This window comes from Listeria floridensis FSL S10-1187 (assembly GCF_000525875.1).
GTDB classification, from domain to species: Bacteria; Bacillota; Bacilli; order Lactobacillales; family Listeriaceae; genus Listeria; species Listeria floridensis.
In genome coordinates, this window is the sequence record NZ_AODF01000026.1 from 1 (window position 1) to 57671 (window position 57671).

Here is a 57671-nt window from a genome sequence, read left to right on the forward strand (position 1 = left end):
ACCTTTTTTATCCAAAATCCAGTGACTTTAAAATATCCACGTTTTTCCGCAAAATGCGATCAATCGAATCTGGATATTTCATTTGGCGGCGGTGCTGCTCATACTCACCTTCGTCAAGCAAGTGAAATCGCCCGTCCGGAAAAACTTTGATGTCAAGATCATAATCAATGTACTTCAGTGCCTCTTTGTCAACAGCAAAAGGCGTTCCTAAGTTGCAGTAGTGATATAAGCCGTCTTCTCTAATCATCGAAATGACATTAAACCAGTAGTCGCTGTGAAAATAGCAAATCGAAGGCTCACGTGTTACCCATTTTCGTCCGTCAGATTCCACGACAAGCGTATGATCGTTTCCGCCGATAATCACATTTTCCGTCGATTTCAGTACAACTGTCTTTTTCCAGGTACGATGAAGTTTACCGTTATGTTTGTAACTCTTGATTTGAATAATTTCCTTTTCTTTAGGCAAGTACATATACGCTTTCCTACTTTCTTCATCCACTAGAAACGGTTCCACATCATTATACCACAAGCAAACAACTCAAAAAAAGTATAAATGTTCTCAAATTCAAGATTTCAAGCCCTTTTTATGGGAAAACAAAAGAAAAGTCTTGGATAAATGAATTTTCATCCAAGACTTTCTTTCAAACAAGCAGTGTCCGTCCGCCATCGACAACGATTGTTTGCCCGCGAATCATATCCGCATGATCGCTTGCGAGGAATAAAACAGCATTCACTAAATCATCTAACTGTACCATCCGGCCAGCCGGTGTTTTTTTAACAGCATCTTCGATCAGCTCAGCCTTATTCGGAAAATGATCGAGTGCATCTGTTTCTATCAAACCACCTGAAACCGTATTGACGGCAATCCCAAGCGGTGCAAGTTCAACCGCCAAATATTTGGTCAGCGATTCAACGGCTGCTTTTGAAACACCGACTGTTGTATAATTTTCGAGATAGCGAATCGCACCGATCGAACTTAATCCGATAATTTTTCCGCCGCCTTGCTCTTGCATTAATTTGGCTGCTTCTTGACTTGCAAACAAGAATGCCTTGGCGTTAATATTCATCGTCCAATCCCAGTGCGTTTCTTGAAGCTCCATTAATGGCTTTAAAACACCGCTCGCCGCATTGCTGATAAATAAATCGAGTCGTCCAAAGCTTGCTTTAATTTCCTCAAACAGCGCCCGTGTTTTTTCTACATCGCCGATATTTGCTTTAAAAATTTCACAGCGCTGTCCGCGTTTTTCAATTTCAGCTTTTACTTCTTCTGCTTTCTTACGATTTCGCGCAAAGTTTACCGCAATATCGTAGCCGTTATCCGCCAGTTTCAGCGCAATCTCACGTCCAAGACCACGACTACTTCCTGTTACAAGTGCCACTTTATTCATTTGTTACTTCCTCCTTTTTGATTTACGTAAGCCTGCCACATCTTTTGATAGGGAACAGAAAATGCAAGTTCTGCAAGCTCCTGTCTTGTGACAAATTGAGTCTGCCCGATTGGAGCCCCTTCTTCAACATCTGCTTGCTTCACATCCACTTCCCAAACGAGATGCGAAAAAATATGCTTCACGTGCGCCAAGTTCTCCCTAGCAAATTTGAGCCCCACACCATATTCGCGCATAAATTTCAGCTTTATCAGCTCGATATTTTCATCTGGTTTCGCTTCAACCGTTGGAAATTGCCACAGGCCTGCAAGCAGGCCTGTACTCGCGCGCTGCTCAACCAAATATTTCCCGTCTTGTTCCACAATGACCGACACAAGTTCGAGAGTTTTTGACTTGGTTTTCTTAATTTTAACCGGAAAATCAAGTTCCCTCCCATCTCGATGTGATGCACAAAATTCTTGCAGCGGACATAATAAGCACATTGGTTTTTTCGGTGTGCAAACCAGTGCACCGATTTCCATCAAACCTTGGTTAAATTCCGAAGCCGCATCCGGATCAATAAGTTCATATAAAATGGTTTCAAACGTTTTCCGCGTTTTCGGCTTCATAATATCTTCATCAATTTCAAAAATACGCGAAATGACGCGCATGACGTTTCCGTCAATGGCCGGTTCGGCTTGTTTGTATGCAATACTTAAAATGGCTCCTGCTGTATAAGGACCCACTCCTTTTAAGCTCAGCAATTCTGCTTTTGAACTGGGGGTAACTCCGTCAAAATCTTCTATCACTTGTCGCATTGCAATTTGCAGGTTTCTAACACGTGAGTAGTAGCCGAGTCCTTCCCAAATTTTTAAGATATCTGCTTCTTTTGCATAAGCAAAATCCTGCATCGTTTTAAATTTTGTCATAAAACGTTCAAAGTAAGGCAAAACGGTATCAACACGTGTTTGCTGAAGCATCACCTCGGATACCCAAATTCGGTAAGGATCGCTGTTTTCACGCCAAGGCAAAATACGTTTGTTCGACAAATACCAACTGACAAGTGCTTCTCTGAACCTATTGATTTTAACCTGATTCCAGTTTTTAAATTCGTTTGTTTTCATTCGGTCACCATAATTCTCATAAATTTTTAATGTGTAGTTATTCGCAATGTGTAGTATAATGTAGATGAGGGAATAGATGAATAGCTTAGCTTTTACCATTATACAGAAACAGGCGTTTTTTTGAACAGACTTCTGTGTAAAAAGATGAGCTGAGCAGCGTTTATCACTCTAGTCCCATTTTGTTGCAGGAAGATGCCACTTAGAATCTTTCTAAGCGACCTCTTTCATCTGTACGAGGAGGAAAGCATTTGGACACTGGCACACATGTTGTTATGGGGATTGCACTCGGCGGGCTCGCTACGATTGATCCTGTTGTTGCAAGCAGTTCGCACGCCATGATCGGAATTATGGCAGCAACGATTATCGGTTCTCAAATTCCTGACGTAGACACGGTTTTAAAACTTAAAAATAATGCGGACTATATTCGCAATCACAGAGGGGTTACTCATTCTCTGCCGATGCTGTTTATCTGGCCGCTCTTGATTTCAACGGTACTTTTCTTTCTTTTTCCGGCGGCAACGTTTTTACACTTGCTGCTTTGGAGCTTCATCGCAGTCGGGCTTCATATTTTTGTCGACATTTTTAATGCCTACGGTACGCAAGCGGTTCGCCCGTTTAAGGATACCTGGGTCGCGTTCGGCTTTATCAACACATTCGATTGGTTCATTTTCAGTTCGCATGTCGTTGCGATCGCGATTTGGTTATTAGGGGCTCCTGCTGGACCGACATTCTTTACGCTTTATGGTATTTTGGCATTGTATTATGTCGCAAGAGCTGTTACACAGCGCATGATCACACATGCTGTTAGAAATTTGATTCCTGACGCAGAAGAAATTATTGTGGCATCCACGATTCATTTCTTCCAGTGGCGAGTAGCTGTCACGACAAAAGATCACTATTATGTCGGACGTGCATTCAAACGAAATATTTCGATCTATGAAAAATTTGATCGTCTGCCCGTTCCGGATAATGAACTGATTCGCGCAGCGAAACTTGATAAAAACCTTGCCGCTTTCGTTTCATTCTCAAAGGTTTACAATTGGAGAATCGAAGAAAAGTTAGATGCAACTTATGTGACGTTCACGGATTTGAGATACCGCAGTAACGGACACTATCCATTCGTTGCCGTCGTAAGACTTGATGATAACTTAAATATTCTATCATCTTATACCGGTTGGATTTTTTCTGATGAAAAACTGCAGAAAAAACTGGTTCCGGTCGCAATATAGTTTCACCCCATAACGAAAAAGACAGCGCCGCGTGCGCTGTCTTTTTTTTGTTTTCCATTATAATCCGCTGCTGCCGAAACCGCCATCACGAGATTCATTCAGCACTTCTTCTGTATCGGCTGTTAAAAACTTCGTAAAGATCCCTTGAGCGATTCGCTCCCCTTTTTGAATCACAACTTCTTCGCTTCCGATATTTCGAAGTGCGATTCCGATATTACCGTCATTTTCTGGATTACTGTAATACGAGGCGTCAATTACGCCTGTGCTGTTCGAAAGATTTAGTCCGCGCTTAATGCCCATTGATGAACGAACATATACCATTAAAACCTCATCATCTAGCATATAGCTCTTCACATCAGTAAAAAAAGTATGCGAGCCGCCGGGATAGATTTTTGCATCCTCATTGGAGTAAAAATCATAGCCAGCTGAGCCCGCATCCGAGCGCTGCGGTAATAGAATGGTTTCATCTGCAAACTTGCGATTGGCCTTTGTTACGATTTCAAATCCTCTTTGTTTCATCAAACTTCCCCTTCTTTCTGTTTGCGTTCTACTAAGTGAAGCGTAGCCCCATGTTGTTCGATTTGACGTTTCACATAATCGGCTGCATATTCGGCACCGCGATACGGGTAGCCTGCTTTTGCATATGAACTTTCAAAGTCTGACCAAAGCATCTCAATCCACCAAAGTGCCTGATCGTGAGTAAGATTTGGATTCTTTGCTTCGAGCGCTTTCGTAAGCTCTTCTACATATTGATTCACTCTTCTTCCACCTCTTCAAAATCAATTTCATTTTCCATCAGATAAGCCTGAATTGTATCATAGCTAAAGCCTTTTTGCATCAGTGATTGAATGGTTTTTTGTTTCGCTTTGCGTGCATCAAACCGCTTATTTTTGCGCATTAGCTTCTCAAGTTGATCGGCTAGTATTGTCTGTTCATCCGATTCATCCAAATTATGCGTCGCTTCTTCAGATGCCCATTTAGCAAGTTCTTGCGAATAGCCTTTTTGCATTAAATCCCCTTGAATCTTTCTAACCAAAAGCTTTTTGGCCGTTTTTCGACTGCGCCTTGCAATCTTCGAGGCTTCCTTCAAGGCATTCTGTTCTTGGTCATCTGATTGATAGTTAGCCAAACTTTCAACAATTAGTTCGCGAACAATGCCTTTTTCAATCAGTTCACGTTCGATTTTTTTAGGGCCTTTTGTCGTTGTCTTCGCCTGTGTCCGCACATAAAGCTTGGCAAATTCTGCATCATCTAAGTAATCCATTTCGACAAGCTTTTGAATGATCGCATCACGCTGTTCTGGTGCAATTTCATGTTTAGCAAGAAAAGTCCGTACTTCTTTTTCCGAACGCACCCGGTGCGACAAAAATTGTATGGCTCGATTCAGTCCAACTCTCTCGCTGTCGGCTTGTTCAATTTCACTAATCTCGTTTTCGCTAAGCGTCTTCCCTTTCAAGAGACTAAACCGCGCCAAAACCTCTTCATCCACACTAAAACGGTATTTTTCATCAATAAAAATATTGTAACGCTCTTTATTTTTTTCCTGCAAACGGATCGCTGTGATTATCATATCAAAACCTCCCTGTTTATCTTACCACACTCATTTCGACGTTTCTATTCTAAGCGAGCAGGGAATAAATAAAAAGAAATGGGGTGAGTTTGTGAATATTTTAATCACGGGCGGGAGCGGATTCATTGGTCGTCATCTGACAAAATCTTTTACCGAAACGGACGATCATGTCTACATTTTATCGCGTTCTCGTCACGCTTCAACCGGAAATGTTCACTTTATAGAATGGTTACATGGGGAAAGTCCTCTTCCAGAACTTGGCGACGTGCCTTTTGATGCTGTTATCAATCTTGCGGGAGCTAACCTCGCAACAGGTCGCTGGACAGAAAAACGTAAAAAAGAAATCGTTGACAGCCGAATTGAAGCCTCCGCGGCGCTGCTTGCACTCGTGTCAAAGATGGCTAAAAAACCGCCTGTTTGGATTAACGCCAGCGCTATTGGCGCTTATCCTTCCTCATACAGCGCGCTTTATTCTGACTTGACAGAAACTGAAAACCCGCAAAGCTCGTCCTTTCTTGGGCGAACGGTTGCCGAGTGGGAAAAAACAGTACAGCCGGCTGAAAATTTCGGTATTCGCATGGTTTATGCACGTTTTGGCTTGATTTTAGGACGAGACGGTGGAGCATTTCCACTTTTTAAAACCATTTTTAACAAACGCCTTGGGGGCACGTTCGGTCAAGGTAAGCAGTGGTATTCTTGGATTCATATTAACGATTTAGTACGCGCTATCCGCTTTGTGATTGAAGATACAGAGCTAGATCATGTTATTCACTTTACGGCACCACATCCCCTTCAAGAAAAGCAATTTGCCAAAAAACTCGGTAAAAAGCTTCATCGGCCGTATCGCTTATGGATTCCAGAGCTTGCTATCAAAACAGCACTCGGCGAAAAATCCGTATCCATCCTTGACAGCCAGCGTGTCTATCCCGAAAAACTGCTGGCAGAACATTTTGAGTTCCGCTTTGATACACTTGATGCGGCTCTCGATGATTTAATCAATTAAGAAAAGCTTGGAAGCTTCGTCAAGATTTCAATTCTTGATGAGGCTTCCAAGCTTTTTAAATTCATTTTTAGCAAGAGTCAGCGCGGCATAGATGACTTGATCCATGTTGAGATACTTGTACTGGCCGAGACGCCCGCCAAAATACACATGCGGCATAGTTCGAGAAAGTGCCGCATATTTCTTATAAAGTTCATTATTAAGTCTATCATTGATGGGATAGTAGGGTTCTTTTGTCTGATTCCAGTTTTCGGGATACTCTCTCGTTATAACGGTTTGATGCCCTTTTCCGCCTTCAAAATGCTTATGTTCAATGATGCGCGTGAACGGCGTTTCAGCATCCGTGTAGTTGATAACAGCATTTCCTTGAAAATCAGCTTGATCAAGCACTTCTGTTTCAAAACGCAGCGAACGATACTCAAGCGCCCCAAATTGATAATCAAAAAATTGATCGATCATTCCGGTATAAATCACTTGGTCAGCTTGGGTTAAAAAATCATCTTTTGCTTGAAAAAAAATCAGTATCTGTTTGTACATCAATGTACGGCGAAGCGAGCATCTTAGCAATGATCGGTGTGTAACCGCCAATTGGAATACCCTGATAAGGATCGTCAAAATAATTGTTGTCAAATGTCCATCTGAGCGGCAGCCGGCGAATGATAAATGCTGGCAAATCACTCGCTTTTTTTCCCCACTGCTTCTCAGAATATCCTTTGATTAGTTTTTGATAGATGTCCGGTCCGACAAGCGACAATGCCTGTTCTTCTAAATTATGGGGCTTGCATCCTTGATAAGGGGCTGTCTGCTCTTCGACTTTACGCTTAGCTACTTGAGGGGAAGTTGTTCCCCAAAGTGCATAAAATGTGTGCATGTTGAACGGTAATGGGAAAAGTTCGCCCTGATAATTTGCGATTGGCGTGTTGATAAAAGGATGGAAATCAGCAAACTGACGGATATAATCATAGATTTCTTTGTTTTTTGTATGGAAAATATGGGCTCCGTATTGATGGATAATTATTCCTGCACGGGATGTTGTATAGATGTTTCCACCAATATGAGGACGTTTTTCGATCACAAGCACACGCTTCTTTTGTTTTGCCGCTTCGTGCGCGAAGACAGAACCAAATAAGCCCGCACCAACAACAAGATAATCATAATGTGGTTTCAACATCGCGAACCTCCTTTTTCAATTTAATTGAAACCATAAACTTTTTTACAAACTTTATAGACGCCAATGGTCGTTCTGCGTCCAAATTGTCCAGGCAAATGCACGGCCTGCCCCAATAGACTAAGGCGCAGTTTTTGATAAAGACGATTGTCATTTTCGCGAATATAACGCCATAATTGCCGCTTTTTAACTAAATTTTCTGCTGTCGGCTGTTTTAAAAGCAAGACGGAGGAAACGGAGGTGATGATTTCAAGAAATTGCCGCATGTACTTCGCCGCACTGCATCTCTCTTTCGCAATTATTGTGTAGTAATTGATCATTTCATAGTTTACGGAAAGCTGCTGGTCAATTCGCTTTATCATGATTTCTTCGTTAACAGACTGATCGCTTCGGCCAATAAAATAGCGGTATAAATCAATGTTGAGATAGTAAATTTTTTCTGTAAAAGGCAGCGGCCAAAAGGCAAATAGATTATCCACATAGAAAGTATGTTCAGGAAGTGGCGGCAAATGTTCTTTAAGAAGTGAAGTTTTATAAATTAATGAATGCATGAGCAAATATTTACCAATTGGAAATTTGACATCTCGCCAATTAAAGGACTGGTCTTGCGGTAAAAAAGTCGTATATTGAACTGTTTTTTTGCGCCTAACACCTTGTTTTTCATAGACATAGTTATTCACTAGCAGATCCGGCTCCTCACCTTCCGAAAGTTGCTGCAGAGTTTCGATCAGCTTTAAAAGTGAAGTCTGATCCACCCAGTCATCGCTGTCAACAACTTTTAAATACCTGCCGGTTGCCGCTCTAAGTCCGGTGTTAATCGCCCCTCCATGACCGCGATTCGGCTGATGGATGACGTGGATGGTCTTTGGAAAGCGTTTTTTGTATGCTTCGGCAAGTTCGGCTGTTCTGTCCGTGGAACCGTCATTAACGATCAAAATTTCAAGTGCTTCCTCGCCAATTAAAAGGGAATCAATACAGCGAGAAAGATAGTCTTCTGAGTTAAAACACGGCACAATAATAGTTAAGTTTTTCATGGTTATCCCTTCTTCATAATAATAAATTTCATCATTGGATAATTAATGATGACTTGAACGACAATATTTACGATATTGGCAACAGTTGGAGCGAATCCGCCAAGTGCTGGTTGGAGAATCTGAATCACATAGGGCGGTAGCCACACGGAGATAATTCCTGCAACGGTAACGGTTGCGATATACCAAGGAAGGACTTTTAAAAATATTGTTCGTTGCTCCGAATACAAATTTACGTTGCACAAAAAAAGTTGACAATCTGAGCGAGTATGTAGGCAAACAGGAAACTAAAAAAACCACCAAGTCCCCCATTTTCAGGTGCATAATGAAAAATAAACCAGCTGAATGGAATATCAGATAAGCTTTTAAATAACCAGCCTGTTCCAAGCCAAAGCATGATGAAATTTGTGATGGTTGCTACATTGCTGAGCAGGTTAAACAAGATGAATTCTGTCAAATCTGGATGTTCGGCCTTGAACCTGCGAAATCCATTTACTTCTGGTTTGTCTGTTATTTTATTCATTCGATTTAACCTCACTGTAAATTTTTTTCGTGATCGTGCGATTATTGCGACCAGCTTTAATCAACCCAATGCATCCTCTCCAGAAATGACCGTTTACAATTTCAAGGAGAGCGGCAACCATATGCTGGTCTATTTTTCCGCCCGTCATTTTTTGAATCGCTCGAAAGGGCATATTGAAAAGGAATAAGATATTGAGGTCAGGCTTGCCCCGCGCAATACTGCGCTTTTTTTTTCGCATTTAAAAAACGATAGCTAAGCCGAGCAAGAATGCTTTTGGATTGTTTCATGGCGCTTAAGGGATCATTTTCGATTAGGAGATCTCCTGCGCTATTCTCTGCTTCAATATCTGTTATTTTTTTATCAAGCAGGGTTTCGAATTCGCCAAGCGGCAACTGTTTTACTTTACCGCTGAAATAATGCGGATAACGCTTGGTTTGATCTGGTTGGGCTGCGAGTGTGCCGCTTTGATGGATACTGCCGCTTAAACGGATATCCGCGGAACTAGCACCAATTTCAATGTGGTAGTCTCCTGCTTCGATTTCAAACCGGTGCGTCTGTTTGTCAAAATAACGGAAGGTATATTCATCGAACGCAAGGAAAATAGTTTTTGACTCGCCTTTATCCAAAAAATGTTTTTGAAAGTTTTTTAATTCTCGCTGTGGACGAAAAACAGCGTTCGACTCACTTGATATGTATAGTTGTACTACTTCGGCTGCGGCACAGTCTCCAGTGTTTTCAAGGGTAAATTCGACTCCGTTCTGCCTAACTTTCAATTCGGAATAGCGAAAGCTGCTGTAACTTTTCCCAAATCCAAACGGGTACTTTACTCCGACTTCGGCAGTTTGATAGTAACGATACCCGACGAAAAGCGATTCATGATAAAAAACTTCTTTTGTTTCAACTGGAAAATCATGACCGAGTACGGTGTCCTCCAGCTTGTGTGGATAAGTTTCATTCAGTTTTCCTGACGGAGCTACCTTCCCTGTAACGAGGTCAAGCATAGCTTTAGCGCCTGCTTGTCCACTCAGATAGCCATGCAAAAGCGCTTTTACGTCTTGATCAAAAGACAAATCCACTGCTGAACCGCCTGAAAGGATGCCGACGATATTCGAATTTACTTTTTTTTAGTTCTTGTAAGAGCTCAAGCTGATTGGGCGGGAGTGTAAAGTGAATCCGGTCCATTCCTTCACTTTCACTCGACTCATCCAAACCAAAGTAATATAAAACAACTTCTGCTTGTCTTGCGAGTGAAACTGCTTCTTGCACAAATTGATCTTTTGAAATCGTATTTTTTGTGTCATAGCCTTGAGCAAATCCGATGTAATTCAAATCGTATTGATCGATAATTTCTGTCGTTCTGTCTAATCTAGTCGGATTGACAAACGATGATCCTGCACCTTGATAGCGCGGTTCCTCGGCAAAAGCACCAATAATCGCTATTTTCACACCTGATCGAAGCGGCAGAATGTGATCTTGGTTTTTTAAGAGCACTGCACTTTCTAATGCGGCTCGACAGGCAAGGTCATGATGCTCGCTTGTTTTGTGTTCTGAAAGAGTTTGTTCTGATGATTGCTTGGGCTTGGCAAGCAAAACGGATAGCAGTTCCTGAAGGCGTTCATCGATGATTGATTCGTGTAAATTGCCGTTTTCGACCGCTTGGATCAGTTCCGCGGCACCAGCAGCGCCGGTTGACGGCATTTCAAGATGGCTTCCGTTTATGACACCCGCAACATGGTCGTTGCTGCCACCCCAATCAGATACAACAAAACCGTCAAAATTCCATTCGGCTCGTAAAATATCCCTTAATAAAAAACGGCTTTCATTAGCATAGATACCGTTTAGTTGATTGTAAGCACTCATGATTGATTTCGGTTTTGCTTCTTTCACCACGATTTCAAAGGCAGTTAGATATAATTCGCGCAATGTCCGTTCATCTATAATAGAATCTGATGCCATGCGACGTGTTTCTTGGCTGTTTGCTGCAAAATGTTTTGGGCAAGCAATCGTTCCTGAATGCTGTATACCTCTCACATAAGCAGCTGCCATTTTGCCGGACAGATAAGGGTCTTCACTGAAATATTCAAAGTTCCTACCGCCTAGCGGATGACGCTTAATATTTAAACCTGGGCCGAGTAAAACATCGACTTGCTGCGCCTTGGCTTCTTCACCGAGTGCAGAGCCAATTTGTTCGGCCAGCTGTTCATCCCAACTGTTTGCTACTGTTGCCGCTGTTGGAAAACATGTTGCTGCACGACTTTTGTTCAAACCAAGGTGATCGGACTTCCCCTCTTGTTTTCTAATGCCATGCGGCCCGTCAGCAAAAAAATAAGCGGGGAGATTTAACCTCGGCATATCTCTTGTTTCCCAATTATTTTTTCCTGAAAGAAGTAACGCTTTTTCGGTAAGCGACAGCTTACTTATCAGCTCTGTCACATCCATCTTTGAGCCCTCCCTTTTTTTTCTTCTGAGATTTAACTTGCTTAAAAACTAAGGTTAGTCTATCATGTATGCAAGCGCTTTAATATTCAGTCTGCATATGTTGTATAGATTCATTCATTTTTTGCAAAATCAGATAAAGGAGAAGGAAAAATGAAGATTGCCATCGTGGAGGATAACTTAAGACACCAAGAAACTTTACTTCGATATCTCAAGGCGTATGCTTCAGAACAGCAACTGGAACTTTCAATCGATTGCTACAACGATGGGATAGAAATTGTCAATCAGTATAAAAGCAACTATGATGTCATTTATTTAGATGTCGAAATGGATGTGATGAACGGCATGGAAGCGGCAGAGCGTATCCGCAAAATGGATGATGCTGTATTGCTCGTTTTTATTACCAATTATGTCCAGTGGGCGATTGCAGGATATTCGGTTGGGGCAACAGATTTCCTTTTGAAACCGCTTACTTATTTTAATTTTTTAGAACACTTCAAAAAAGTCATGAAAAAGTTTTCAGTTCAATCTGATAAAGCACTTGCTGTTAAGATCGGAAGTGGCATCCGCAAAATCCTGCTGAACGATCTTTTATACATTGAAAGCGAAGGACACTATTTGCATTTCCATTTGATAACAGAGACATTTTCCATCCTTGAGTCTATGAAAAATATGGAGGCACGATTGAAGGAAGATGGCTTCTTTCGCTCTCATAATTATTATTTGGTAAACTTGAAATATGTGGAGAGTATTGATAAAAACTGGCTGAAAATCAAAGGAGAACAGCTTCAAATCAGCCGCCCTCGTAAAAAAGCTTTTTTAGAAGCCCTTACAAACTATATTGGTGAGGATACATTTGTATGACTGATTACTTCCCTAATATTCCGCGTATATATACAGCCCTTTCTGAATGGTTAGCTTGCCTCATTCTTTTATTGCCGCTCTTGAAAGATCGCAACCGGGTTCTCATAAGCTGCGAACTGTTTTTAGCCCTGCTTATCCAAGCTTTCTTACAGCACTTAGTCGGAACATGGCCGCTTCCTTTTTGGATTCCTGGAATGCTTCTCAATATTTTATGGATGTTTTTGACCATTTTTTTTAATTGGAAGGCATTCGGTAAGAAAGACTATTTATTTATCTGCTAAAGCATTTATTGTTGCAGAGTTTACTGCCGCATTTTCATGGCAGCTTTATTATCTTCTTTTTTGGAAACCGGATGAGAGCTTTTCGTTTCTTTCGCTTCTAGTTGTAATCATCTGCTTTTTGTTCATTTATAGCGGTCTTTTTCTTTTAGAACGCAAAATTGGACATGGCAGACCCGTTGCAGTGAGGTCGAGAGACGCTTTTATCGGCGTGCTCACAGCGAGTATTGTTTTTACAACCAGCAATATCGGTTTCGGCTTACTTACAACGGATCATCAATTCGGAGATAGCTTTTCGCTTTTTTTCATCCGTACACTTGTCAATTTGACGGGTATTTGTATACTGTACATCCATGAAAATCAGCGTTACGAATACTTTTTAAAAGAGGAACTTGTAGCGATTAATCATTTATTTGAGACGCAGTACACGCAATATGTCCGCTATAAAGAAAGCAGTTCAGCTATTCAGCAGAAAACGCATGATTTAAAACATCAAATTAATGCTTTGCGGTTTGAAAGCGATCGCGTTGCTCGAGAAAAATATTTAGATGACATGGCTGAAACGATTGCAAATTTTGAAGCAAATATTTCGACAGGAAATGGAATTTTAGATACGATTTTAACGCAAAAAAATGCATATTGTTTGAGTCATCAGATTACTTTCAGTTGTATTGTTAACGGAAAGTTGCTAGATTTTATTGAGACGATGGATCTTTGCAGTTTATTTGGAAATGCGCTTGATAATGCGATTGAATCGGTCATGCAGCAAGAGGATACTGAAAAACGGCTGATTAAGCTGAATGTGGTTCAAAGTGCGCAATTTCTTGTTATTCGGATTGACAACTATTCAACTGTGCCTCTTGCTCTTCATGAAGGATTGCCAAAGACAACAAAGCAAAATCAAGATGCGCATGGTTATGGACTTAAGAGCATTTCCTATATCGCTGAAAAATATCATGGCGTAATGACAATCAATCAGAAAGAAAATTGGTTTACTCTTAAAATTTTAATACCGCTAGCCTAAAAGCATAAGACAGACATTCTTTGATGGAATGTTTGTTTTTTTGATGTTCATTCTTTTTGAATATTCTAGATTTTACTTACACATTCATTAAAATTGTCTATTTTATGTCTTTTCACTTTTTCTGTTGAAATTTATTATAGTGAAATAAAAAAAAGTGTATTTTAGTATGCTATACTTACTCACATATTTTAGGAAATCGACATAGCCATCCACACGTGCAGTCTTGTGTAGCGAATTGGTCTTGAAAGGTTTTCTGCTCCTATATTTATTAAAGCGAGGGACTAACCAGCTATGAAAAAACGGCTTTACTTTTTAGATTCGCTTCGGGGCGTTGCCGCTCTTATCGTTGTTTTTACACATTTTTTAGGTTCGCTGCCAGAACAGCTTTCGTATCGAGTTTTCATCCATAATCTTTATTTAGGTAGATGTTCTGTTCTGCTGTTTTTTATCTTGAGCGGCATTGTCTTAAGCTTGGTGCTTGACCGAGTTCAAAAATTATCTGCAGCAGACTATGTGGATTATCTTATCAAACGTTATTTCAGAATTTATCTTCCGTTTTTCGTTGTAACTATCCTTGCTTTTTTACTGTTTAATGTAACTCCGTATCAGCGGATTCATTCTTTGTCTGATTGGTTCAACAGTGTTGGGACGCAGGCCACGAACCTTACGATTTTGTTTCAAAACATTTTTATGAATGGCGAGTCAATTGACCAACTTGACCCTGTTATTTGGTCATTAATTGTAGAACTGAGGATTTCCATTATTTTTCCGTTTCTTTATTTCTTTTTCCGAAAAAACGGAGTTCGTTCTTGTCTTATCTGCTTAGCAACTGTCTATTTTTTTTGGCTCACTTATCCTCTTTGTTTTCGGGCAAAAATACTTAATTGGGCAAAGCGTTTTCCATATAGCGCCATTTATTTTAGGAATCTTAATTTATGAAACTTTTATTAAACGTCCACCTGCTCAAGCAACCATTGCACGTCTCCCCTTTATCTATACAACTTCATTGCTTAGTTATGGTATTTTACTGTTCTACAATTTTTATTCGGCTAGCTCGCTTCCGCCGATCTTCTCGGATTTTTTAATTGAAATGGGATTACTAGGATTCTTAATTTTTTGTATTCGCTGCACGGCTTTGCAAAATCAATTGGAACGCCCTTTACTCAGGTGCTTAGGCGAAATTTCTTTCAGCATTTATCTGCTTCATGCTGTCATCTTTATTCCATTCATTCGCTATGTATATTCGAGTGAAAGCAGTATGATCTGGCTTTTTCTGACAAGTTTCGGATTGATTCTGCTTTTAGGACAGCTTTTTTACACTTTTATTGAAAATCCGTCCAGAAAAGCTGGAAAACTCTTTGGAATCCGCCTAGCCAATCGATTTGCTCGGAAAAATTAAAAAGTCCAGCCGCTAATCTCGGCTGGACTTTTCTTTCATAATAAAGCAGTTTGTTTTCTTTTTTTTCTTGCGCTTTGATTTCTTGCTGTTAGTAAGTCGGTACATCATATATCCGATGAAAGTCAGAAGAAGCAAATCTCCAATGGCATACAGAATCACCCAAGTTGGGATACTCCGTTCTACTACATCATAGGCATGACTGTTAACAACGGTATACAGAATCACCCAAGTTGGGATACTCCGTTCTACTACATCATAGGCATGACTGTTAACAACGGTATACAAAATATTATGACTCGCCGTGCGCATGTTTTGTTGACCCCAATTCGTCTCGGTTGTCTCTTTTTTCAGTTTGATCGGCATGACATAGAGAACTAAATCATTACCAGCAGCAAGTCCTTCATCGACATTCATATATTGTGGTTTATAGAAGTCGGTAATTACGGTTCCTTTGAAGCCCCATTCGTCTCGTAACACGGTCTTTAGCAGATTTTTAGAAACACCGACCCATGTTGTGCCAAGTCTATTATAAGACGACATAATTCCGCTAATATGTCCTTCTTTAACGGCTATTTCAAAAGGTTTTAAATAGACCTCGCGCATCGATTGTTCTGTTGCCCATGTTGTGGCTCCGGTTGGATACTCATAGCGCTTCGTTTCCTGATCGTACATCGCAAAATGTTTCATAAAAGTGTAGCTTCCTTTTTTCTGCGCTCCAACAGCAACACTTTTACCGATCTCACCGGACAAAATAGGGTCCTCGGAATAGTATTCAAAGTTTCGGCCTGCAAACGGTGAACGGTGCAGGTTGACGCCTGGCAAATACAGTCCAGTAATATTCGATGCTTTTGCTTCTACGCCAAGGGATTCCCCCACTTCTTCTGCAAGTTGTTTGTTCCAGGTTGAAGCCATGACTACTTCACTCGCATATTGGTTCCCTTGTGCTCCGCTCACAAGTTGATTAATACCAGCCGGACCGTCGCTATCAATTGTGGCGGGTTTTTTCACTGAATTGACTGCAACAGTTTGAAAGCCGCCATAGGAAATCAAATTGTTCATATCTTTTACTGATAACTGTTCTAACAGTTTTTCCCACTTCGGATCATCATAATCGAGTCCTTTTAAGTCATAAAGCGATAATCCATGATCTTTAAATTTGATTGGTTTCGCGTTTTTATCCACATGCACCGAGAAGTCTTTTAATTCCTGCAGCATTTTTTTCGAGGCCTCTTTCGGCTTTGCAACTTGTTTTGGAAGCGTTCCTTCCCAGTCAGCACGCGATACATATTTCACGTCGCCGCGCGAATCATCAAATTGGTTGGTTGCAGCGATTTGATCAGTTTTTCGTTTATTTGTTTGACCATATATGATTGTTTTTGGTACTTGATACTCTTTTTGATCAAGCAAGTCGTGAGCGTTATTCATCAACTTGATCTGATAGTCCCCTTTTTCAAGTAAATATGCTTTTTCATGCTGATCGTCATAGCTTGCCATATCTTCCACGTTTATTTTTAATGTAAGTATCTCTGTTTCACCCGGCTTGAGCAGTTTTGTCTTTCCGAAGTCAGCCAGTACGACGTGGGGTTTTTCAATTCCGCCAGGTGAATAAGGCGGTGTAAAGTATACTTGGGCAACCTCTTTCCCCGCCATCGTTCCTTCATTTTTCACAGCTGCTTTAAGCGTAATCGTTTTGTTATCTGCTTTGTAGTCGACAATTTTTTGGGAAAAGCGACTGTATGAAAGTCCATAACCGAACGGATACTGAACCGACTTTTGGTAAGCTGCTTCGTTTACTTTCCCCGTTTTGTTGTCAACGTAACGTGTTTCATAATAACGATAGCCGACATATATCCCTTCTGCATAATCGATATATTTGTAATGCCATGTGTTATCACCATCTTTAAATGTTGAATTTTTATAGGGAAATTCACCAATATTATAATACGACGGTGCACTGGTTGCATCATATGCATAGGTATCCACCAAACGTCCAGACGGGTTTGTTTCGCCATTTAAGACGCTTCCGACCGCATCAAATCCTGTTGAACCGGGATTTCCGATCCAAAGTGCAGCTTGAATCTTGTCATCTTTCAAAAAACCGAGCTCCATCGGATAAGAAGAATTCACGAGAATGACCACTTTTTTGAAGTTCGTTTTGACCATTTCAAGCATTGCTTCTTCATTTTTTGTGAGTTCAAGATAGTGTTTCCCTTTTGTACCGCCCGCATAGCCTTCCATATCGGTTGCGATATCGGCACCTTCTCCGCTATTGCGCGAAAAAACAACAAGTGCTGTGTCGCTGTAATCCCTTGCACTCTTCAAAAGTTCTGAGCTGTATTCTGATGTTTTCGGCTCATGACTGTTAAAATCTCCGCCGACTAGTTTATGAATGTTTACTTTCTCACGCGGAACATAGCGTTTATCGTAAAATTTAGTTAGCTTAGGGTTAGGTTTAAAACCTGCGTTTTTTAACCCCTGTTGCAACGTGATATTATCAAATTCTTTTCCGCCGCCAGAACCAGATCCTCCGTAGACAACTGCACGAGAACTATAGCCGAATACATTGACATTCCCTTTTTGAAGTGGCAAGATATTTTTCTTATTCTCGAGCATGACGATTCCTTCTGCTTCCATTTGTCTCGTCAATAGCTTCGCATCACCACGTGCTTGTTCTACTTTTGTTTCATCAATTTGTGATTTTGACATATATGTATTGGCTATGAGAGCAAAACTGTTAACGGCAATGCTTATTGTCACAACGACAACAAGCAGCAACGCCATAATGGACCACCAGATTTTTCTGGTTTTTTTTAATTTGATCATGCGATAAATCGAAAGAATAAGTAAGGCTGCTGCAATGGTAACGGTTGCAGCAGTAATCCAAAAAATAACTTGCTGGATATTGATTCCATAAGATGGTTCTTCGCTTGCAGCAAAACTGATCGATGGAAAAAGCATCATCGCTCCCAAAAAAGCAGTCCATCCAAGTGTAACTCCAATTTTCTTTTTCACTGTAATCCTCCCTTTCTTGATCGGAAATTTCAAAAAGGAAACGGTTTCAATTCAATGAATTTAAACACATGTCGATTCCCATTTCAGTCTATCAATCGTCGTTTGATCACAGTAGTTTTTTTGCATAACTTGTTTGAATCTCTGCATAATTTGCATGAAAAAGAGTGCAAGGTAAAACCTCACACTCTTTTTCATATTTATTAGGATTGTTCTTTTTCTTCTTCTGCTTTTTCAGGTTGAAGATCAGATTCTGAAAGCGGTACTTCAAGCAAGATTTGTCCTTTTTTAAGCGGTCGTTTTTTGCCGACAAGAAGCATGAGTTGTAGCATTGTGAAAGCAATTGAGCTCCGTTTTCGGTAAGCAACAAATTTTTGAACCCAATTAGTCACATATTTTGCTTTATAGTTTCTCAATCCTTTAAAGCCATAGAAACCTTGGCTGTAGCGGTAAACAAGACCGGCAAGGCGTTCGCCGAGAAACGCGTACTGTGATTCACCGACATTTGCAAGCGGCGCCATCCCCATATTAAAGGTTTTATAGCCGTCTTCTTTTGCTTGTTCAAACAGCTTGATGAACAAGAAGTCCATGATGCCGGACGGAGCTTCTTTACCATAGCGCATTAAATCAATCGAAGTCAGTTCGTCATTATAAGCTGGCATGATGGAGGCAAAAGCAATGATCTCACCTTCTGGATTTTTTGCAACAGCGATGCCTGCTTGATCAAGATAATACTCATCGAAAAATCCAAGTGAGAATCCTTTTTCTGTTCTGCCGTCAAGCCATTCATCCGAAAGGCTGCGCAGCGTTTTCCATGTTTCTGAACTGTAAGGTGGGGTCAAAATTTCAAAGCTGAATCCTTCGCGCTCGAACTTGTTCATCAGCGCCCGCTCTCCTTTTTTCTTCTTCCCTGAAAGAGAGAAATCCGTCACGTCCACATAGCCTTCTTCGCCAAGTTTGATAAAGTCGAAGCCCATTTCATGAAGGTAAGGAAGCATATCTCCTTGGACTTCATAGAAAACGGGTTTGTAGCCGAAACGGTCAGCTTTTTCCATTAGCTCAAGTATGGCTGCGTTGATCTTCGTTTGATCGCCAACTGGTTCACCCATGATTACCATTTTGTCAGCAATGATTCGGAAAGCAAACAGTACATCGCCGTCTTGTGCCCAAAAGAGTAACTTGTCGCGCAGGAAAATAGTATGGCTGACTTCATTACCGCCCCATTTGGCAAGATGCTCACGAACTTTGACTTCTTCAAACGGTGCGCCGAATGATCGCGGTGTTTGCGACAGGTAAATGTAGATGGCAATGAGGCAGATGACGGCAATCAGCATGCCGATAAAGCCGGTCAGCCAAATGTGTTCGGATGCGATTTCGAGATATTCAGGAATCGCTTTTTTGTGCGCTATTTTCGGCGAGTTGTAAATGCCGATAATGACATAGCCTACTAGGCAGACGACAAAGATAATCGCGTCGAAAATGATTTTGCTCCACGTGTACACAAATTTTTCACGGTAAAATTCTTTACGAGCAAGGAATACACAGAGCAGAACGATTCCAAGGAAAATCGCTTGTTTGATTGAAAATACGCGCGCCAGTGTATTGAAAATTGCACAGCCAAGCACGATTACGGTCGCAATATAGGCTTTTTTGGTCTTGCTTTCGATACTTCTGCCAAGGCCAAGCAAGAGGAAACCGAACGCAACGTTTGTCACTTGAGAAATAAACAAGAAGCTAAACGGCATCAGCTTGTAGAGAAATGGAACGTGATAAATCGCAAACGGCAGAACGGATGAAAGAATTAGCATCAAGCCGCTGAAATAGACGAATAATACAAGAAAACGATGCGCCACTTTTTGCAGAAACAGAAACGGCAGGTTTTCCAGATAGTCATTGAAACGTTTGCCTGCTTTTTGAATGAAAAATAGGATTCCGGCAAGAAATGGGATAATATAATAGAAAATGCGGTAAAACAATAGCCAAACGATTGCCAGTTCTTCTGACACGCCAAGTTGGCCAAGACCGTAAAGCATGACAAGATCGAAAGTCCCTACTCCGCCCGGAACCATTGACACAATCCCAATGACAGACGCAATCACAAATAGCGGAAACACTTTCATCAAATCAACTGGTTCGTTCATCAAAAAACCGATGATGATGAAGCAACCGAATGCAAAGCCCCATTCAAGCAGTGAACCGGCAATTAGCGAGAGTTCACGCTTTAGCGGCAAATCTTCAAACAGCGACTTGCTTTTCCATTTGGTAACAGCAAATAAAATGGGAAAATAAAGTCCGCCGCCAAGAAGCCACGGCCAGTAGTTGCGGAAATGGTCGGCGAATCCCGGAATCGGCAATGTTGCAAGTCCAATCAAGCAATAGATCGAAAGACCGGAAACAAGAAACAACGCAATTTTAGAAATAGCAAGCAAGATTTCCTTGTGCGACGCATTTTTGCCGTAAAAACTTGCGCGCAGTGAAGCACCAAGCACACCGCCAAAACCGCCGATATTGGTAAAGGTATTTGTAATCCATCCTGACGAAACAACATGCATCGTTGAAAATTTGCCCGGCAAAAGTTTCACGATGACAAAATCATAGACGAGCATCGGCGTGACTGCAACGAGTCCAACAATAAGCATCAAGAGAATGTTTTCTGGACTTTGCGCAGTCATATTTTCTTTTAATACTTTGTAGTCAATTGTTGTCGCAATGTTCACCACTTCATAAACAACAAAAATCATGATAAGCGAAACAAAGACGATTTTTACGACTTTACTATTTCTTTGAAAAAAATCATAGGCTTGAAGCAATTTTCCCTTCATTTTCATCCCCCTATTCGCGAATCGCGAGTTATCTTCGTTTTTTACGACCAATCCGTTTACGGAAGTTCGGTATCAAATAAATAATCAAAACTCCAAGCGAGCCGCTTAATGTGTTTAAGATAATATCATCAATATCTGTTGAACGCCCAGACGGAAGTGTCATTCCGCTGAATCCTGTCACGAGCGTTGTTTGAATGAGTTGGACCACTTCGATACCGCATGAAGTCAAAAAGACAATGAAAAGAGCGATACTGCCGCGTTTTACCACTTTGAAATAAAGCAGAAAAAAAAGACAGCGGTGCAAGCATTAAGGCATTCCCGATGATCTGAACAATCGTCGGCATGCTCGGCAAAGTTTGTCTAAAGGTGTTTTCGATCGTTGTGAACGGTTCGAGGTTAATCAGTTCTGTTTGTATGTGAAACTTTCCGGTGTAGGTGCTACTTGCGAAGTCCCCTGCCGAAATATAGGTAACCAGATGGTGCAAAACAAATATATAAAGGATGAAACAAGCAAACCAGATGAAGTCCAGTCCGGTTTTGAGCTGCGCCATCTTTATGAGTATAATAGTAATAATCAGTAAAAATAATCCGTTAACGACGGAGTTAATGAACTCAGCTCGGCTTCCAAATCGCATGGCGAGGAAAATGCCATAACTGAGGTAAAGCAGCGGAAAACTAATCATTATGTATTTTAACCGCTTTTTTTTGCATGCCTTTCCCCCGCCCCCTTTACGATGATTCTTCTAATAGTTTAGCAGATTGGACATGCAAAGAAAAGGACTTATCTGGAACAAGCAGCTTACATTTTCGAAAGAAACTTGTCACATAAACAGCTTGACTTTGACGTTACGTAAAGGTTTAAACTTGAAAGCAAGGAGGTGGTTTTTGTGGAATATACGATTCAAAGTTTCGCAAAACTAGCGGGGGTGAGCACGCGAACGCTTCGGTATTACGACCAAATCGGACTTTTAACGCCGGCAAGAGTTCGGTCAAACGGGTATCGAATTTATGGGGAGAAGCAAGTCAATTTACTTCAGCAGATTTTATTTTATCGCGAAATGGAGCTCGGTCTTCCAGAAATTAAGGAAATTGTGCTGAATCCCGAGTTCGATGCGCAAAAAGCGCTACTTACACATCACGCACAACTCCTCCAAAAACAAAAGCGATTGGAACGTTTGATTGAAACAGTTGAACAAACAATCGAAGCAGAGAAAGGAACGATTACGATGACAGACAAAGAAAAGTTTGCTGCATTTAAGGATGAACTTGTGGAGCAAAATGAAGAAAAATATGGAGAAGAACTACGCGAGAAATATGGCGAAAAAGAAATCGAAAGGAGCAATAAAAAGGTAAAAGGCATGTCGGAAGCTGATTATGCACATGTAACGGCACTGAATGACAAACTGTTTGCGATTTTGAAGGAGATGCAAATCGAAGCAACCGATGAGCTCGTCGAATTAGCCGTAAATGTGCATAAAGAATGGTTAAGCTACTTCTGGCCGGAGTACTCCAAAGAGGCACACATTGGGCTTGCAAACATGTATGTCGAAGATCCGCGTTTTACAGCGTACTATGATGATCGCGCTGGAGACGGGGCTGCTGAGCTACTTCGAGATGCGGTTGTAAAAGTGCTTGGCTAAAAAGGAAATGGAAAGCATCCAAAATCAGATTTTGGATGCTTTTTCAGATATACAGTCAAAAACACTACATTAGTCGTAAAAACCCCTTTTCCCTGTCAATTTCCTTAACATTCGTCCCATTTCTGTGTTAATCTATTCTATAGACAAAAACGAGAGGAGTTCTATTCATCATGACGACCAAAAACTCATCAAACAAAAAACTGCTGCTCAAAATCACCTTATCCGTCATCACTGGCCTGCTTATTTTCTACGGTATTATTGTTTGGGCACTTTTTCAGTAAAAATCAAAAAATAAGGGGACTTAATCATGAAAAAACTGATTTTGCTAGTGCCTTTCCTGTTTATTCTCGGAGGAATTCCCTTGGCAAATCGAATCCATCCGCAGGTCTTTGGTTTCCCATTCGTACTTTTTTTGGATTGTACTTGGGACGCTTCTCGCTTCACTTTCTCTTTTCCTCGTCTATCATCTTGAGAAGAAAAAAGGAGATGAACGCGCGTGACTGCACTTTTTGTAATGTCGGCTTTTTTCATTTTAACGATCATCTTGGCGCTCCTTGCACGCCGCAGACAACAAATGACGCTTCAAAATTGGACAGTCGGTAATCGTAGCTTTAACACGATTTTCGTCTTTCTGCTTACAGCCGGCGAAGTATATACAACATTTTCATTTCTCGGCGGAAGCGGCTGGGCCTATTCTAAAGGGATTTCTGCAATCTATGTTATGGTCTATATTGCCTTATCCTATGTCACTTCCTATTTTCTTTTGCCGCTAATCTGGAAATACGCCCATCAGCATCGACTTGTTTCGCAATCTGATTTTTTCGCTAAAAAATATGAGAGTCGCGGACTTGGTATCCTTGTTGCCCTAATTGGTGTCATCGCAATGATCCCTATTATTGTCATTCAGCTAAAAGGACTTGGTATCATCGTGTCACTCACTTCTTACGGACGCATCCCAATGAATACGGCCATTTTAATCGGCACAGCTGCCATCATTTTATATTCTGTTATTTCTGGGATTCGCGGTGCGGCATGGATTGCCGTTCTAAAAGATTTAATGATCCTATTTGTGATTGTCTTTATGGGCATTTACTTGCCGCTACATTATTACGGCAGCTTTGGCGAGTTGTTCCGTCAAGTTGAAGCTGTTAAGCCCGAACTTTTAACCTTTCCAAAATCAACATACAGCGTCACGTGGTTCATTAGCACGGTCTTATTTTACGTTCTCGGCTTTTATTTATGGCCACAAGTTTTCGCTTCTACTTTCACGGCAAAGAATGCAGATACTTTTCGGAAAAACGCGATCATTAGTCCGCTTTACACATTAATGCTTGTGTTTGTCATTTTGATCGGCTTCACTGCTGTCCTGCAAGTACCAGGCTTAACCGGAACTGACAGCGATCTAGCGTTAATCAAGCTTGCTATTCAAAGTTTCAATCCGTTTTTCGTTGGGATTATCGGAGCCGCCGGCATGCTCACGGCACTCGTTCCGGGGGCAATGCTATTGTTATCCGCAAGCACCCTTGTTTCTAAAAACATCTGGTTCGGGTTAAGTAAAAATCCGCGCGATGCGAAAGTGGCTTTCGTTTCTAAACTGTTTGTGCCGATTCTCGGCTTGTTAGCTTGTCTTTTTGTTTTCCAAGGCGGCGAAGCGCTAGCTGCAATCCTTCAAGTCGGATACAGCTTGATTGTCCAGCTTGCGCCAGCACTGTTTGCGAGCATATTTACGAAAAACCCATTGACGAAACAAGGAGCTGTTGCAGGAATGATTGTCGGTATCCTGATTACGATTTTCATCAGCAATTACAGCATGACACTTGCGACACTGTTCCCAGAGCTACCGACTGCAATCAGTGATATCAATATCGGTTTCTTACCGTTAATTGCTAACTTAGTTATCGCAGTGATCGTCAGCCTATTAACAAGAAAAAACCAGAAATCTGAAGCGCGCTGAGCGGGCTTCAGGTTTCTGGTTTATTTATTTCGTTTCGGATTAGATTTTAATGTTAGCTTAACCACACATTCAACTTGCGCTGTCATCGGGAACATGTCAATCGGTTGCAGATAGCGAATCCGGTAGCGTTTTTCAAGCACCGCTAAATCCCTTGCAAGCGTAGACGGGTTACAAGAGACATACACGAGTTGCTTTGGTTTTGCAGAAAGAATCGCACGGAGAAGTTCATCATCTAGCCCGACACGCGGCGGATCGACAACCACTGCATCTGGTTTATACCCCTCTTTTTGCCAGTCAGAAAAGACTTGTTCAGCCGCTCCGACAACATATTCAGCATTCTCCACACCATTTTTCAAAGCATTTTCCTGCGCATCAAGAATCGCATCACGAACCGTGTCCATTCCGCGTACTTCACGTACATCTTCCGCAAGCGACAACCCGATTGTTCCCGCGCCGCAGTAAGCGTCAACCAAACTTTCATTTCCAGTGAGCGTGAGCGCATTCCGAACTTCGGCGTAAAGCTTATTTGTTTGGCTTGGATTAAGTTGGAAAAAAGCACGAGCCGAGAGATCAAATTGCTGTTCCATAAGTTTCTCTGTCATTTTGTCTTTCCCTGCGAGCCGAACTGTATCCGCCCCAAAAATCAAAGAAGTTTCATCTGGATTGATATTTTGCATCAACGAGACAATCTCAGGAAACTCTGCCGTAATCCGCGCAACAAGCTCTTCCTTGCCATGGAATTTTTCGCGCGTCGTAACAAGAACCAGTTGGACTTCCTTAGTCTCTACGCCGACGCGCACAACGATCGTGCGGATAACGCCGGTTTTTTTTCGTTCATTGTAAGCTTTGATGCCAAGATCATTCAAGTGATCGCGGACAGCATTTGTGATGCGGACTGTCCGCGGATCTTGAACAAGACAGTCTTCAATCGGAACAAGATCATGACTATTTGCGCCGAATAAGCCGGTTTTAAGCCGACCGTCAAGCATCCGCGCTTGGAACTGACTTTTATTCCGGTAGCGAAACGGTTCGTCCATCCCAATTGTATCGCGGATTTTAAGCTTTTCAATCTTAAAATTCGTATGCTTTTCAAGTGCTTGGATCAGCAAGTCTTTTTTCAAATCAAGCTGACCGCTGTAAGCCAGATGTTGAAGTTCACAGCCACCACAAGTTTCATAAATTGGGCAAGGTGGCACTACGCGCAGCTCGGACTTTCGACGGATTTTTTTCACAAATGCTTCGTTATAATTTTTATGAGTTTTCGTTACTTCGACAATCACTTCTTCACCGGTTAAGGCACCTGGGACAAAGACTACGGCTTGCTTGTAATAACCGATTCCCTCCCCGTTTATTCCCATTCGTTTAATTTTGAGTGGAAACTCCTGTCCCACTTCTACGACCGTCCGATTCACTTGCCTCTCCTCCGTTTCATACTTCATTCATACTATCAAAAAATAGTTGTTTTGTCACCGCTTTTTAGTATAATAGGTAAGTATGGCCAAGGTGAAAAGGAGGCCTGTGTGAAAGGGATGGAAAAAAACGTGATTGTACTTGCAGGAATGATTGGAGCTGGCAAAAGCAGCTACACGGAAATGATCGCACGCGAACTTGATTCGACGGCATTTTATGAAAGCATTCAAGATAATCGAATTTTAGAGATGTTTTATGCTGATCAGGCACGCTGGGCTTTTGCACTTCAAATTTATTTTTTAAATACGCGTTTTCGCAGCATTAAAGCGGCACTGCGCGACCAAAACAACGTGCTTGACCGAAGTATTTATGAAGATGCGCTCTTCACTCAAATCAACTACGAGGAAGGCAACATTTCGGCACCTGAAATGGATACCTACCTTGATTTACTCGACAATATGATGGAAGAACTTGGCTCGCTTCCAAAAAAATCGCCGGATCTCTTAATTTACCTTAGAGGAAGTCTCGATACTGTTCTTAAGCGCATTAAACAGCGCGGCCGTCCGTACGAGCAAATCAATGAGAATCCCAGTCTTTTAGAATATTACAAGCGACTTCATGCCCGCTATGATAGTTGGTTTGAAAGCTATGATAAGAGTGCCACCCTCGTCATTAACATTGATGAACTGGATATTACGAACAGTGAAGACGCTTATCAAGTGATGCAGCAGATTCGAACCAAATTAAAAGAAGTTCATCAATACGAATAAAAGAACCGCGCCGGAGCGCGGTTCTTTTATTTAAAGCGTGATTTTTCATAGTTATACGGGATACTAGATCCGACAAGAACATCTTCAATTTTCTCGATAATCAGCCAATCATCCATCGTCCCTTGATGTTCAAATTCGAGCGACTCAATTTCTTCAACATGATCAAACTCGACAAAGCACAAACATTTTTTATGCCAACACTGAATTTGTTTTTCCGTCAGATTGAGTTTTTCTTGTCTGACATGAAGCGCATCAGTAATTTCTTCGTCGCTGAGTTTTGTCAAATTTTCAACAGCCGTTACTTTTGCCTTAACCGCTATCTCGGTTGTTCCTTTTTCCATAAAATAAAGGGTTTCGCCTTCAAAAACGCGGCTGTGCGGAATTTTGCGACCAGCCGCCCCGCGCACAATCATTGTTTTAGTACCTTGTTTGATTTTATCAAGGACGTGCTCGCCTTTTTTTCCAGCATTATCGGTGTATACGAGATGAATCATCTTTTTTTTCCCCCTTGTTCTATCATTTACTACTATTATACCGAGGTTTTTAAATCCTTTGCTTCCCAAACTTTGCCAATTGGCTCTGAAAATGCGAAAAAAGTGAGAATGTTTACCATTCCCACTTTTCCTTAGTTAATTTCGCCGACAGCTCGTTTTTGTTTCAATATCGCTAAAACCGCGTTCAATTCGCCGCCAATCATCAGAATAATCCCTGTTAAATAAAACCATAACATCAAAATAATAATCACACCGATGCTGCCGTATGTCGCTGAATAGTTTGCGAAATTATTTACATAAAAAGCAAAACCGAGCGAAGCAACCGACCAACCGACTGTTGAAAAGACTGCGCCGGGAAGGACACTGAAAAGATGTGTCCGCTTGGCAGGAGCAACCCAGTATAGAAATACAAACACAACGAAGATCACGATAACCGTAATTACCCAACGAATACTGTTCCAGAAATCTAAGACTTCCTTAGAAACATGCAAGTGATTAAAAATAAAAATTCCGATTTGCTGTCCGAATACAAGCAGTACAAGTGTAACGCCAATTGTAGCAATCATTGCGAGCGTAAAAGCCATGGATAAAAAGCGCTGAATAAAATAATTGCGTCGATCTGTCACATTATAAGCTTTGTTCAGTGCCTTCATCACAGCATTCATGCCATTTGAAGCTGACCAAAGCGTTGCAATAATCCCGATTGAAAGTAAACCGCCGTTTCGGTTAGACAAGAGCGAATCCAAATTAGATTCCAGAAAGTTGATAATCTCTTTTGGCGCGAATTCTTGAATCAAATTAAAAACTGAATCTCGGTCAATATTCAAGTAGGCAAGTAGCGTCGCCGCAATAAGAAGCATCGGAAAAATTGAGAACAGCATGTAATAGGCGAGTTGAGCTGCATTTCCAGAAACATCATTTTTGCTAATTTGCCGAACAATAAAAGAAATAATGCGATAAAAATAATTGGTTTGTATTTTTTTAAACACAGTCTTCTCCCCCTCCCTTTAAACATCCCTGATGAATAAGCAAACATATAATTGCAATCTACATACTACCATTAAAAGATATAAAAGTCATCCGATTTCGATCACTTCATTTTTGCGCTTGTCTCACACTTCCCCTATTAAAAGATCAGTGTTAGATTTGACATACGCGCATTAAATGCGTATAATAAAATCGAAAGAGGTGAAACGATTTCCGCTGACATCCAAACAAATGGTGAAACTACTTCATAGAAACGGTTTCCACAAAGTCGTACAGCATGGAATTCATTTGAAGATGTACAGCCCTTTTACGAAGCAAACTGTGATAGTACCTATGCACAACAATGAACTTGGAAAAGGTCTTGAACGAAGTATACTCAAGCAAGCTGGACTTATTTCTCAGAAATAATTTCGATGAAAGCTACCGTTAACGATTAAAGGAGGATGGAACATGGCAATTAATGTCTTATATCCGGCAACGATTGAAGAAGATGGCTCTTTCTTTTTGATTAAATTTCCCGATATTCCAGAAGCCATGACACAAGGGGAAACACTTAAACAAGCATTTGAAATGGCGGAAGAGGTTCTTGGTTTAAGTCTTGAAGATAAAAATGACTTTCCAAAACCAAGTGAGATCAAGGATGTTAGACGGCAATTTCCTGACAAAGAAGTAGCCTTGATCGGACTTGATCTTGCAGCTTATCGTAGAAAATATCATTCAAAAACAATTCGAAAAAATGTCACGATTCCAGAATATTTAGCTCAAATTGCTGAAGAAGAACGGATTAATTTTTCGCAAACATTAACCGAAGCACTTAAAGAAAAGCTCAAAATTTAATCATTGATTAAAAGAAAAGGAGTATTACTCGACAGATGCCGAAAGACCAAATACAATAGGAGATATCTTATATTAAAGGGGAAGAAAAATGAATTTGGAACAGCCCAGTCAAGAAAATGTTAATTTTATGCTAAATCAAATTACGGATAAGCTCAAAATGGTCAATGCTTCGGTTTTTGATCACTTAGAAGCGGATCAAGTAAACTACGAACTGCTTCATGATCTTTATCAGCTGATTGATCGCAAATCTTCATTCAGCCCACGTGAAATGCAGATGTTTGCCGAAGAACTTCGAGCGATTAGAAAGGCTTAGCGGTCAAAGTAAGAAGCCGCAAAGTCGACTATTTCTTTCATTTTATACACTTTTGAAGGCGCAAGCGCGATTGTTTGTTTATGATCGCCATGCGTCTTTTCATATGCCTCGCCCACCTTGATGAATTGATCACTGTCATAGGCTTTTTCTTGATAGTATTTTCTGACGCGTTTGCCATTTTCAATCACAGCTGCATTGGCTGTTTTAAGCGGAATTTTACTCGAAAGTTCTTCCGCCAAGTGAAGCGATGTATTTTTGTCATTGTCAACGCCGAACAAAATGATTTTGCTTGCTTCGATTTCGTAAAGTTTCCCAAGAGGCGAGTTTTTCCCAAATCCATGTTCTAAGGTTTGTCCTTCAAGAATCCAGTCCGCATGTTTGCCCCACGCTGTGAAGGAGTAGTATGGATGCTCGCTTCGCTTCACATCTTTAAGTGCTCGAAACGTCTCTGCAATGACGCCCATATTGGCACTTGGCGTCCTATCTTTATCATACACGGGCGTTTCAGCTTGAATTGTATCCCACCATTCTTCTGGAACCGGCGGATTTTCCCAATCTTTTGGATCGCTAAGCCCAGCTGTTTGAGCCGGCATCACGAGTGTCCCCTCTTCTGTCAAAAGCGACTGCAGCGCATCAATCACAGCAATTGCCCCGCCGCAAACCCATCCTGCTTGCGAAAGCGAAGCATGAAAGATAATTGAGTCCCCTTTTTCGATTCCGACTGCTGCAAATTCTGCTTGGAGACGGGTCACTGTGTAAGGCATAGTCGAACGATGAATCGATGCTTTTTCACTCATAAAAATTCCCCTTTTTCAGAAAAAAGCTGCAACAAAATTTCGCTGCAGCTTTTCTTATTTTTATTCATTTTCGCCTTGATAAGTTAAGATTTCCGGTCCGTTTTTTGTGATCGCAATCGTGTGCTCGTATTGTGCAGAAAGTGAACCATCAACGGTTCTTGCTGTCCACCCGTTGTCATCCATTTTCGCTTTCCAGCCGCCGATGTTGACCATTGGTTCAATTGTGATCACCATGCCTTCTTTAAGACGCGGTCCCTTGCCTGCTTCACCGTAATGCGGTACTTCAGGTTTTTCATGCAAAGTAGGTCCAATTCCATGACCGATAAATTCGCGAACTACACTCAAGTTTTCGCCCTCCACGTAGGTTTGAATTGCATGACCGATGTCGCCAATCCGGTTGCCGACTTGCGCCTGTTCAATACCGAGGTAGAGCGATTTGCGTGTTACTTCCATTAAGTGCTTCACTTCGTCAGAAACTTCGCCTACTGCATAGGTCCATGCTGAGTCTGCAAGCGCTCCGTGATAATTTACTACCATATCAACTGTGATAATATCTCCGCTTTTCAGTTCTTGTTTGCGCGGAAATCCGTGACAAATTTCATCATTTATACTTGCACAAGTCGCATATTCGTAGCCTTCAAAACCTTTTTGTTCTGGAGTTGCGCCTTGACTGCGTAAATATTTATCTGTGAAAACTTCAATATCCCAACTCGTAATGCCGGGTTTAATCATTTTTGCAATTTCTTTATGTGTATCAACTAAAATTTCGCCTGCTCTTTTCATTTCATCAATTTCGCGGCGTGATTTAAGTGTTATCATTTCGTTCTTCATCCTCTCCTCGAAAATCCACTATCCTTAATTATAACGCTAGACGGTTAGAAAAGAAAGTATTCTGCAAAAAAAGGTTGCAGAATCTCACGAGACATTTATAATAGAAGTATTAGTGAATCCAAGTTGATAAGTTATCCATTTTGAATAGCTTTTTCACAAAAATCTTCAGAAAATGGTGGTATACAAATGGCAAAAGTGATGATTGTTTACGCAAGCATGACGGGAAATACACAAGAAATCGCTGACATTCTTGGTGAAGAACTCGAAAAATACGATATCGAAGTTGAAATTGAGGAATGTATTAATGTTGAACCGGAGGAACTGCTTGACTATGATGGCGCGCTAATTGGTGGCTATACGTATGATGATGGTCAACTTCCAGATGAGTTCGTTGATTTCTATGAAGACATGGCAGATGTTGATTTTTCCGGAAAAGTTTGTGCTTCTTTCGGTTCTGGCGACACATTCTATGATGAATTCTGCTTAACGGTTGATCTCGTTGAAACACGTCTAAAAGAGCAAGGCGCAACGGTTCCGGTTGAGGGACTAAAAGTTGACCTTGATCCAGATGAAGACGATGTGGAACGCGCAGAAGTTTACGCAAAGAAATATGTCGATGTACTGCTTGCAAATGAATAAAGCCAAAAAACCAGGTGCCAAGGCGCCTGTTTTTTTATGTAAAACGCAGTTGATGAAATTTCAGCATTTCAAGTAAACAATGCGAATGTCTGATTTCACTTTTGCTTTCGTGGAATAAAGACAAACAATGCCAAAATGCTACATACGGTGCACGCTACTGGTCGAAGGAACATCCACGATGCATAAACCGGCTCCATGAAAAAGCCGCTAAAGGCAAGCAATCCCCATAACACAACAGCAATGACGCTTAAGTTCCGATTGTTTTTCCCGAAGAAATACAGCACACTCGCGATAATCATTCCAGGCGTAATAATATAACCGAAGACTTCCATCGCCCGGTCGGAAATGTTAAATATGTTGATTTGTACGGTATCCGCAATGGTAAATTGATTGGCCAAGCCTACAATGGCAATGACTACGGATAATAAGCTGATAAATATTCTCATAATTCATCCCATTCCGTTTTCTTTTCATTATACCAAAAATTTGGTCCAGAGGGATACAGATTTACTAGGGGGACTTGGAAATCCTAAGCGGATATGTTGTCGCTCTTTTCAGCAAAAGGTGAAAACTTCTTAGCCTGTGTCAGAATTTATCGAAATCGCTTGCACTGGCGTTGCTTTCCTGTTCGTTTTGAGATACTATTATTTTATGATCTTTCAAAGAGAGGTGTGACGTTATGTCATCATTTAATGAAAAATTGGAAAAATACGCTGAACTTATCGTGAAAACGGGTGTAAATGTTCAGCCTGATCAAAAAGTTGTGATTAATTCAAGTATTGAATCTGCCCCGCTTGCGCGGTTAATCACGAAATACGCATTTTTAGCGAAAGCTAGCGATGTGATTATCAACTGGAGCGATGAAGCTGTTACGCTTGAACGCTATAAGGGCGCTCCGTTAAAAACGTTTGAAACAGCTCCTCGGCACCGTGTCGCTGAACGAACAGAGCTTGCTAAGGAAGGCGCTTGTTTTATTTCTATCGTTTCTGAGGACCCAGACCTGTTAAAAGGTGTGGATGGCGAAAAGATTTCTGCTGGGCAAAAAGCAATGGGCGCCGCTCTTGTCGAGTTCCGCGAAATCATGATGGCGAACATTGTGAGCTGGACTGTTGTTGCGGCTGCATCAAGTGGCTGGGCTCAAAAGGTATTCCCTGATCTTCCGGAAGCAGAACAAGTTCCGAAACTTTGGGAAACGATTTTTGAAACAACTCGAATTAATACTGAAAACCCGATTGCAGCTTGGAAAGCGCATGATGATACACTAAACGCGAAAGCTACTTCATTAAACGAAAAACAATTTAAGACGCTACATTATACAGCTCCGGGAACAGATCTTTATATCGGATTACCGAAAGATCACCTTTGGGTCGGAGCGGGCAGTTACAATGAAAAGGGACATGAATTTATGGCGAATATGCCAACGGAAGAAGTTTTCTGCTGTGCTGAAAAGACAAGCGTAAACGGCTATGTTTCTAGCACAAAACCGCTTAGCTATGCAGGAAACATTATTGATAATTTCACACTGACATTTAAGGACGGTAAAATTGTCAAAGTCGAAGCTGAGAAAGGTCAAGCGATCTTAGAAGATTTGGTTTCAACAGACGAAGGTTCTCACTATTTAGGTGAGGTTGCGCTCGTTCCTGATCCATCGCCAATTTCGCAAAGCGGCATTCTCTTCTATAATACGCTGTTTGACGAAAATGCTTCAAATCACTTGGCAATCGGAAGTGCTTATGCTTTCAATATTAAAGGCGGAGAAAACATGTCGCGTAAAGAGCTTGATGCGCGCGGTGTGAATACAAGTCTTGTACACGTTGATTTCATGATCGGGTCTAGTGAGATGGATATCGACGGTGTGACTGAAAGCGGTGAAACTATCCCTGTCTTCCGCGGCGGCGACTGGGCCTTCTAATTCTTTTTCTTTGTACATATGCCGATTCGTTTCTTTTCATAAAAGAGAAACTTGAAAACTCGAATCGAAAGAAGGTATATGGATGAAATTTAAAGATTGGGATATAAATTTAAAAGTGCGTTTATTTGGGGAAGCACTGCTTGATATTTCTTTTTGGACGGTCTTTCCCTTCTTAACGCTTTATTTTTCTGATTCGCTTGGACGCACGCTGACTAGTATGCTTCTAATCGTCTCACAAATTTTAGCAGTGATTACAGGACTCCTCGGCGGCTATTTTGCGGATACGTATGGCAGAAAGCGGATGATGAGTATTTCTGTAATTGGTGAAGGCATCGGCTTTTTGATTTTCGCACTTGGCGCAACTCATTGGGTCGACTCCCCTTACCTCTCGTTTTTCGGCTTTACACTTGCGAGTATCTTTATGTCGTTTTATCAACCTGCAAGTCAGGCGATGATCGCAGATGTGGTCGATCCTCGCTACCGGAGTCATGTCTATTCAATTTTTTATATGATGATCAATGTAGCCGTTGTTATCGGACCGATTCTTGGCTCGATTGTCTTCCATGACTTTACGGTTGAGACATTGCTTGCCATTGCCTTTTTTGACCTCGTTTTATTGTTCTTACTGCAAAAATTCGGTCATGAAACGGCTCCGCTTGCTCTAAATCCTGAGCTTCGCAAAGCGCAAAGCGACAAATCGCTTGCAACTGTTCTTTTAGAGCAAATTAAAAATTATAAATTGATTTTTAAAGATAAGATTTTTTTCCTTTATATTTTAGCAGGTGTGATCATTGCACAAGCGACGATGCAGCTTGATTTGCTATTCCCGCTTTTTATTAAAGAAGTGATTGGTGAATCGACACTTTTTGGAATCACTCTTTCCGGCGAACGACTTTTTGGAATCGTGGTTTCAATCAATGGATTTTTCGTTGCGGCTTTGACTGTCATTGTTTCGCGCCTTATGAGCCGTTATCGTGAAAAGCTCGTCTTTATGAATTCTTCTTTTCTTTACGGCGTAGCTCTCTTCTTGTTCGCTGCTGTTGCCACTCCGTGGGGAGCGATTATTGCTATCATCTTGTACAGCTTTGCCGAACTGATGACAGTTGGAATTCAACAAAATTTCGTTTCAAAATTGGCGCCTGAGGATAAACGGGCAATGTATTTTTCAGCAGCTGGTCTTCGGTATACGCTTGGAAAAGTCATCGCTCCGTTTGCCATCACCATCTCGGCATTCATCGGCTATTTCTTTACGTTTATCATTATCGCCGTGCTTGCTGTTATTAGTGGAATTATTTACTACGTAATGTACAGCCAATATGAAAGAAGTTCGCGAGCACTCAAGTAAAAAGAGTGCTCGTTTTTTTGTTTATTTAACAATTTCGTATCATTTTATTACTTTTCGTTTAGCTAAAAAGATGATAGGGAAAAGACACTAGGACGAATTTTTTAAACTGAAAAAAAATGTTAGAGTTAGAAAGTTAGGTGTATAAATGTTTGGGACAACTACTATTGGTATTGATTTAGGAACGGCGAACATCCTGGTGTATAACAAAGAAAAAGGTATTATTTTAGATGAACCTTCTGTTGTTGCTGTAGATACGCGCACGAAGGAAGTTATTGCTTTCGGGCATGAGGCAAAAGAAATGACTGGGAAAACTCCTGCTAATATCGCCGTAATTCGGCCAATGCGCGAAGGGGTAATTGCTGATTTTGATGTCACAAGTGGATTACTGCAGCACATTATGAGGCGAATCAGTGCGAAAGAAAGTCAACTGCGCAAACCCAATGTCATTGTTTCGACACCGAGCGGAGCAACCTCTGTTGAACGTCGAGCGATTCATGATGCAGTACAAGCTATCGGCGCAAAATCGGTTGTTTTAATGGAAGAACCTGTTGCAGCGGCAATCGGAGCTGATTTGCCGGTTGAAGAACCCGTTGCGAATACGATTGTTGATATCGGCGGCGGCACGACTGAGATTGCTATTATCTCATATGGCGGGATTGTATCGAGCACTTCGATTCGAACTGGCGGAGATCATATTGACGAAGAAATCATCAATTATATTCGCAAGCAGTATAATTTGTTAATCGGAGAGGCAACGGCTGAACGCGTTAAAAAAGAGCTTGCTTATGCACCGATTCCACATGAGGAAATTCGCACGGAAATCCGTGGACGCGATCTTGTCACGGGGCTTCCGGAAACAATTACCATTACATCAAGTGAAATCCAAAGTGCGATTGAAGAGTTGCTTGAACGCGTACTTGAGGCCATTCGGATGACACTCGAAAAATGTCCAGCTGAGTTAAGCGGAGATATTGTTGACCGTGGTATTGTGATAACAGGTGGCGGATCACTGATCAAAGGCTTCCAGGAGTGGCTTGTGAGCAAGATTGACGTTCCGGTACATATGGCACCAAATCCACTAGAATCCGTTGCAATCGGCACAGGAAAATCGCTCGGCTACATTAAAGCAATGACAAAATGAAGAAATTGAGCCTGCCAGCCTAGTGTTGGTGGGCTTTTCTCTTGTAAAAATTGAAGGTTTTTGCTAGACTAATTTTGTTGGGCTTCTTTCTGAAAGCCTCCCTAACAAACTTGTCCCCTTAGTAAAAAGGATATTACAAGACCCTCCTAAGGTTTAGTTGCAGGTTCGATTCCTGCAGGGGACGTTATATAGCATACAATAAAGTGTTGTTTAAGAACGAGTTTCGCATGTTAGCGAAGCTTGTTTTTTTGTTTTGTAAGCTGAAATGTTCGATGACACTAAGCATTTTATAATACAAACAATCGCCTTTTCGAATGGTAGGTAAATAGATATAAAAAACCTTATCTAAAATGAGGGGTTGTCGTTTCGTTTAGCAAAATACACGTGCGGAACTCTAACTAAGTGTTTTTTATCCAAGTATTAAAAATTGATAATGTGTGGGAATACCGTCCTCGCAAAAAACAAACGGCAAAAGCCTAAGCTCATGCCGTTTTGTTTTAATTGTTTAATATCTTTTCTAGTCGTGTCCTTTCAATGAAATCCAATAGAGCATCTGACTCATTATCATATTTAGCTACCGATGTATCTACAATTGCTGCTCTTTCGTCCGCAGCAGCAACAAACCATTTGTTAAATTCTTCGTAGATCACTATATCACCTGGTTGTATGGAGCCTTCACCAAACCAGTTATATTGTTTAATTTTTTTCGTCCTGCAAGATTTTTTTTTGCTTCATCTTTCGTCATCATCTGCACTCCTCAATGTATTTTTTTAAGTAGCCCAAGTCCTTCTAACTGTTCCACGGAAAGGGGCAATTTAATCTGTAATCCCCCACCAGAAGAATCAAAGCCTGGTGCAATCTTTCCAATCTCTGCTTGGAGTTTTGAATAATCTCCTTGCATATATTTTTTTACAGTCGCTTCTACTTTAGTTTTAAGCTCTTGGTTTGTACAGTTATCGATATAGGATTTTACGTTAGAAAAATCCCCTACCACCTCATATTGATGATATTTTGAACTATCTTCTAAGAAGGGGAGCGATCGTTCATCATATGAATATTTTACTCCATTTTTAACCGGAGAAGTGTATGTACCATCCGCTGGTCCATAACGATCAAGCACATCTTTTATTCGAGGTACATGTTTTTCTTTCATTATCTTACCATCTATCGTCGTCATATAACCACCATTAGGAACCTGTTTCCAATCTATTCTCCCTTCTGAAGAAAGAACATTTGAACTTTTAGGTATTTGAATATCTTCCGGCCACTGTCCAGTTTCTTTGAATCTTTTTGCTAAGTCAGCCTCTATATTTTCTAGATATTTTATAAGTTCATCGATATTACATTTTGCTTGCTTAAATAGCTGAGAATCATAAATTCTTCCATCCTTGCTTCCACCAAGATTCAAGTCAAATTCCTGCATCACTTTCTTCAGTACCTTTTGGCTGTTTCCATTCACCGGAACAGCTCCAACACCTGGCACCGCGAGTTGTCCACGTGGCGGAAGATTCAAGCTATCACCTAGACGGTTGAGCTCTTTCTTAACCACTGTCTTACCTGTATGTACCGGTTCTTTTAAAGCCGCTTTTAGTCCTCTTATTCGCGTAAGCGCCATTTTGTTCCCTTGCACGACAAGATCGTTCACATTTTTCAATGGCGGACGCATCAGTCGTTCCAGCGCTGAACCTGTTGGAAGCCCCTTGATTCCGGCAGAAAAAGCCTTCACTGCTGGAAGCATATCCGCAACGGATAACGCCCCTCTCATCGCTCGTTCGGAAGTCTCAAGCTCTCTGCCACTTACCCAGTCTTTTCCCGAAATTGCCGTACCAAGCTCCAAACTGCCATACGCCGCCCCGATCGCCAGTCCGGCAGGCGGACAGAAAAGCGCAACCCCAACAATGCCCACGGTCACGATGACATTCACCCAAAACTCTTTCTTCTGCTGTTCGTCCTTGATCGACGTATACGCAAACGCTCGCGTGTTCAGCATCGCCGCTCGAAAATCGTTCTCTGAAACCGTCTCATCCGGATTCAACTTCTTCCATTCCTGAAACTGGTTTTTCAACTCGTCTGCATAAAAATTACTCCCACTAAACAAGTCATCCATGGTCACTTCTGTTTTCGGCACTTCCCGCTGTTCCTGCGTATAGCTATTCACAAAAACTGTTTCCGTCTTCGTCGCCCCAATCCGATTCGTCGTGGTAAACTTGGAGGCATCCAAGTTCCGCATGCCTTCCACAAATCGATCTAGATCTTCAAAAAACGGCTGATCAATTTTGGTATGAACAAGTTCACCCACCCGCCCAGAAAACCGATGAAGCACCTCAAAATCTTCAAACACGGATTGAAGCTCTTTTTCTGAACTCGTATGACGGAATGAAATCGCCCCATCACAATCCAAATCGCGAATCATTTCCTCGACATCGTCCAAGTTCTCGGACGCTTTCTTTAGCTCATCAATGGCCCCTTTTCCCCAAACGCCTTTCCCGATTAAGTTCCCGATACTCTCATGCGCACGGTCAAAATCATCTTCCTTGTACTCAACATCTTTCATGCTGTACACTCACCTCTTTGTTGTATTCTAGTTGTACGTTTCCAGTGTAACATACGACGCGGGATATACATGTGACTATTTGATGAAATCGTCTAGTAACAAGACAAAAATGGCATAAAAAATAACCCCATCCATTCGGACAAGGTCAACTCATAATCCGTTACTAAATCTCGAAGAGTACAAAAACCTCAAAATAAACGTCTTTAGATTAAAGTCTCGCTCTATAGCAGTATTTTAGCAGGAAATCAGATTTCTGTCTTTTATACTAATCAGATGTTTACTGCCAAAGTAACGATGCCTACAATTGTAACGAGTACCAACGCTTACTCGTTTTCATACCAATCATTTCGCTGTTTTCTCCATTTTTCAAAGCAAGCACATCTGAATAGAAACTAATTCATCCAAGTCCTCGCTCTTTTTTACAAAAAAAGCTACGGTCTTTTTCTCAGAAAGTCTTGACGCTTCCTTTAGGGAAGCGCTTATAATAGAGACAGACTATACGGAAAGAAGGGATAGGGAAACTATGGATAATAACTTGATTAAAATTAGAGATGTTTCGGTGAAATATGATGTGACTGCGCGTACTTTGCGTTATTATGAGGATATGGGGCTCCTCGATAGCACTCGGAGCGAGGATGTCGCTTACCGAATGTATGATGAAAAAGCTGTGAGACGACTTGAGCAAATTTTGATTTTGCGCAAACTGAATATTAGCATTAAAGATATTAAGCGCATTTTTGATGCTTCCGGTTCTGAGGTTGTATTAGATGTGCTCGGGAAAAAAGTCGACAGTATTGATGATGAAGTCGCTCTTTTACATGAACTGAAAGATATTGTGCTCGATTTCATTCAAGAAATAGAAAAAATGAACTTTGCCGACAATTCCGATATTAAAGAACTGTACGACAAGGCGAAAGACATTGAAACTCAATTTGTTAGCGTAGACTATATCGGCAAGCCATCCAATGTCAATCGTTTAATCGAAATAACAAGTAAGCTCGATAAGAAAGTACCTGATGTTATGGTAGTCAGAGTTCCGGAATTTAAAGCCGTGTCGTCCGGTGAGCACTCCTGGGAAGAAATTTTTAAAGAAGGAGGCTATATGTTCCAACTTTGGCAGCATTATAATCTGTTTAAGACCGTTATTTTTGATTGTTTAGATTTTACACTCGCGAAGGAAGATCGCGGAGAAATGATTTGTGCGGTGAAAGACGAAGTGGTTCAAGCAGATGTTGCTCCTTTTGAATTGATTGATTTCCCAGGTGGATTGTATGCCATGGCCGTTAGTATTGATGAAGATGATGAAAGTATTGAAAAAGTACATAAAAAAATCCATAAGTGGCTTGAAACCACTAATTTTGAACTCGATGATACCCGTAGCTTCATGTTCAATATGCCTTACCTCGACGAAGAAAATCTTCACCAGCAAGATATTGAGAAGGGACTGGGTTATAGGCAAATGCAGCGGTATGTCCCTATCAAGCTGAAAGAAGACTAACAAATTTGTACGTTTTTCAAAACTATGGGGAGAATCGTTAGAACAAGGCACGAAATATTTTATCCTGGTTGCAAATGGAGAAAAATGAACCATCTGATTATTAGAAAAGACAAAATGGGATTTTATGCTAGAATATTGCTATAGAGCCAAATCTCAATCTAAAGACGTTTATTTTGAGGTTTTTGTACTCTTAAAGATTTAGTAGCAGTAAAACAATCCGAGGAAAAAATAAAACAGGGTAAACGTTTTTGTACTCTTAAAGATTTAGTAGCAGTAAAACAAGCAGGCCGGACATTCAAAGGAACGTTTGGTTTTTGTACTCTTAAAGATTTAGTAGCAGTAAAACGACTTATTGAACAAGTTGGCAAGCGGTAAGGTTTTTGTACTCTTAAAGATTTAGTAGCAGTAAAACAATTCAATAGTATCATTATCATAGTAATCAGTTTTTGTACTCTTAAAGATTTAGTAGCAGTAAAACAATTCAATAGTATCATTATCATAGTAATCAGTTTTTGTACTCTTAAAGATTTAGTAGCAGTAAAACAGAACAACAGAAGAATCAATCAAAAACGGGGTTTTTGTACTCTTAAAGATTTAGTAGCAGTAAAACTTAGTTCGAAAAATAAGACTTTCGAGCTTAGTTTTTGTACTCTTAAAGATTTAGTTGCAGTAAAACTTCTGAATTAGAAATTATTGATAGATATGAAGTTTTTGTACTCTTAAAGATTTAGTAGCAGTAAACTCTTTATGATTAAGGCAGATACTTTTCTTAGTTTTTTCAACAAAGTTAACGCTCTTTACTAGGGGTAGTTGTGTTTTTGTACTTTTTACGATTTTAGTAGCAATAAAATCAGTTTGTCCTTTGGTTCGGTCTAAATGGTTGAATGAATTCCTAGGGCAAAAGAGATGGTGGAAATATGCAACCATCTCTTTTTTATGTTTATCACGATAAAAAAAACCGCCTCCCCTAGACGGGAAAGCGGTTTTCGATTGTTTCATTTCAGCTGTTATTTCTTCTTCTCTACTAAACGGAAATGCTGCCAAGGGCGAATTGTTTCAAGTAAATAGCGTTCTTCTGGAACGATACGTGCAACAACGTTTGTATTGCCGGAATTTTCCATTGCTTGAAGTGCTACTTGCATTTCGCCTTTATAGCGCTCATAGCCGTTGTTATCAATTGTCACATCTCCAAGTTCAAGCGAAACTGTATCATGCGGCGCGAAATCAAATTGTTTGTAATTAACACGCGTCATCGTCGAACGAACGACATAGGCCGATACGTCACCGCGATTGAAGTGTTTTTGTGTCAAGACGATTTCTTTCTCAACGTCCGTCGTTCCTTCCAAAAACTCAACGCTTAGTTGAAGTTCGTTGCGGTTTAATTCGCTCAATGCTTTAAGCTCTTCTTCTGATGCAAACATGTTTCCAACGATCACATCATCAATTAAGCCCGTATTCCACAAGTCTTTTGCTTGGACTGCGATATCCATGCCGCGGTGTTCTTCAAGTGTTGGAAGGCCGCCGTCAACGACAAACCATGGGCCGTATTTACCGTGGTTTGATGACACGAATGCCGCCGTGCGAAGGTTTAAGTCTTTAAACTGCTTGCTTGAACGGAGGAAATGCTCGCGTGATAAGGCTGTATAGCGCCGCGGATAAAAGTTGTGGCAACCGATGATGTTTGCGCGGTTCGCTTGGTAACTCAAAATATTGTCTACGTAACGTGTGCCGTTACTAATGTTTAGCTCAATCATCAAATCCGTATCGTCAAATGACATCGCCGCTTCTTCTGAACCGGAAAAACCAAGATCAAGTCTTAGTCCCGATAAACCGATTTCTTTAAAACGATCCAGCTCTTTATAGGTAATATTCAAGGATTCAAAAACGGTTGGATCAACATCGGCAATAACTTCAAACCCAAGTTCGTTTGCACGTTTGCAAATCGTCTCAAGCTTTGCGAATTCTTCTTTGTCGTTCGCAGAAATCAAGCAAGTGAAAATACGGCTGAAACCATATTTTGCTGCCATTTCTACATATTGAAGCGACTCTTCAAGAGCCACATGTTGCGGAAAAACCGAAATTCCTAATTTTCTCATCTTCTAAAATCCTCTCTTTCTTGTAATCCGATTTATTTCAAACGCTTTCAGTTTCTATCAGCCCTATTCTTCCATCATCGTATAGGCTTGATTTAACACATTTTTACCATCCATCGTGCCGTAATCAATCGCATCGATAATTTCAATCGGAATCGAGCGCGCCCCGAATTTGCGTTTGAGGCTTGTAGCTAAAAAGCGAACCTGCGGAGCAAGTAATACCACATCAACTTCTGATGCATGTTTTGAAACATCCGCTTCAGCAACGGCGATTACTTCTGCATCAAGTGCATTCGTTGCAATTTCTTCCTGCATCTTCTTTACTAATAAACTCGATGACATGCCTGCAGAACAAATTAACATAATTTTTTTCACGCTTTTCTACCTCCAACAGCTTTTTTTTGCTGTCTTATTCTTCTTAAGATGCAAGTTTTATGCCAATCAAAATCGGACTAGACAGCATGATCGGCGCATTTAATCTTACACAAGCGCTTGCCGCCAAGTGTGTATCAGATACACACTTGGCAAAAACGCCTATTCGCCGCTTCCCGCTCCAACACGGTTCGCTAGCATCATTTGTGTTAAATAAGCAATTTCAGATTGCGGAATCGTTATTTGATACTCGCGTTCAACGTTCTCCATCATTTGTTGCGTCACTTGCATCTCGACCATGTGCTGTTTCACAAATTCATTTAAATCCGGAAACTCCCGGTCAACGGCGCCAAGCTGCACGCGTTCGATCAGGAAGGCTAGATGAAGTATCATACCGATATCGACACCCGGCTCTAAGATTAAATTAAGCTGGATTTGCAGTTCTGAGATCAGCTTCCGCAAAAAGTAAACCAGTTCTTCAACGGAATCTACGGCTGTTAAGTTTCCGGAAAGTGAAGCAATCAGTTTTTCATAAGGGACTTCATCGCTAATAATTCGTTTCGCAATGTCAAGCCCACCATCGGAAAAGACTTCAAGCGCGCTGAAGAAAGGAATATTTTGATACTCGAATTCCACGGAACCCATAATCGCCAAAATGTTGTATTCTTCCATCAGCTGGTCAATCCGTTCACGGAAAGCGTCTTTATGCAAAAATTGCAGTAAAATAATTTCAACTTTGCTTTCATCAATGATCGGCGCAATTCGCATCCGCAACTGTTCTGCCACGCCTTCGCCGGTAAAGCACGTCAAGATCACAGCATTTTTCGCCGGTTTCGTCCGTAGCACATGCGCTTTGTATTTATTCTCAAACAGCTGTTGGCAGCTTTGATAAATGTCTTCAAGACCGCGGCCGAGCGACGCTTTTCGGATCGCTTCAAGCACAACCGGTGTACTCGTCATCGTCACAGTTTTTGTGCGAATTCCCAGTTCTTCGGTGAGCATATTGCCGAAAGAGGTGAGCGAACCCATATCCGACAATATCAACACGCCTTTTTGCGGATTCAGTTTCAGCACGCGATTTTTCACTTTTTCATACATCGTTTTAACATCCATCGTAAGTGGCATATCAATCGCCGTTCCGCTTTCGATGCTGAGCAGTTCCTGCACCGTTTCGACCATGCTTGATGCGGTACTTCTGCCGTGCATCAAAACGAGTACTTCTACTTGCGATTCGCTGACGAACATTGAATCAACTACTTCTGCGGTTAAGAACATCGTGAGAAAACCGATTTCATCAAACGGAATTTCGATGTTCAGCGCTTGTTCGATCGTCGTCGAAAGTTCAATCGCAACTTGGAACTCTTTAGGATATTTTTTACGGACATTGTTCAGATCTGGATGGACGATATGCTTTTGCTCACGGATTCGCTCGATCGTACTTTGCAGATGAAGCGAAAATGCGAACTTCATTTTATCATTATAGCTTCTTGAAAGCCGTTTTTCTGCGATGTCATAAACTTCTTCCGTCAGCTCCCAAACCTCGGGATCAATGATTTCTTTAGCCGTTTGCTGCGTCGGAAGTTGCACCATGTAGTCGTGAAAATACTGGTCAACGTCCACGTAAAGCTCAGCCTCGAGTTCACTTTGGTCTTTTCCTTCTTTTAGTAGCTCTTCAGCCTTATCTTGGATCGCTTGATAGACATCGTTCAACTCGACGTGCAAATCTTGGCTTGCTTCACTCGCATCAGCAAATTTAAAGATCGTCTTATTAATGTCGATTAAGCGGTTCAGTTTTTCCGGTTCGTCTTTCATGTGAAGCAAACCTTTTTGAACATGAATCGGTAAATCGTCTTGTTCAATTAAAATATAATTGGCGGCCTTTGTTTTATAATGCAGGAAAGCCTTCGCACAAGCTAGTTTCAAATCCCGCTGTAGCTGACCAACGTTGGCACTTGCATGATACAGCAAAAAGGCAATCAAAGCTTGACGATGCACACGAATTGGTTGATTTAACCGCCGCGCTTCTTGCTTTAAAAAGAATTCTACCATTTGGTAACGTTCCTCAAGATTACGTTCTGAAAGCTGAGGCAGCGTAATCGTCATCGGAATTCGTCGCGTAAATGTTTCAAGCAAGAAGTTATCTGGTGATTCAGTTGTTGCTCCAATGATTTCAACTTGTGCCCGGTGCACCTTGGCACTTTCGCCAAGTGGGCGATATTCCCCTTTATCAATAAAGGTAAACAGCATTTCTTGTCCTTCAGGCGGCAAGCGGTGAATTTCATCAAGGAATAGAATCCCTCCGTCTGCTTGTGCAAGCAGACCTTCACGTGTTTCTTCCGCCCCCGTATAAGCACCTTTTACAACCCCAAAAATATGCCCGAACAACAGCTGCGGGTTTTGTGCGTAATCGGCACAGTTAAACGAAATAAACGGAGCTTCACTTGGGATCATCGCCGATTCCTTCGCAAATTGATACATACATTCTGCAAAAAGCGATTTCCCTGTCCCCGTTTTTCCGAGAATTAATGTGTGTAAGCCATTTGGCGGATATAAAATCGCCGCTTTAGCTTGCTGGATACTGACTTTCAAACTTTGCTCAGAACCGATCAAGCGATCAAATGCAGTTCCCTCTGTCTGCTCGTTCTGAATCCCTTCCGCCGCTTGCTGTTTTGCTTCGTAGTAAACCGGCTTCCCGGAAAGTTTGTCAATCTTTTGTTCTTTAAATAAATCGTTCAAATAACGGCTGGCATTTGCTCGGTCCATCCCGAGTTTGCTTGCTACGTCAATCGCGGTAACCTTTTGATTCAGCTCATTTAAAAGCTGTAGCACTTCATCTTTTCTACTCGCCATACCACTCGCTCCTTTAAACTCTCTGCCCCTATTATACACTTTTACACACATAACAAGCAATAGGGTATTTTCAACAAAAAAACCGCTGAATTCAGCGGTTTTTCTTCTTAGAACTGGACTTCGAAACTGGTTTCGCTTGTCCCTTTTTTTGATTGGATTTCTTTTCTGCCATTCCACGCTTCGATTTGTTTTCCTCAGGCAGCGCAAGCCTTCCTTGGAAAAATCGAACAAGCTGACCATCTTTCCCAAGCGCTCGCAAGAATTGCTTCAAGGTACGGATTTCACGCTGATTGACAAACGAAATGACAATCCCGCGTTTCCCCATTCGGCCGGTTCTTCCCGAGCGATGTGTGTATTCTTGTTCGTTTTTTGGCAGATCATATTGAATCACGTAAGGCAAATCGGGAATATCGAGTCCCCGTGCCGCAATGTCTGTTACAACGAGATAAGTCAGCTTTTCGTCTTTAAAGTCACGCAGCATTTTTTTGACGCGTATCTTTGCGGATATCACTATGAATTCCAGCCGCCTTGACCCCATCATATGCGAGCTTATCGAGCAAAATATCCATCCGCGGCTTATCCCTTACAAAGACGAGCGCCCGCATTTCATCAATTTGACTTAACCGCCGAATCAGCGTGGCTTTATCGCGATTTTCGACATCCATATAAAGATGCTCGATATTTTCCGTGGCACGATGTTCCGGCTTCACTTCCATCTCAAGCGGCGTTCTTTCAAACTGCCCGAAAAAGGCTTGCGGCTCCGCTGGGCGCGTCGCCGAAACAAGTACGAGCTCCACATCGCGCTGTGCCCTCCCAACAATTTCAATCGTTTTTTTGCTATTTTCCGGAAGCAAGAGCTGATCCGCTTCATCAAGCGTAATCACTTTTAGTTCATGCATCTTAATTTTCTTTTGCTCGATCAGTTCAAAGACCCGCCCGGGCGAACCGACAATGATTTGCGGTTTTTTCTTAAGCCGTTCAATTTGCCGTTTCACATTCGCCCCGCCGATAATCGCAGCAACCGAAATACCGCTGTTTGAGACCCAAGAGCGAATCGCATCAGCAATCTGCATTACAAGTTCGTGGCTTGGTGCTAAAACAAGCCATTGCAACGCCGGTTTTGCCTCGATTTTCTCAAGCAGTGGAAGCGTATAAGCAACCGTTTTTCCCGTTCCAGTTGGTGAGATCGCGAGGACATCTGCACCGTTTACAAGCGGTTCGTAAAGCGCCGTTTGAATTTCAGTCGGCTCCGCATAGCCGTGTTCTAAAAACGCTTCCTGCCAGCGTTCCATTAATTGATTGTTCATGCTTTTCTCCTCATTCTTTTTTCACATCATACCATAAAAAACGAGCCGCATCACCCTTTTAAAGGAAATGCGGCTCAGAAAAATCTTATTTCTCCGAATCAAAGTAAATGCCATTTTGATGACGCAATTCATTCGAAAGACGCAGCACTTTAATGCCAAGCTCAGCAAGTTCTGTATAACCATCCGTATCGTTTGACGCGATGATTTCCGCAAAGCGAGCTGCTTCAAACTGCATATCATTCGAAATGATCGGTTCGGCAAGTTCAATTTTCTCCTCGCCGTGATTGCCACGAAATGTCAAATTCTCAATCGACGTAAGCGGATCAATGACGAGCGTCCCTTTCTCCCCATAAATTTCACTTTCTAGGAAGGAAGAAGAGGTTTTCCCTTGAATAATCGTCACATTAAAATCGCCGTATTCCAGAATAATCGTGCCCATCGCATCAACACCAGTGCGCATTTTCGTTGCAAAATAATGTGCAGCATCCGGAACGCCGAATAGAGAAACCGCTGAATAAAGCGGATAAACACCAAGATCGACAATCGAACCGCCAGAAAAGTGAAGCGAAAAAAATATTCGGTTCCTCTCCAGAAAGTACGCTGTCATAGCGCGATGAATACTTCATATAAGCAAGCGTTGCTCCGTGTAATTTTCCAACACGTCCCACATTTTCCTTCAATATTTTGAAGTTTGGTTCTTGAATATGCCGCGCAGCTTCAAATAAGAAAACACCGTGTTCGCGAGCCGTCCGATGCGCCGTTTCCAGTTCACCGACCGTTGAAAAAATCGGTTTCTCAACAATTACATGTTTTTCAGCCTTTAAAAACGTCATCGCATGTTCAAAGTGCATACCGTTTGGCGATGCAATATAAACCGCATCAAGCGCGTCACTTTCCGCCATTTCCTTGACATCCGTAAAAAGCATCTGCGTACTGCCATATTTTTCGGCAAAGTCTGCTGCTTTTTCTTCCGTTCGCGAGTAAACTGCCGTAAGCTCCCATTCTCCTGAATTCAGTGCACCTTCAATAAATGCGTCCGTAATCCAGTTCGTGCCCATTATCCCAAGTTTCAGCATATTTCACGCCTCCAATCCTAATTTCCATTCCCTAGTATAGCGTAAAACAGTAAAATTTTCTTCTTTTTGGGCTCGGCAAAAAGCGAAGCCAAGCAAGATTTACTCCCACTTAAAGCTCCGCTTACAAATTTATTTCACTTTCTTATCACGGTAAAAACGTTTCACCCATCAAATAAAAATCAACTTCTCTAGCCGTTTCTCGACCTTCTGCGATCGCCGTCACAACAAGACTTTGGCCGTTTCTTGCATCGCCACAAGCAAAGACACGCTCAGAACTTGACCTGTAAAATCCTTTCGCCGCATCAATCGTATGCCGGTCCGTTTGATTCACATCAAAGTTTGTAAAAATATCATCCGTTGCGCCCGCAAAACCGGCCGCAATCAATACCATTTCCGCTCTATAAATCCGCTCCGTTCCTGGAACTTCCGTATATCGTCCCGTTGATTCATCACGCGATACCTGAATCGTCTTAAGACCCGTAAGCTGATTGGCTTCGTCCTTCAAAAATTCTACCGGACTAACAAAATACTCACGCGGATCATGTCCATAAACAGCGTCCGCTTCCTCGTGCGCATAATCCATCTGAAAAACGAGCGGATACTCCGGCCACGGATTCCCGGCTGCGCGTTCCGAAACCGGCTTGCCGCGCCTCCCAAGCTGCACAATCGACTCGGCGCCCTGACGCAGCGCCGTCGCCACACAATCCGCTCCCGTATCGCCGCCGCCAATAATCAGCACATTTTTGCCCTTAGCAGAAAGCGTCTGTTCCGCATTTCCCGAAAGCAAATCTTGAATACTTTGCGTCAAATAAGGTACCGCCAAGTGAATCCCGAGCGCCTCCCGACCTGGAATCGAAACCTCGCGCGGCTTGCTCGCACCCGTTGCAAGAACTAAACAATCGTACGTTTTTTTAAGTTCATCCGCTGAAATGTCCTTGCCGCACTCCATACCCGTAACAAATTCAATCCCTTCCGCCCGCATCAATTCCACACGACGTTCCACTGATTCCTTTTCAAGCTTCATAGTTGGAATCCCGTACATGAGCAGTCCGCCAATACGGTCGCTTTTTTCAAAAACCGTCACCTGATGTCCAGCCTGATTCAGCTGATCTGCACAAGCAAGCCCCGCCGGTCCCGAACCGATAATCGCAACTTTTTTCCCCGTGCGTGTTTTTGGCGGATTCGGTTTAATCCAGCCTTCCGCGAAACCACGATCAATAATCGCTTTTTCGATCGATTTGATTCCGACAGCCGGTTCTGAGATGGCAACCGTACAACTTCCTTCACAAGGAGCCGGACAAATCCGCCCAGTAAACTCGGGAAAATTATTTGTTTTAAGCAAAAGCTCAAGTGCTTCCTTCCATTCACCGCGGTAAACGGCATCATTCCACTCTGGAATCAAATTGTGGAGCGGACAGCCGGAAACCCCATTTTTAATTTCCATCCCGATGCTGCAAAACGGAACGCCGCAATCCATACAGCGTGCCGCTTGAATCGTCAAGTCTTTCTCTGGAAGCGGCAAGCTATATTCATTCCAGTCGCGTACCCGCTCCTTCGGCTTTCTGACCGGTGTTTGAATTCTGTCATATTCTATAAAACCCGTCGCTTTTCCCATCTCGATTCCTCCTTAACGAGCAGCCTGCCCGACTTTTTGACCTGTCATTTCATAAAACGCTGCGAGTTCTGCGTCACGCTTTGAAACACCTTTAGATTCATTTTCGGCAATTTTCGTAAGCATCGCCTCATATTCATGCGGAATGAGGAAAACAAAATTCGCCAATTCCTGTTCAAAGTGTGCCAAAATCCGCTTGGCTGTCTTGCTTCCCGTATAACCCGCATGCTTTTGAAGCATTTCGCGAAGTTCAGCTTGCTCGCGCGCACTCGAAACACCGCGCACACTCACAAGTTCAGTATTAATTTTGCGCCGTGTTTCTGCCTCATGCTGCGTATAAAGATAAGCCGTTCCGCCGCTCATTCCCGCAGCAAAGTTCAAGCCAATCTCCCCGAGCACAACCACCGTTCCACCTGTCATATACTCACAGCCGTTATCGCCGATTCCTTCGACCACTGTTTTCGCGCCGCTGTTCCGAACCGCAAAACGCGCGCCTGCTTTACCATGTAAATACGCTTCGCCGCCCGTTGCCCCGTAAAGCGTAACATTCCCAGCAATCGCCGAATCTTCTGCTGTAATCGGCGTTTTCGCATCTGGCTTCACAATCAGCTTTCCGCCCGAAAGCCCTTTCCCAAGATAGTCATTTGCATCGCCTTCGACAAAAAGGGTCATTCCCTTCGGTGCAAATGCCCCGAAACTTTGCCCGGCCGAACCTTGGAATGTAAGCGAGATCGTATCCTCGGGAAGTCCATCTGCGCCGTATTTTTCACTGATCATTGCCCCAGAAATCGCTCCAACTGCTCGGTCGGTGTTCCGAATCCCGAACGTTCCTGAAACCCGTTCTTGATTTTCGAGCGCTGGTTGAATGAGCTCTTTTAAAAAAAGACTGATCAAGTGTTTTTTCCAGTTCATGATCTTGGCGTTTCGTACAAAACTGATCTTGCTCCCGGTAAAACGCATCCATATAGAGCAGCTTCGAAAAATCGAGATACTTCGCTTTCCAGTGTGCACGTTTCCGGTCATGCTCCATCAAAAGTTCCTTATGGCCGATGATCTCAGAAAGGCTTCTCACACCAAGTTCCGCCATTGTTTCCCGCATTTCCTCTGCAATGAAATGAAAGAAGCGAACGACATGATCGGCCGACCCGCCAAATTTCTTGCGCAGTTCTGGATTCTGGGTGGCAATACCGACCGGACACGTATCCAAATGACAAACTCGCATCATTACACAGCCAAGCGTCACTAGCGGCGCTGTTGCGAAACCAAATTCCTCAGCGCCGAGCATGGCTGCGACAAGCACATCTTTCCCGGTCATCAGTTTCCCATCTGTTTCAAGTACCACTTGACTGCGAAGATTATTTAACAGAAGCGTCTGCTGCGTTTCCGCAAGTCCGATTTCCCACGGTACACCTGCATGGCGAATACTGCTTCGAGCCGCCGCCCCTGTTCCGCCTTCGTAACCGCTGATTAAAATCACATCTGCTTTTCCTTTTGCCACACCCGCAGCAATCGTTCCGACGCCAGTTTTTGATACGAGTTTGACGCTGATGCGTGCTTTCGGATTGGCATTTTTCAAGTCGAAAATAAGTTGCGACAAGTCTTCAATCGAATAAATATCATGGTGCGGCGGAGGTGAAATCAAGCCGACACCAGTCGTTGAGCCGCGCGTTTTCGAAATCCATGGATAGACTTTTTGGCTTGGAAGGTGTCCACCTTCACCTGGCTTCGCTCCTTGCGCCATTTTAATCTGCAATTCATCCGCGTTAACCAGATAATGGCTTGTTACGCCGAATCGACCAGAAGCAATTTGCTTGATGGCACTGCGTTTCCAGTCGCCATTCTCTTCTTTTTCAAACCGCTCAGGGTTTTCGCCGCCTTCACCGCTGTTGCTTTTTCCGCCAATTCGGTTCATCGCGACAGCGAGAGCTTCGTGCGCTTCCTTGCTGATTGAGCCATATGACATGGCACCTGTTTTAAAACGCTTGAAAATTGCTTCGACCGGTTCGACTTCTTCAAGCGGAATCGGTGCTTTCGTTTTCTTGAATGTCAAAAGCCCCCGTAAGAATGCGTTATTTTGATTTTGCATTAAATCCGCATAAAGATCATAGGCTTCACGGTTGTTTTCACGTGCTGCTCGCTGTAAAGAGTGAATCGCAAGCGGATTGAAAACATGATACTCGCCGTTTGTACGGAATTGATATTCACCACCCGACTCAAGCGTGCTCACTTCATAGCCGATATCATGAAAAGCTTTTCGATGTCTCAGCCACGCTTCCTCAGCAATGACAGCGAGTGGAATTCCTGAAAGCTGACTATTCGTTCCCGTGAAATAAGTATCCATCACATGATCAGAAAGTCCGATCGCTTCAAAAATTTGAGCACCGCGATAACTTTGCACCGTTGAAATCCCCATTTTCGACATCACTTTAAGAAGCCCGTCCGTAATCGCTTCAAGATAGCGCTGCTCCGCTTGATCGATCGTAAATCCTTTGATCCGTCCTTGTTCGATTAATTGACGGAAGCCTTCAATCGCGAGATATGGATGAACAGCATCTGCACCATAACCGACAAGTAGCGCCGTATGATGCACATCGCGTGCTTCTGCTGTTTTCACGATAATACTTGCCCGCGTCCGAATCCCTTTTTTCGTAAGGTAAAGATGCAGCCCGCTTGTCACAAGCAGTGACGGAATTCCGATCCAATCTTCATTCACGCCTTCGTCCGTCAGCACGATCAATTTACAACCGCTTCGAATTGCTTCAGCAGCTTGTTCAAAAATCCGCTCGAGCCGCACTTCCAGTTGTTCCCGTTCTTTCTTGCGGAACAAAATCGGAATCACAGCAGTTGGACTTGCAAATTTATGCTGATTGAGCAGGGCTTGATAGTCTTTGCGCGATAAAACCGGTGTTTCGAGCCGAATCCGCTCTGCATTTTCCGCAGACGGCTCAAGGATATTCCCTTCATCACCAAGCAGAGTCATTGTCGAGACCACCATTTCCTCACGCAACCCGTCAATCGGCGGATTGGTTACTTGCGCAAAAAGCTGTTTGAAATAGTGAAACAAGATTTGTGGTCGTTTGGAAAGTACCGCAAGCGGCGCATCATAACCCATCGCACCCGTTGGATCTTTCTTTTCAACCACCATTGGAATCAAGATTTTATTCAGCTCATCTTGTGTGTATCCAAACGCTTGCTGCAGCTTGAAGCACTCGCTTTTGGAAAGCTCATGTTCCTCTAGATGTGCTTCATTTCGCAGTTCCGCAATTTCCGTCAAATGCCCATCCAGCCAGCTTCGATAGGGTTTTTGCGACATCAAGTCTGCTTTTAATTCCGCATCAGAAATCATCCGGCCAGCTTCAAGATCAATCAATAGCATTTCGCCGGCTCCGACTGTTTCTTTGCGGATAATATCTTCTGGGTCAACCGGAACTACACCAGTTTCCGAAGAATAAATAATCGTATGATCTTTCGTTTCATAGTAGCGCGCTGGTCGCAAACCGTTTCGATCGAGAATCGTGCCGATTACACGTCCATCCGTGAATGAAATCGACGTTGGGCCGTCCCACGGTTCCATCAGCGTAGCGTGATACTCATAAAATGCCCGCCTCAAATCTGGCAAGTTCTTATTTTTATCCCATGGTTCCGGAATCAACATCATCGCCGCATGCGGCAAACTTCGCCCATTTTGCACAAGAAACTCAAGCGCATTATCAAGCGTGGCCGAATCGCTTCCGCTTTCATCAATAATTGGAAAAATCCGGCTTAGCTTTTCCCCAAAAACCGTACTTTTTACTCGTTTCTCCCGTGCCTTCATCCAATTAACGTTGCCGCGTTGTGTGTTGATCTCGCCGTTATGAACGAGATAGCGATAAGGATGCGCCCGCTCCCAGCTCGGAAAAGTGTTCGTCGAAAACCGCGAATGAACCAGCGCAAACGCCGAAGTATAAGCTGAATCCGCAAGATCGAGATAGTAAGCACTAATTTGTTCAGGTGTAAGCATTCCTTTAAAAATAATCGTCCGAGTGGATAAACTCGGGATATAAAATGGCTCAGAAATCTGTTCGCTTTCCGCCGCATAATTTTCAATTTGGCGCCGGATCAAATAAAGCTCGCGCTCAAATTCCCGCTCCGACAATTCAGCATTTTTCGCAATAAAGACCTGATAAATATCAGGTTCCGTCTTGCGTGCCCCAGCTCCGATTTGTTCTGGGTCAACTGGCAGCTTCCGAAAGCCGATCAATTGCTGACCTTCTTCTACAATGATGCGCTCAAGCTCATTCATCAACAGCTCGCGTTCAGCCGTATTCTTCGCAAAATTAATCATCCCAACCGCATAATGATACCGTTCCGGAAGTTCAATCCCGACTTCTGCTGCTTTCGCGCGAAAAAAAGAATCCGAAATCTCAAGCAAAATTCCCGCTCCGTCTCCGGTATCTCCTCCCACTTCACCGCCGCGATGTTTCAGCTGGCATAACATATTAATTCCATCTGTTACGATTTTATGCGTCGCCTTATTTTTTATATTCGCCACGAAACCAATCCCGCAAGCATCATGCTCGTTTTGCGGATTATATAGCCCGTGTTGCTTTGGCAGTCCAGCATTTTTCATCGAAATTCCTCCTTCACTTACTCCATTTATTCGAATAAACTAAATTAATAGATAATTTAATTCCAAGCCTCGATTTTTTGACTTGGATATGTAAACTCTATTTTATTCCTTTTCATTTATCGAAACAATATATATAATAGAATAAAACCATCTCATTTCGAGAATGATTGGAGGAAAGCACTTGGAATTACGCCAATTAAAATACTTTATGGAAGTAGCCCGAGTAGAGCACATGACACAGGCTTCTCTCAATCTCCATGTAGCCCAATCTGCCGTCAGCCGGCAGATCATGAAACTTGAAGAAGAACTTGGCGTCGCCTTATTTGAACGTATTGGCCGAAATATGCGACTTACATCAGTTGGTGCAGATTTCTTACAACAAGCAAAAATTGCCTTAAATGAGTTGCAAAAAGCAGAAGCGCTTGTGACCGAATATACCAATCCAAACCTTGGAACCGTCCAAGTCGGCTTACCGAACTCACTGGCGACAAAAGTTCTCCCTGCTGTCATTTCCGCATTCCGGAAAGCCTATCCCGACATTACTTACCAATTTCGCGAAGGTTCGAACGCTGAGCTTAAAGAAATGCTTCGATCGGGTGAGCTCGATTTGACGTTCCTATCGCCGCTTCACGATACTAAAGAAGAATTTCTTGCCACTCGTTTTTTTGATGAAAAACTGAAACTCATTGTGCCAGCTTCGCATCCGCTCAGCGCCGAAGTTTCCGTATCAATCAGCGAGTTAAAAGATGAAGACTTCATTTTGTACCCCGAAGAATTCGATCTCTATAAAATTGTTGCGAACGCTGCGGCTCAAAAAGGCTTCGCACCCAAAGTCGCCTTCAAGAGCCAAGACTTTTACACCATTCAAGGACTCGTTGGCGCCGGACTTGGCGTAAGCATACTCCCAGAGATGATCCTCGACGGAGCCGTTTTCAAAAACACAAAAAGCGTTTCGTTCATTGACCGGGAACTTCGCCGCTCAGTAGGCATCGTCACCGCGAAAAAACGCAAGCTTTCCCCTTCGGAGGATTTGTTTTACCATTTTATTTTGGATTTTTTTCAAGCAACGTAAAAAGCAGGATTGCGGACTTAAGTCCGCAATCCTGCTTTTTCGTTACACTTATTCAACATCTTGTTCCGCAGCACGATCAACTGCTCGAAACATTTGATTATAACGTTCTTCATCTTCTTGATTATCACGAACTACCTTCGCAACAGTGAATGCGGATGATACTAATCCGATTGAAGCCATGAAATAATAGCCTTTTACCATTAGTGGTTCCTTCAAAGTAATCAGTCCAATAATCATAAGCGCCAGAAAAGCCAAAAATGCTCCCCATGCAAGCAGAACAAAGGCTGGCGAATTTCGATAAGCTTTGCGTTTCATATGTATGTCCTCCCTTTTTAATGTTGTACAGCGAATAGATCAAATCCTATAGCTCACACTCATATCTATCTATATTTTCAAAATTTGATTATGAACTTTATTTATTTGTCTATTCAAACATCTTAAATCCTACCATATACTAAACTAAAAGTATGTAGACATTTTGTGAACATTATTGCTACTATCATTAATTTTGACCATCTTTCAAAAAATCGACACTTTTTCAACAAAACTTCAATCACTCCCAAAACTGTTCTAAAAAGAACACCATGCTCCCATAAAATATCTTACTTCTGAAAAAAAAAGAAGACTGCACGATTACAGTTTAGAGCATTTGGAAAACAGTTTGGATACTTTTTACAAACAAAAAAGCCAGCATCTTTATCACTGACTTTTTTGCTAACATCATTGCCTAACCCATTTCAAGAAACGGCTTCGGATAACTAACCATTCCGTTAATTTTCAAAAGATCATCTCGATTCAACTCAAGCATCAAGAAAGCCTCATCTGGAACCGGAAATGGTGCTGTAATTCCATAATCCGAAGCAGGCTTAAAACCGAACCGCGGATAGTATTCCGCATGCCCGAGCACGCTTATTGCCGGATAATCCGTCTGTTTTGCTCGCTCAATCCCCGCTTCGATCAACTTTGAACCAACCTGTTTTCCTTGATATGCCTGTAAAACCGCTACTGGCGCGAGAACTAAAATCGGAAGCTCAGCCCACCAGCACCAACAACTCTAGCTTCTGTGAACAAAATATGGCCGATCAAATTCCCTGTTTGCTCCTCTTCAGCCACAAGCGCAAAATCATTTAGATAGCTGTCTGTATCGCGTAATCGTTCCACAAGTTCAGCTTCCGCTTTTTGCCCAAAAGCTTCTTTCAAGATTTCTGCAATAGCCGGATAATCGCTCGCTTTTTCTGCCCGAATTCTCATCCTCACAAAACCTCAACCTTCGCCACATGCTCTTCAAGCGCCAGAAATGCTTGATACACACATGCCGCATCCACATCCTGCGGCATCAAGTGAATCATCTCAGAAGGTGCAGCAGCTCGCTCGGAAACGCGCATCAAATCAGCTTTAGAAACACCTTCAAGCCCAATACCTCCAAGCGAATATGGCAATCCAAGTTTTTGATAAAATGGCAAAAGCGCATTGATTTCCGCGAATCGCCCTTCAATCACAAGCTGTATCAAAATCCCATAAGCAACCTTCATGCCGTGTAGCAAGCGATGTGTCCCAGGAAGCAACGTGAGGGCATCATGAATCGAATGTGCCCCCGCCGTACGTCCATACTTATCACCGAAACCGCCTACCATGCCGGCAAGCATAATGTTTGTTTCCACAACTTTCACGAATTCAGCATTTAACTCTTGCCTGTCCATCGCGAGAAGAGCTGCTTCACTAAGCGCAAGCAAGTCATCGCGGCATTTCCGTGCTGCAAACGCTGCAATTTCAATTTCAACTGATCGTTCCGGTAATTGCGAAATCACAATATCCGCTTCATACCATTTCGCAAGTGTATCGCCAATGCCGGCAACCATTAAGGCTTTCGGTGATGCCAAAATCACTTCGGGGTCAACCAAAACCAGTGCACTGCTGACGGGAAAAATTTCAAACCGAATCATTTCCCCTTCACTCGTGTACATCACACTAAGCGGTGTATAAGCCGCACAAGTTGCAGCAAGCGTCGGCAATATCAAAACCGGAACAGCAGCTACAAATGCCGCCGCTTTCGCTAAATCTGCCACTTTTCCTCCCCCAACAGCAATAACTGCTTGATTGGTATCAGCCGTAATTTGCTGGGCGAGTAAATCACGTGCTTCATATGTAACTTGTCCACCATACTCTAAATAAGTTGCATCAAAATTTGACAAGTCTGGAAATTTCGACTTTACAGCTTTCCAAGATTTCGTTCCGTGAAGTACCAAAACCCGTCTTAACCCGCGGCGCTCAAGATGTTCTGGAAGCGTATCCCAAATACCGGCTCCACAGCTATATTCAGCAGGTGCACCACGAACAATCAATTCATCCGTCATAAAAACCCCTCCGATTTTTGTTTTTAGTTCACATTGTAAGCAAACTGAAGACACCTTGTCAAGCATCTTCCGTCACCTTTCATTCTTTTGCGATCAGCAAATAATCATCTTTTTGTTCAAATGATAGAATCACGTCCGTATAAACGCCTTCCTCAGAACGGATTTCAAGGGCATGCCCTAATTTTCTAGACATTTGCTTGGCAAGGTAAAGTCCCATTCCGGTTGCTTTTTTTTCCTGACGACCTGTTACACCAGTAAAACCCTGCTCAAACACTCGCGGCAAGTCTTCCGGACTGATTCCGCGCCCGTTGTCTCTGATATGAAGCCTCGTTGTGTTCGCTTTTGTGTCGCACCAAATTTTAA

The 57671-nt window shown here is 42.2% G+C and carries 46 protein-coding genes, 1 tRNA gene, 7 pseudogenes and 1 CRISPR repeat array (1 of these 55 running past the window's edge); of the genes and pseudogenes, 18 read left to right on the forward strand and 36 right to left on the reverse strand.

Annotated features, from left to right (window positions below):
• From ntdP to mutY, 3 genes and pseudogenes are all read right to left on the reverse strand, one after another.
• Window positions 1-472 (reverse strand): annotated as a pseudogene (gene ntdP / locus MFLO_RS09710) (nucleoside tri-diphosphate phosphatase); the annotation flags it as partial.
• Window positions 473-641: 169 nt separating this feature from the next.
• Window positions 642-1388, reverse strand: a complete 747-nt coding sequence (gene fabL / locus MFLO_RS09715; protein WP_036097769.1) for an enoyl-[acyl-carrier-protein] reductase FabL — start codon at window positions 1386-1388, stop codon at window positions 642-644.
• The gene (gene mutY, locus MFLO_RS09720) at window positions 1385-2488 is read right to left on the reverse strand and encodes an A/G-specific adenine glycosylase (protein WP_051993600.1); all 1104 of its coding nucleotides are present in this window, start codon (window positions 2486-2488) and stop codon (window positions 1385-1387) included. The genes fabL and mutY overlap by 4 nt, the downstream gene beginning before the upstream one ends.
• 248 nt (window positions 2489-2736) lie before the next feature.
• Between mutY and MFLO_RS09725 the strand changes: the two genes are divergently transcribed.
• On the forward strand, window positions 2737-3717 hold the full coding sequence (locus tag MFLO_RS09725) for a metal-dependent hydrolase (protein ID WP_036097770.1): 981 nt from the start codon (window positions 2737-2739) through the stop codon (window positions 3715-3717).
• 57 nt (window positions 3718-3774) lie between these two features.
• Here the strand turns inward: MFLO_RS09725 and MFLO_RS09730 are convergent, their stop codons facing one another.
• The 3 genes from MFLO_RS09730 to recX are packed head-to-tail and all read right to left on the reverse strand — an operon-like array spanning window position 3775 to window position 5287.
• Complete coding sequence (locus MFLO_RS09730) at window positions 3775-4236, reverse strand: dCTP deaminase/dUTPase family protein (protein ID WP_036097771.1); 462 nt, start codon at window positions 4234-4236, stop codon at window positions 3775-3777.
• Window positions 4236-4475, reverse strand: a complete 240-nt coding sequence (locus tag MFLO_RS09735; protein WP_036097772.1) for a YfhJ family protein — start codon at window positions 4473-4475, stop codon at window positions 4236-4238. The genes MFLO_RS09730 and MFLO_RS09735 overlap by 1 nt, the downstream gene beginning before the upstream one ends.
• On the reverse strand, window positions 4472-5287 hold the full coding sequence (gene recX, locus MFLO_RS09740; RefSeq protein WP_036097773.1) for a recombination regulator RecX: 816 nt from the start codon (window positions 5285-5287) through the stop codon (window positions 4472-4474). Before recX ends, MFLO_RS09735 begins: the two co-directional genes overlap by 4 nt.
• Before the next feature lie 91 nt (window positions 5288-5378).
• Between recX and MFLO_RS09745 the strand changes: the two genes are divergently transcribed.
• Window positions 5379-6290 (forward strand): TIGR01777 family oxidoreductase, encoded by a 912-nt coding sequence (locus MFLO_RS09745; protein ID WP_036097774.1) that lies wholly within the window; start codon window positions 5379-5381, stop codon window positions 6288-6290.
• 27 nt (window positions 6291-6317) lie between these two features.
• Here the strand turns inward: MFLO_RS09745 and MFLO_RS17015 are convergent, their stop codons facing one another.
• From MFLO_RS17015 to MFLO_RS16450, 8 genes are all read right to left on the reverse strand, one after another.
• On the reverse strand, window positions 6318-6824 hold the full coding sequence (locus MFLO_RS17015) for a UDP-galactopyranose mutase (protein WP_338151517.1): 507 nt from the start codon (window positions 6822-6824) through the stop codon (window positions 6318-6320).
• Complete coding sequence (locus tag MFLO_RS17020; protein WP_338151518.1) at window positions 6784-7458, reverse strand: FAD-dependent oxidoreductase; 675 nt, start codon at window positions 7456-7458, stop codon at window positions 6784-6786. The genes MFLO_RS17015 and MFLO_RS17020 overlap by 41 nt, the downstream gene beginning before the upstream one ends.
• A 20-nt stretch (window positions 7459-7478) precedes the next feature.
• The gene (locus MFLO_RS09755) at window positions 7479-8489 is read right to left on the reverse strand and encodes a glycosyltransferase family 2 protein (RefSeq protein WP_036097775.1); all 1011 of its coding nucleotides are present in this window, start codon (window positions 8487-8489) and stop codon (window positions 7479-7481) included.
• Between the two features lie 2 nt (window positions 8490-8491).
• The gene (locus MFLO_RS16030) at window positions 8492-8635 is read right to left on the reverse strand and encodes a hypothetical protein (RefSeq protein ID WP_206538328.1); all 144 of its coding nucleotides are present in this window, start codon (window positions 8633-8635) and stop codon (window positions 8492-8494) included.
• Window positions 8636-8718: 83 nt separating this feature from the next.
• Window positions 8719-9009 carry a hypothetical protein gene (locus MFLO_RS16035; protein ID WP_206538329.1) on the reverse strand — a complete coding sequence of 97 codons (291 nt, stop codon included), beginning with the start codon at window positions 9007-9009 and terminating at the stop codon, window positions 8719-8721.
• A complete protein-coding gene (locus MFLO_RS16440; protein WP_241433615.1) occupies window positions 9002-9157 on the reverse strand; it encodes a hypothetical protein in 156 nt (51 codons plus the stop codon). Before MFLO_RS16440 ends, MFLO_RS16035 begins: the two co-directional genes overlap by 8 nt.
• Before the next feature lie 49 nt (window positions 9158-9206).
• Entirely contained in the window at window positions 9207-10085 is an 879-nt protein-coding gene (locus MFLO_RS16445) for a fibronectin type III-like domain-contianing protein (protein WP_241433616.1), read from the reverse strand.
• Window positions 10069-11448 carry a glycoside hydrolase family 3 protein gene (locus tag MFLO_RS16450; protein WP_241433617.1) on the reverse strand — a complete coding sequence of 460 codons (1380 nt, stop codon included), beginning with the start codon at window positions 11446-11448 and terminating at the stop codon, window positions 10069-10071. Before MFLO_RS16450 ends, MFLO_RS16445 begins: the two co-directional genes overlap by 17 nt.
• Before the next feature lie 150 nt (window positions 11449-11598).
• Here MFLO_RS16450 and MFLO_RS09770 point away from each other — a divergent pair, with 150 nt between their 5' ends.
• The 3 genes and pseudogenes from MFLO_RS09770 to MFLO_RS17025 all read left to right on the forward strand — a co-directional run bounded on the left by MFLO_RS09770 (window position 11599) and on the right by MFLO_RS17025 (window position 15010).
• Window positions 11599-12309: a LytR/AlgR family response regulator transcription factor gene (locus MFLO_RS09770; RefSeq protein ID WP_036097776.1), complete on the forward strand. Its 711-nt coding sequence runs from the start codon at window positions 11599-11601 to the stop codon at window positions 12307-12309.
• 462 nt (window positions 12310-12771) lie between these two features.
• Window positions 12772-13611 (forward strand): ATP-binding protein, encoded by an 840-nt coding sequence (locus tag MFLO_RS16040; protein ID WP_206538330.1) that lies wholly within the window; start codon window positions 12772-12774, stop codon window positions 13609-13611.
• A 291-nt stretch (window positions 13612-13902) separates the two neighbouring features.
• A pseudogene (locus tag MFLO_RS17025) lies at window positions 13903-15010 on the forward strand (acyltransferase family protein).
• A gap of 12 nt (window positions 15011-15022) precedes the next feature.
• Here the strand turns inward: MFLO_RS17025 and MFLO_RS09790 are convergent.
• The 3 genes and pseudogenes from MFLO_RS09790 to MFLO_RS17030 form a co-directional block, all read right to left on the reverse strand.
• Entirely contained in the window at window positions 15023-18022 is a 3000-nt protein-coding gene (locus tag MFLO_RS09790) for a glycoside hydrolase family 3 protein (protein ID WP_206538331.1), read from the reverse strand.
• 200 nt (window positions 18023-18222) lie between these two features.
• Window positions 18223-20841: a bifunctional lysylphosphatidylglycerol flippase/synthetase MprF gene (gene mprF, locus MFLO_RS09795; protein WP_036097779.1), complete on the reverse strand. Its 2619-nt coding sequence runs from the start codon at window positions 20839-20841 to the stop codon at window positions 18223-18225.
• Between the two features lie 28 nt (window positions 20842-20869).
• A pseudogene (locus tag MFLO_RS17030) lies at window positions 20870-21524 on the reverse strand (VanZ family protein).
• Between the two features lie 204 nt (window positions 21525-21728).
• On the opposite strand from MFLO_RS17030, the gene MFLO_RS09805 reads away from it, so the two are divergent.
• Together MFLO_RS09805 and MFLO_RS09810 are read left to right on the forward strand one after the other, a co-directional pair.
• A complete protein-coding gene (locus MFLO_RS09805) occupies window positions 21729-22481 on the forward strand; it encodes a MerR family transcriptional regulator (protein ID WP_036097780.1) in 753 nt (250 codons plus the stop codon).
• 496 nt (window positions 22482-22977) lie between these two features.
• Complete coding sequence (locus MFLO_RS09810) at window positions 22978-24435, forward strand: sodium:solute symporter family protein (protein WP_036097781.1); 1458 nt, start codon at window positions 22978-22980, stop codon at window positions 24433-24435.
• 20 nt (window positions 24436-24455) lie between these two features.
• Here the strand turns inward: MFLO_RS09810 and rlmD are convergent, their stop codons facing one another.
• The gene (gene rlmD / locus MFLO_RS09815; protein WP_036097783.1) at window positions 24456-25847 is read right to left on the reverse strand and encodes a 23S rRNA (uracil(1939)-C(5))-methyltransferase RlmD; all 1392 of its coding nucleotides are present in this window, start codon (window positions 25845-25847) and stop codon (window positions 24456-24458) included.
• A 117-nt stretch (window positions 25848-25964) separates the two neighbouring features.
• Between rlmD and MFLO_RS09820 the strand changes: the two genes are divergently transcribed.
• Window positions 25965-26615: a deoxynucleoside kinase gene (locus tag MFLO_RS09820; RefSeq protein ID WP_420912532.1), complete on the forward strand. Its 651-nt coding sequence runs from the start codon at window positions 25965-25967 to the stop codon at window positions 26613-26615.
• Between the two features lie 26 nt (window positions 26616-26641).
• Here the strand turns inward: MFLO_RS09820 and MFLO_RS09825 are convergent, their stop codons facing one another.
• A complete protein-coding gene (locus MFLO_RS09825) occupies window positions 26642-27109 on the reverse strand; it encodes a hypothetical protein (RefSeq protein WP_036097785.1) in 468 nt (155 codons plus the stop codon).
• Between the two features lie 131 nt (window positions 27110-27240).
• Window positions 27241-28086, reverse strand: coding sequence for a YihY/virulence factor BrkB family protein (locus MFLO_RS09830; RefSeq protein WP_420912533.1), 846 nt, complete (start codon window positions 28084-28086; stop codon window positions 27241-27243).
• Window positions 28087-28327: 241 nt separating this feature from the next.
• On the opposite strand from MFLO_RS09830, the gene MFLO_RS09835 reads away from it, so the two are divergent.
• From MFLO_RS09835 to MFLO_RS09845, 3 genes are all read left to right on the forward strand, one after another.
• Window positions 28328-28504 carry a type II toxin-antitoxin system HicA family toxin gene (locus MFLO_RS09835; RefSeq protein ID WP_036097788.1) on the forward strand — a complete coding sequence of 59 codons (177 nt, stop codon included), beginning with the start codon at window positions 28328-28330 and terminating at the stop codon, window positions 28502-28504.
• Between the two features lie 42 nt (window positions 28505-28546).
• Window positions 28547-28933 carry a type II toxin-antitoxin system HicB family antitoxin gene (locus tag MFLO_RS09840; protein WP_036097789.1) on the forward strand — a complete coding sequence of 129 codons (387 nt, stop codon included), beginning with the start codon at window positions 28547-28549 and terminating at the stop codon, window positions 28931-28933.
• A gap of 88 nt (window positions 28934-29021) precedes the next feature.
• Window positions 29022-29246, forward strand: coding sequence for a DUF1128 domain-containing protein (locus tag MFLO_RS09845; protein ID WP_036097790.1), 225 nt, complete (start codon window positions 29022-29024; stop codon window positions 29244-29246).
• Here the strand turns inward: MFLO_RS09845 and MFLO_RS09850 are convergent.
• Window positions 29243-30043, reverse strand: a complete 801-nt coding sequence (locus MFLO_RS09850; protein WP_036097791.1) for an AAC(3) family N-acetyltransferase — start codon at window positions 30041-30043, stop codon at window positions 29243-29245. The genes MFLO_RS09845 and MFLO_RS09850 overlap by 4 nt on opposite strands.
• Window positions 30044-30103: 60 nt before the next feature.
• On the reverse strand, window positions 30104-30862 hold the full coding sequence (gene map / locus MFLO_RS09855; RefSeq protein ID WP_036097850.1) for a type I methionyl aminopeptidase: 759 nt from the start codon (window positions 30860-30862) through the stop codon (window positions 30104-30106).
• Window positions 30863-31060: 198 nt separating this feature from the next.
• Here map and MFLO_RS09860 point away from each other — a divergent pair, with 198 nt between their 5' ends.
• Window positions 31061-31513, forward strand: coding sequence for a flavodoxin (locus MFLO_RS09860; RefSeq protein WP_036097792.1), 453 nt, complete (start codon window positions 31061-31063; stop codon window positions 31511-31513).
• Between the two features lie 95 nt (window positions 31514-31608).
• On the opposite strand, the gene MFLO_RS09865 is transcribed toward MFLO_RS09860, so the two are convergent.
• Window positions 31609-31959: a hypothetical protein gene (locus tag MFLO_RS09865; protein ID WP_036097793.1), complete on the reverse strand. Its 351-nt coding sequence runs from the start codon at window positions 31957-31959 to the stop codon at window positions 31609-31611.
• Between the two features lie 233 nt (window positions 31960-32192).
• On the opposite strand from MFLO_RS09865, the gene MFLO_RS09870 reads away from it, so the two are divergent.
• The 4 genes from MFLO_RS09870 to MFLO_RS09885 all read left to right on the forward strand — a co-directional run bounded on the left by MFLO_RS09870 (window position 32193) and on the right by MFLO_RS09885 (window position 36095).
• Window positions 32193-33425, forward strand: coding sequence for an aminopeptidase (locus MFLO_RS09870; RefSeq protein WP_036097795.1), 1233 nt, complete (start codon window positions 32193-32195; stop codon window positions 33423-33425).
• An 82-nt stretch (window positions 33426-33507) separates the two neighbouring features.
• Complete coding sequence (locus tag MFLO_RS09875) at window positions 33508-34770, forward strand: MDR family MFS transporter (protein WP_036097796.1); 1263 nt, start codon at window positions 33508-33510, stop codon at window positions 34768-34770.
• Window positions 34771-34915: 145 nt separating this feature from the next.
• Window positions 34916-35911, forward strand: coding sequence for a rod-share determining protein MreBH (mreBH, locus tag MFLO_RS09880; protein ID WP_036097797.1), 996 nt, complete (start codon window positions 34916-34918; stop codon window positions 35909-35911).
• A 112-nt stretch (window positions 35912-36023) separates the two neighbouring features.
• A tRNA-Arg gene (locus MFLO_RS09885) sits at window positions 36024-36095 on the forward strand.
• 573 nt (window positions 36096-36668) lie between these two features.
• On the opposite strand, the gene MFLO_RS09895 is transcribed toward MFLO_RS09885, so the two are convergent.
• The gene (locus MFLO_RS09895; RefSeq protein WP_051993593.1) at window positions 36669-38465 is read right to left on the reverse strand and encodes a TNT domain-containing protein; all 1797 of its coding nucleotides are present in this window, start codon (window positions 38463-38465) and stop codon (window positions 36669-36671) included.
• A gap of 523 nt (window positions 38466-38988) precedes the next feature.
• On the opposite strand from MFLO_RS09895, the gene MFLO_RS09900 reads away from it, so the two are divergent.
• Window positions 38989-39963: a MerR family transcriptional regulator gene (locus tag MFLO_RS09900; protein WP_036097798.1), complete on the forward strand. Its 975-nt coding sequence runs from the start codon at window positions 38989-38991 to the stop codon at window positions 39961-39963.
• A gap of 178 nt (window positions 39964-40141) precedes the next feature.
• Window positions 40142-40706: a CRISPR direct-repeat array (repeat unit 36 nt; unit sequence GTTTTTGTACTCTTAAAGATTTAGTAGCAGTAAAAC).
• Window positions 40707-40970: 264 nt separating this feature from the next.
• On the opposite strand, the gene MFLO_RS09905 is transcribed toward MFLO_RS09900, so the two are convergent.
• From MFLO_RS09905 to gltB, 7 genes and pseudogenes are all read right to left on the reverse strand, one after another.
• Window positions 40971-42059, reverse strand: a complete 1089-nt coding sequence (locus tag MFLO_RS09905; RefSeq protein WP_036097800.1) for a DUF871 domain-containing protein — start codon at window positions 42057-42059, stop codon at window positions 40971-40973.
• Between the two features lie 63 nt (window positions 42060-42122).
• On the reverse strand, window positions 42123-42431 hold the full coding sequence (locus MFLO_RS09910) for a PTS sugar transporter subunit IIB (protein ID WP_036097801.1): 309 nt from the start codon (window positions 42429-42431) through the stop codon (window positions 42123-42125).
• A 159-nt stretch (window positions 42432-42590) separates the two neighbouring features.
• A complete protein-coding gene (locus MFLO_RS09915; RefSeq protein WP_036097802.1) occupies window positions 42591-45278 on the reverse strand; it encodes a sigma-54-dependent transcriptional regulator in 2688 nt (895 codons plus the stop codon).
• Window positions 45279-45369: 91 nt separating this feature from the next.
• A pseudogene (locus MFLO_RS09920) lies at window positions 45370-46585 on the reverse strand (DEAD/DEAH box helicase).
• 85 nt (window positions 46586-46670) lie between these two features.
• A pseudogene (locus MFLO_RS09925) lies at window positions 46671-47658 on the reverse strand (Gfo/Idh/MocA family protein).
• A 148-nt stretch (window positions 47659-47806) separates the two neighbouring features.
• Entirely contained in the window at window positions 47807-49276 is a 1470-nt protein-coding gene (locus MFLO_RS09930; protein ID WP_036097804.1) for a glutamate synthase subunit beta, read from the reverse strand.
• 12 nt (window positions 49277-49288) lie between these two features.
• A pseudogene (gene gltB / locus MFLO_RS09935) lies at window positions 49289-53882 on the reverse strand (glutamate synthase large subunit).
• 181 nt (window positions 53883-54063) lie between these two features.
• Here gltB and gltC point away from each other — a divergent pair.
• A complete protein-coding gene (gltC, locus tag MFLO_RS09940) occupies window positions 54064-54954 on the forward strand; it encodes a glutamate biosynthesis transcriptional regulator GltC (protein ID WP_036097806.1) in 891 nt (296 codons plus the stop codon).
• A gap of 48 nt (window positions 54955-55002) precedes the next feature.
• Here the strand turns inward: gltC and MFLO_RS09945 are convergent, their stop codons facing one another.
• The 5 genes and pseudogenes from MFLO_RS09945 to MFLO_RS09960 form a co-directional block, all read right to left on the reverse strand.
• Window positions 55003-55269, reverse strand: a complete 267-nt coding sequence (locus MFLO_RS09945) for a YiaA/YiaB family inner membrane protein (RefSeq protein ID WP_036097807.1) — start codon at window positions 55267-55269, stop codon at window positions 55003-55005.
• 412 nt (window positions 55270-55681) lie between these two features.
• Complete coding sequence (locus tag MFLO_RS14715) at window positions 55682-55978, reverse strand: GNAT family N-acetyltransferase (protein WP_077913211.1); 297 nt, start codon at window positions 55976-55978, stop codon at window positions 55682-55684.
• Window positions 55972-56211: a GNAT family N-acetyltransferase gene (locus MFLO_RS14720; protein WP_162148156.1), complete on the reverse strand. Its 240-nt coding sequence runs from the start codon at window positions 56209-56211 to the stop codon at window positions 55972-55974. Before MFLO_RS14720 ends, MFLO_RS14715 begins: the two co-directional genes overlap by 7 nt.
• Window positions 56208-57308, reverse strand: a complete 1101-nt coding sequence (locus MFLO_RS09955; protein WP_036097808.1) for an iron-containing alcohol dehydrogenase family protein — start codon at window positions 57306-57308, stop codon at window positions 56208-56210. Before MFLO_RS09955 ends, MFLO_RS14720 begins: the two co-directional genes overlap by 4 nt.
• Window positions 57309-57387: 79 nt before the next feature.
• Window positions 57388-57671 (reverse strand): annotated as a pseudogene (locus MFLO_RS09960) (sensor histidine kinase); it runs 757 nt beyond the window's last position.

Excerpts from the sequence above, each read along its gene's own strand:
- MFLO_RS09835 (WP_036097788.1), top strand. The coding sequence starts at position 28,328 with ATGGTGAAACTACTTCATAGAAACGGTTTCCACAAAGTCGTACAGCAT.
- MFLO_RS16440 (WP_241433615.1), bottom strand. The coding sequence starts at position 9,157 with ATGACGGGCGGAAAAATAGACCAGCATATGGTTGCCGCTCTCCTTGAA.
- MFLO_RS09860 (WP_036097792.1), top strand. The coding sequence starts at position 31,061 with ATGGCAAAAGTGATGATTGTTTACGCAAGCATGACGGGAAATACACAA.
- MFLO_RS09770 (WP_036097776.1), top strand. The coding sequence starts at position 11,599 with ATGAAGATTGCCATCGTGGAGGATAACTTAAGACACCAAGAAACTTTA.
- MFLO_RS17015 (WP_338151517.1), bottom strand. The coding sequence starts at position 6,824 with ATGTACAAACAGATACTGATTTTTTTTCAAGCAAAAGATGATTTTTTA.
- MFLO_RS09865 (WP_036097793.1), bottom strand. The coding sequence starts at position 31,959 with ATGAGAATATTTATCAGCTTATTATCCGTAGTCATTGCCATTGTAGGC.
- recX (WP_036097773.1), bottom strand. The coding sequence starts at position 5,287 with ATGATAATCACAGCGATCCGTTTGCAGGAAAAAAATAAAGAGCGTTAC.
- MFLO_RS09730 (WP_036097771.1), bottom strand. The coding sequence starts at position 4,236 with ATGAAACAAAGAGGATTTGAAATCGTAACAAAGGCCAATCGCAAGTTT.
- MFLO_RS09930 (WP_036097804.1), bottom strand. The coding sequence starts at position 49,276 with ATGGGAAAAGCGACGGGTTTTATAGAATATGACAGAATTCAAACACCG.
- MFLO_RS09840 (WP_036097789.1), top strand. The coding sequence starts at position 28,547 with ATGGCAATTAATGTCTTATATCCGGCAACGATTGAAGAAGATGGCTCT.
- MFLO_RS09825 (WP_036097785.1), bottom strand. The coding sequence starts at position 27,109 with ATGATTCATCTCGTATACACCGATAATGCTGGAAAAAAAGGCGAGCAC.
- MFLO_RS09905 (WP_036097800.1), bottom strand. The coding sequence starts at position 42,059 with ATGAGAAAATTAGGAATTTCGGTTTTTCCGCAACATGTGGCTCTTGAA.
- MFLO_RS09755 (WP_036097775.1), bottom strand. The coding sequence starts at position 8,489 with ATGAAAAACTTAACTATTATTGTGCCGTGTTTTAACTCAGAAGACTAT.
- mprF (WP_036097779.1), bottom strand. The coding sequence starts at position 20,841 with ATGAAGGGAAAATTGCTTCAAGCCTATGATTTTTTTCAAAGAAATAGT.
- MFLO_RS09875 (WP_036097796.1), top strand. The coding sequence starts at position 33,508 with ATGAAATTTAAAGATTGGGATATAAATTTAAAAGTGCGTTTATTTGGG.
- MFLO_RS09850 (WP_036097791.1), bottom strand. The coding sequence starts at position 30,043 with ATGAGTGAAAAAGCATCGATTCATCGTTCGACTATGCCTTACACAGTG.
- MFLO_RS09945 (WP_036097807.1), bottom strand. The coding sequence starts at position 55,269 with ATGAAACGCAAAGCTTATCGAAATTCGCCAGCCTTTGTTCTGCTTGCA.
- MFLO_RS09895 (WP_051993593.1), bottom strand. The coding sequence starts at position 38,465 with ATGAAAGATGTTGAGTACAAGGAAGATGATTTTGACCGTGCGCATGAG.
- MFLO_RS09870 (WP_036097795.1), top strand. The coding sequence starts at position 32,193 with ATGTCATCATTTAATGAAAAATTGGAAAAATACGCTGAACTTATCGTG.
- fabL (WP_036097769.1), bottom strand. The coding sequence starts at position 1,388 with ATGAATAAAGTGGCACTTGTAACAGGAAGTAGTCGTGGTCTTGGACGT.
- MFLO_RS09900 (WP_036097798.1), top strand. The coding sequence starts at position 38,989 with ATGGATAATAACTTGATTAAAATTAGAGATGTTTCGGTGAAATATGAT.
- MFLO_RS16450 (WP_241433617.1), bottom strand. The coding sequence starts at position 11,448 with ATGGATGTGACAGAGCTGATAAGTAAGCTGTCGCTTACCGAAAAAGCG.
- mreBH (WP_036097797.1), top strand. The coding sequence starts at position 34,916 with ATGTTTGGGACAACTACTATTGGTATTGATTTAGGAACGGCGAACATC.
- mutY (WP_051993600.1), bottom strand. The coding sequence starts at position 2,488 with ATGAAAACAAACGAATTTAAAAACTGGAATCAGGTTAAAATCAATAGG.
- MFLO_RS16035 (WP_206538329.1), bottom strand. The coding sequence starts at position 9,009 with ATGAATAAAATAACAGACAAACCAGAAGTAAATGGATTTCGCAGGTTC.
- MFLO_RS09845 (WP_036097790.1), top strand. The coding sequence starts at position 29,022 with ATGAATTTGGAACAGCCCAGTCAAGAAAATGTTAATTTTATGCTAAAT.
- MFLO_RS09955 (WP_036097808.1), bottom strand. The coding sequence starts at position 57,308 with ATGACGGATGAATTGATTGTTCGTGGTGCACCTGCTGAATATAGCTGT.
- MFLO_RS09915 (WP_036097802.1), bottom strand. The coding sequence starts at position 45,278 with ATGGCGAGTAGAAAAGATGAAGTGCTACAGCTTTTAAATGAGCTGAAT.
- map (WP_036097850.1), bottom strand. The coding sequence starts at position 30,862 with ATGATAACACTTAAATCACGCCGCGAAATTGATGAAATGAAAAGAGCA.
- MFLO_RS17020 (WP_338151518.1), bottom strand. The coding sequence starts at position 7,458 with ATGTTGAAACCACATTATGATTATCTTGTTGTTGGTGCGGGCTTATTT.
- MFLO_RS09820 (WP_420912532.1), top strand. The coding sequence starts at position 25,965 with ATGGAAAAAAACGTGATTGTACTTGCAGGAATGATTGGAGCTGGCAAA.